We start from the raw sequence: 57671 nt of genomic DNA, 5'->3' as shown, positions 1-57671 counted from the left end.
CGCTCCGCCGCGGGCTCGACATCCCCGCCGACCTCCAGCCTCGAATCGACGCCGTTCGGAAGGCGATGCAACTGGCCTTCGACCTCGGCGGCCGCCGCGTCGTGGTGCCGTGCCCGAAGCTGCCCGACGAGTCCGAGTCGCCGCGGGCGCAGCTGATGCGCGAGTCGCTGACCGCACTCGGCCAGTTCGGCGACCGCGTGGGAACTATGGTGGCGCTGGAAATCGGCTTCGACCCGGCCGACAAGGTACGCGAATACCTGGCGACGTTCGACACCGGCAGCCTGAAGGTGACGTTCGACCCGGCGAACCTGATGGTCCACGGCCACGACCCGCTGGCGAACCTCGCGCCGCTGAAGGGCGTGGTGGCGCACGTCCACGCGCGCGACGCCCGCAACGCCGGCCTGAGTCGCGGCATTCAGGAAGTGCCGCTCGGGGCCGGCGACGTGGACTGGCTCGCGTTCACGGCGACGCTTCAGGTGATGGAGTTCGACGGTTACCTGTGCGTGGACCGCGAGCAGGGCGAGAACAAGCTCGCCGACGTGACCAACGGCGTGAAGTTCCTGCGGCGGTTCACGGGGCCGCTGCTTGGCTGACGCCGCGCAACTCGTCCAGCGCCGCGCCGATGTCGGCGGCGCGCATCAGCGACTCCCCCACCAGTACCGCCCGCACCCCGGCCGCGCCGAGTCGTTGTAGGTCGGCGTGCGTGCGGATGCCGCTTTCGCTGACGACCACGCGGTCAGCCGGAATCTTCGCCAGCAGGTCGAGCGTGTGGGCGAGCCGCGTCGTAAACGTCCTCAGGTCGCGGTTGTTGATGCCGATCACGGTCGACCCGCACTCCAGCACCCGAGGCAACTCCTCGGCGTCGTGCAGTTCCACGAGCGTGTGCAGGCCTAGCTCGGACGCCTCACGCTGGAGCGTCGCCAGCCGGTCGCCGGGGAGGCACTCGGCGATGAGGAGCGCGGCGTCCGCCCCGGCGGCGCGGGCCTCGAGCAGTTGGTAGCGGTCGAGAACGAAGTCCTTCCGCAGCACCGGCACCGGCACCGCCCGCCGCACCGCCGTGAGGTACGCCAGGCTTCCCTGGAAGTAGTCGGAGTCGGTGAGCACGCTGATCGCCGCGGCGCCGTGGGCCGCGTAGGCGGACGCGATTGTGACGGCGTCGAAGTCGGCGCGGATGACGCCGGCCGACGGCGACGCCTTCTTCACCTCGGCGATGACGTTTACCTGCCCGGCCCGACCGACGGCCCCGGTGAAGTCGCGTGCGGGCGGCAGGTCGGCGATTCGGTGTTCGAGTTCGGCGTCCGGCGCCGCCTCGCGGGCGGCCTTGATCTCGCGCCACTTCGTCGCCATGATCCGGTCGAGGATGGTCGGCATTCCGCTATCCTAGCGGGGGTTCCGCCCGCCGCCGAGCGTCGTATGCCCGCCGACACGTGGACCGACATCGCACGAATGACCGCCTGCCTGGCGGTCACCGCCGTCGGGGCGGCGCCGCTGCTCCTCATCCGGGGCGCCACGGCCACGGCCGTTCGCTGTTGGCTCGTCGTCACGCCGGTGGTGCTGGTCCTTCACGCGACCGTAAACGCCGTCTTTGTTGCCGCTGGCTTCGCGGTCGAAGAACACCCCCTGGCGGCCCGCATGCCGGACCCCGCCGTGCTCGTCGCGCAGGCGTGTTTCCTCGCCCCCCTCGTCGAAGAAGTGATCTTCCGCGGGGTCGTGCTGGTGACGCTGCGGGCCGTCGGCGAGTGGCTGACGTGGGTCGTGCTCGCCGTCGCGGTGGGTGTCGCGGCCTACTACGGCGGCGCCGCGCCCGGCGTGTTCGCGGGGTTGCTCGGGCTCGGCTGGGCCGGCGCCCGCGCCCGCGCGATCGACCGCGGCGTCTACGGCTCGGCCGTGCTGTTCGCGGCCGTACACTCCGCGGTCTGGCCGACGCCGATCCCGCTGTTCGTTCTCGGGCTCGGCCTCGGCTGGGTCGCGGTGCGAACGACCGGGCTCCTCGCCCCGTTTCTCGTCCACGGGCTCTTCAACACGGTCTCAGTGCTGTACGTGCTAAGCGGCTGGGCGAAGTGAGACCGGTCCAGGGGACGCGAGTCCGAGTACGCCGCGGTACACGCCGAGCGTTCGGGCCGCGGCGGCACTCCAGGTGAAGCGGCGGGAATGGGCGATGCCGCCGCGGCGGGTGTCGTCCAGTGCCGCGGGGTCGGCGGCGACCTCGCCCAGTGCGTCGCGCCAGCCGGCGAGGTCGTGCGGGTCGATCAGCCGGGCGTGCCCGCCGACGACCTCGCGGACGGCGGCGGCGGTGGACGCGAGGACCCCGCCGCCGGTCGCCAGCATCTCAACCGGCGGCAGGCCGAAGCCCTCGTAGAAGCTCGGGTACGCCAGCGCTGCGGCCCCGGCGTAGAGCGCCGGCAGGTCGGCGTCGGCCACGTAACCGAGGTGCCGCACGCCCTTCGCCTTCGCCTCCGAATCGAAGTACGCCCGCTCCGGCTCCGACTTCCAACCCCACCCGCCGGCCAGCAGCAGCGGACACGACTCCCGCAGCGCCGCGGGCAAGTCGCAGAACGCCCGCAGTAGCGTGAGCAGGTTTTTCCGCGGTTCGATCGTGCCGACCGCCAGGAAATATCGATCCGGCAGACCAAGGCGGGCGCGGAGGGCGAAAACGACTTCTGGCAGTTGCGGGCGGTATTCGTCGCCGATGCCGTTCAACACGGCGGTGACGCGGGCGGCCGGGAACCCCATGTGCGAGATCAACTCGCGCCGCACGCTCTCGGACACGACGACAACGTGTTCCGCCTGCCGCAGGCCGGCCTCGAAGTGCCTGGCGTGGAACGCCACCCGGTCGGCGGGGTGCCACTCCGGGTGTAGCACGACGGACAGGTCATGAACCGTAACGACGGTCGGTAGGTGGGTGCGGACGGGGACGAAATTCGGCTCGTGGTACAGGTCGAAGCCGCCCCACCGGGCCGCGGCGCGGAGGTGGAGGCGGTACGCCGCCTTTGCCGCCTCCTTCGCGTGAGCCTTGAGCCGAGAGCCGCCCCCGCCGCTCGTTCCGCCGCCGGGGCGACCGACGAAGCGGCCGCACGCCCGCGCGATCGTTCGGCCCGGGTACAGCCAGAACACGTCGTCGCCGGTCGCGGCGTCGCACAGGGCGCGGTGCAGATTCGCCGTCGTGTGGCCGACGCCGGTCTTGGCGTGGAGGGTCGAGACGCCGTTGAGGAGGACGCGCATCAAACCCCCGCCCGGGTAGCGGCCCGCTCGGCCAGTACGGCCGGGGCCAGGAGGAGGAATGCAGCGAACGCCCGCAGTGTCGCCAGCGCCATCTGCCGCCGCTCGCGGCCGGCTAGCCACCTCGCCAGCGACCGGGCCGACCGCAGAGCGAGGCCGAACGCGGCGGTAGCGGCGAGGAACAGGTCGCCGTTGCGAAGGCTCGTCAGCGTCCGGTTCCGCTCGACGTGGTAGCGGAATAGGGGCGACTCCTCGCCGGCCGAGCCGCCGTGGACGTGCCGCACCAGCGACCGCGGGGCGTACACCGTCGGCCGGCCGGCCAACTGCCCGCGCCAGAACGTGTCGAGGTCTTCGTAGTAGACGAAGTAGCGCGGGTCGAACAGCGGGCCGTCGAGGGCGTGCGTGTCGAACAGAACCGCGGCGCCACAACCGGCGAACACGGGGCCACCCTGCTCGAACTGGCCACAATCGCGCTGCCGGAAACCCCTGTCGGCTCCGCGACCGTCGCGGAGCAAATCGAGGCCGGCGCTGTTCACCAGCGTCGGATCATGGGCAAAAACCAGCTTCGAAGCTGCACACCCGCCGGAATGAGCTGACGACACGAGCTCAGAAAGCCAGTGCGGGTCGGGAATGGTGTCGTTGTTGAGCAGCACGAGGTAGCGGCCGCGGGCGAACGGGAGGCCGGCGTTGTTGCCGCCCGCGAAGCCGGCGTTGTCGGGCCGGGCGACCACGCGCACCCACGGGTGCTCCCGCCGCAGCCACGCGACCGAGTCGTCGCGCGAGGCGTTGTCCACGACGACGACTTCGAATCGGTGCCGCGGCAGGGTTTGCTCCGCGAGCGCGGCGAGGCAGGCGGGGAGGTGGCGCCGCCCGTTGAAGTTGACGACCAGCACGGTGACCAGCGGTTCGTTCAAGCGGCCCCCGAATCAGGCCGCCACGGCGCGGGGCAGGGCGGGGCCGTTCACGCTCTCGACGTACGCGGCGATCACCTCCTCGGGGTCGCCCTGCATCCTCACCTGGCCGTGCTCCATCCACACGACCGTCGTGCACATGTCGCGGATCGTCGTCAGGTCGTGGGCCACGATCACCATCACCGCGGCGCTCGCCATCATTTCCTTCATCCGGGCCTGGGCCTTGTGCTGGAACGACAGGTCGCCGACGGCCAGCACCTCGTCCACCAGCAGTACCTCCGGTTCAATCGCCGTGGCGATACTGAACGCGAGCCGCATCAACATGCCCGCCGAGTAGTGCCGCACCGGCAGGTCGAGGAAGTCGCCGAGTTCGGTGAACGCGGCGATGTCGTCGATCTTGCCCTTCAGCGTCGCCGGCGTCTCGCCCTGGAGGTACGCCCGGTAGGTGATGTTCTCCCACCCCGACGCCTCGGGCTCGAACCCGAGCGAAATGTCGAACAGCGAGCAGATCTTGCCATCGACCTGCCGGTCGCCGCTCGTCGGGGGGTAGATGCCGGCCAGCAACTTCAGCAGCGTGCTCTTGCCGGCGCCGTTGTGGCCGATGACGCCGACGCGGTCGCCGTCACGGGCGGTCAGGTTGATGCCCGCGAGGGCGTGGACCTGCACAGCCGGGTTCACCGACCCGCGGAACAGGCCGCGGACCAGGTACTCCTTCAGCGTCACCTTCTTCTGGGCGCGGACGGAGAAGGTCACGGAGGCGTCGGTCAGTTCGATCCGGGCCATCGGTGGGGGTTCCGGGTGAGGGCGGGGCCGAACTACAGGTGGAACACGACGCGCTTCTGGAGCCACGCCGTCGTCCCCGCGGCGAGGAGGCCGAGCACGCCGGTCAGGGCCGCGGCCGCGCCGTAGGTCGCCGCGGCCGGCGGGTTCCCCGTCAGCAGCGGCTCGCGGATCAGGTCGAGGAACAGGTTCACCGGGTTCAGGTCAACTACCCACGACATCCCCTTCCCGTCGAGGACGTCGCGCTTGTAGATGATCGGCGTCAGGAAGAAGCCGATCTGCGCGGCCACCTCCAGCATGTGCTGCGTGTCCTGGAAGTACACGTTCACGAACGCGGTGATCGTCGCCACGGCCCACGCCGCCAGGAACGCCAGCACCAGGCCCGGCAGCACCGCGGGCAGCACGGTCAGCGGGCCGACGCTCCCCTGAACCATCACGAGCAGCGCGACGACGACGAGCAGCGCGATGCCGGCGTGGATGGCCTGCCCGAACACCGTGCGGAGCGGGTACAGGGTGTACGGCAGCGGGCTCTGGCGGATGTACGCCTCGTTGGCGATGAGCGACCGACTGCCGACGGTGGCGGCCTCCTTCAGGAAGCCCCACACGGTCATGCCGGTGAGCAGGTACGGGGCGTAGTCCCACGCCCCCGCCCCGAGCAGGTTGCTGAACACGATCGTGAACACGGCCGTCATGGCGATCGGGTTCAGCAGCGACCACCCGACGCCGAGTACGGACCGCCGGTAGCGGAGGCGCAGGTCCAGCCGGACCAGCGCCATCAGGAAATGGCGGAACCGCCAGACGGCCGTCAGGTGCCCGATCATCCGTGACCCCGTGTGCGACGCGGACCCATTCCGCGGTCGGCGGCCGGTCGGGGGAAATTACCCGACTCCCGCCGACCGGGCTACCCCAACTTTCCGCGGCGGCGTGGGCTTGCGCCCGCCGGCGCCGGCGCGTATCATCCCCCCACCAACCTGCTCAATCGTCACAACCCGCCGCGTGAGCTGACCGGAAATTCCGGCTTGCGCGATTGCGCGGGGTGTGCCAGAATGACCCGCGAGCTCAGACGAGCGGGACTACACCGAGGGGCGACATGATCGACAGCCAGCTGCACGTCGGGGACTGCGTGGCGTGGATGGACGGGCTGCCGGCCGGGTCCGCGGACCTGGTCTTCGCCGACCCGCCGTTCAACATCGGCTACGACTACGACGTTTATCACGACAAGCGGGCGAAGGAAGAGTACCTGGCGTTCGCCGACACGTGGCTGGCGGCCGCGGCCCGGGTGGTGGCGCCGGCCGGGTCGTTCTTCGTGGCCATCGGCGACGAGTACGCGGCCGAGTACAAGGTCCGGCTCGACGCCCTCGGGTTCACCCTGCGGAACTGGATCGTGTGGCACTACACGTTCGGCGTGAACTGCTCCCGGAAGTTCAACCGCAGCCACGCCCACATCCTGTACTACACCCGCCACCCGCAGCGGTTCACCTTCAACCCCGACCCGGTGCGGGTGCCGAGTGCCCGCATGACGACCTACGCCGACCGCCGGGCCAACCCGGTCGGCAAGCTGCCGGACGACACCTGGGTGCTGCGGCCGCAGGACACCGACGAGCACTTCCAGCCCGGCTCGGACACGTGGTACGCGTCGCGGGTGTGCGGCACGTTCAAGGAGCGGACCGGCCACCCGTGCCAGATGCCGGAGGCGGTGCTCGACCGCATCATCCGCGTGACCACCGACCGCGGCGACGCGGTACTCGACCCGTTCGGCGGCAGCGGCACCACCCTGGCCGTGGCGAAGAAGCTGGACCGCAAGTACCTCGGCTGCGAACTGTCGGCCGACTACGCCGACGGCATCCGGAGCCGGCTCGACCTCATCGAGGAGGGCGAGGGGCTGAAGCCGCAGACGGTCGTGAGCCGGCCGCGCGTGCCGGGCGGCCGGCGGACGCAGGCGGCGGGGCTGAAGCCGCGCTAGTTCTGCGCGGCCGGCGCGGCGGCGAGTTGCTTCCGCAGGTGGGCCAGCGCCGCGGCCCGAACGGGGTCGCGGTCCGGCTCGTCGAACGGCAGGCTGGTGCGGTCGCCGGCCGGCCGCAGGCCGTGCTCCACGGCCCAGCCACGCAAGGTCTCGGCCACGCCCGGCGTCACCGGCACCTCCAGCCCCGGCGACGGCCGAACGCCCCAGTCGTCGGTCGGCAGGCTTGTCGCCGTACGGTGCCGCGGTTTGCCGGTGGCGCGGAGCGTGGTGCCGTACGTCGCCTTGAACGCCAGCCCGCCGTAGCCGAGGTCGTACTGGTTTTGGGTGCCGGCCTTCCCCGGCGTCCGCTGGCCGACGATCACCGCGCGCTTGTGGTCCTGGAGCGCCGCGGCGATCAGTTCGCCGCCGCCGATCGTGTCGGGCCCGACCAGCACGGCCATCGCCATGGCGAGGTGGTGCGGCCCTTTCGTGGCCTTGTACTCCTGCTCCCGCTCCTGCACCTTCGGCAGCAACTCCAGCCTGGCGATGACCGTGTCCTGCGGCAGGAACGAGCCCGCGATCAGCGTCCCCGCATCGACGTACCCCCCGGGGCACCAGCGCAGGTCGAGGACGAGGCCGCGGCAGCCGCGCTTCGCGAGGTCTTCCACGATCGTCGCCACGCCCTCGTTGCTCCGCATCTCCACCATCCCGACGCGGACGTAACCGATCTTGTGGAGCGGGTCGAGCATCCCGTCCCAGGTGTCGTCCTCGCGCAGCACGGCGCCGGCGACGTTCATCGACACGTACCGCTCGGTCGTCACCCCCACACGCTTCTCGGCCCCGCCGCGGCGGAACTTCAGGACGTGGGTCACCTGACGATCCTGGCCGGATTTCGGATCGACGCCGCCGCCGGGCGGGTCGGCCAGTTTGCCGAACAGGCGGTCGGCGGTCAGCGCCGTCACCTCGGCGTCGTTCAGGTGACTGATCACGTCGCCGGGTCGGAGCCCGCCGCGGTGGGCGGGGCTGCCGGGGACGACGCGCCGCACCCGCCACGGGAACGACGCCGGCGACGCGATCGTCTCCGGCCGTGGGGGCGGGCCGAGGAGGCCGGTCGGCCGCACCTGCCCGGCCGCGATGCGGCGCTCGAGCTGGTAGGCGGTGACGCGCGGGCCGTCGAGCCCGTCGAGGTCGAAGCCGAGACCGAAGTCCATGTCGAGCGCGCCGGAGTCGCTGACCCGAAGCGTGGCCAGGCCGGAGTGTACGTCGAAGGCGTGGCGGAAGCCGTGGGCCGCCGCCAGGAACGCCCGCGGGCCGCGCAGCCCGGGTGCCGCCGCGAGGCGGCCGCGAGTGTCGGCGATCACGGCGGCGCGGTCCTCGTGCCGCTTCGCGTCACGGGCCGCCTTCAGCAACTCGGGCGGCACCGGCGTCCCCGCGGCTTCGTACAGCCCGCGGACCGCCCCGGCAGTGAGTTCGTGCAGCTCGGCGTCGTTGCGGCGGGTCGATAGCTCGAGCGCCGAGGCGTAAACGAGGTCGCCGAACTCGGCGAGCTTGGCCGGGTCCGCGGCGGGGGCCAGCGGGCCGGCCGGCACCGGGGCCGCCGGGGCGAGCAGGAGTACGGCGAGCGTGGCGGGACCGACCATGTTGCGCCTCCGTCGAAGCTTCCCCAGTTTCTCCGGTCGGACCGCGGTCGGCAAGTCACGGCGGCGTAACATGCCGACATGACCACGATCTGGCTCGCCCGACACGCCGAAACCTCGGCCCCGACGGTGTTCCACGGCGCGGAGTCCGACATCGGTCTGAGCGAGCTGGGTCGACGGCAAGCGGCCGCGGCCGCGGGCTGGTTCGCGCCGCTCGGCGTCACCGCGGTCGTGTCGTCGGGGATGCTGCGGGCGCGGGACACGGCGGCGCCGGTCGCGGCGGCGAGCGGTGTGCCTCACTCGATCGAGCCTCACCTGCACGAGCGGCGGGTGGGGGCGATGTCGGGCACGTCGTTCTCGTCCGAAGACGGGCCGTGGCCGCAGACGATCGACCGCTGGGAAGCCGGCGACACCGCCTTCAGCACGCCGGGGGCGGAATCGTTCGACGACCTGCGGCGGCGATTGGTGCCGGCGATCGAGCGCGTCGCGGCGGCGCACCCGGGCGGGCGGGTGGTCGTCGTCGCGCACGGCGTTGTGTGCAAGGTGCTGCTGCTGTGCCTGCTGCCGGGCCACGGGCCGGGGGTGTGGAAGCAACTGGGACGGGTGGCGAACTTGTCGGTGTCCGAACTGACACGCACAGGCGAGGGGTGGAGCGCCGCCGGGCTTCTCCAGGTCCCGCCGCCCGTCGCGGCGCTCACCGACGGGGCCCCGACCGGGGTCGGCGAGAAGTCGCAGGGGTAGCGTAACTTCAGCGTACAACCCCAACATTCGGTTCCGATGAAGTGCCCGCGCCGGCGCGACCGATACCTCTTGCCAGCGGGGCCACCCCAACCGGCCCGGCGGCGCGAGGGTTCACTGCATGACCGGCCACGAGGTGCTGGCGCCGGCGAGCGAGACCGAGGCGCTCCGCCAGCAGTTGCTCCAGGCCCAGCGCCTGAGCAGCGTCGGCGAACTCGCCTCCAGCATCGCCCACGAGTTCAACAACATCCTGACCACGATCACCAACTCGGCCAAGCTCGGCGCCCGCAACGCCGACCCGGCCGAGAAGCAGCTCGCGTTCGAGCGCATCGCCAAGGCCGGGCAGCGGGCCGCGGCCATCGCCAGCGGCATGCTCGGGTACGCCCGCAAGAGTGGCACGCACCGCCAGCGGTGCGACCTCGGCCGCCTGGTCGAGGAGGTGCTCGTCCTCACCGAGAAGGACCTCGGCAAGCACCGCGTCCAGGTCGAGGCCCGCTACACCGACCGGCCGGTCGTCTGGGCCGTGCCGGGGCAGGTCGAGCAGATCGTGGTGAACCTCGTCATCAACGCCCGCCAGGCGATGCCGAACGGCGGCCGGCTCCGCGTCGAGGTGCGCGACAACGTCGCGGCCGAGACGGCGGAGGTGAAAGTGTCCGACACCGGAGTCGGCATCCCGCCGGAACAGCTGCGGCAAATCTTCGAGCCGTTCTTCACGACGAAGCAGCCCGACGAGAGCGGCCGCGGCGGGACCGGGCTCGGGCTCTCCGTGTGCCGCCAGATCATCGAGCAGCACCACGGCCGGATCCGCGTCGAGAGCGTGGTCGGGAAGGGGAGTACGTTCACGGTGAAGCTGCCCCACCGGCTGCCGGACGACCCGGCGTGAGTGGGACGAGGATCGGGCGCACGGCCGGCGTCAGCCGGCTGGTCGGGGTGGCAAGCACCTGCACCAACGACCAGCCGGCTGACGCCGGCCGTTCGCCTAGCTCCCGCCGAACAGGCCGACGTAGAAGCTGAACATCTGCCGGTTGTCGCTGTCGGCCCGGTTGAGGGGGAAGGCGAAGTCGAACGCCAGCGGCAGCGGGCCGAGCGCCGGCACCGCCACCCGGAAGCCGAACCCGGCGCTCACCCGGTAGTCGCGGATGCTCACGTCGCTCTCGACCGTGCCGTGGTCGAGGAACGTCACGAAGAACAGCTTGTCGTTCTGCAGCAGCGGCACCTGGTACTCGATCGTGTTCAGGAACGAGAACGTCCCGCCGGTGTGCAGCCCGTTCTCCGCCGGGCCGACGCCGCGGAACGTGAACCCGCGCAGGCTGCGGAACCCGCCGGCGTACAGCCGCTCGTACACCGGGGCGTTGCTCCCCGTCACCTGCACCTGCGACCGCAGGGCCAGCACGTGCTTGCCGCTGCCGTCCTCGCGCTGCAGGTACTCCGACGACAGGAACTTGGTGTACTCCGCCGTCCCGATCGGGAACGTGTAGTCGCCCAGCACCTGCTCGAACCCCAGGTCCAGCACGCTGCCCGTCGTCGGGAACAGGAACGAGTCGCGGGTGTCGCGCGTGAGGCCGGCTCGCAAGCCCAGCAGGAAGTGCCAGCCGACGTCCTTGCTGATCGACTCGGGGGCGTAGTACGCCACGTCCTTCACGTTCACCCCCTCGACGCGGGTGGTGAACGACGCCCGCCAGATCGGGTCGAGCCGCCGCGAGATGCTCAGCCGGTCGCCGACTCGGTCCTCGTTGTACTCCAGGAACTGGCGGTTGTAGTAGTAGATGCTGTTCGACAGGCCGAACTCCGTGTCGAACAGGTACGGCTCGCTGAACGTCGCGGAGTACCGGCCGAACTGGGTGCCGGGCTGGGCCTCGATCCGCATCGACTGCCCGGCCCCGCGGAAGGCCCGGCCCATGCGGAAGTCGTCCCACGAGGTCGGGAACCGGAACAGGTCGAAGTTCGACTCGTTCAGGATGATGCTGCCGTTGAGCCCGGCGTTCGAGTTGACGCCGCCGCCGACCATGAACTGCCCCGTCTTCGTCTCGCGGACGCGGACCTCCACGTCCTGGAAGTCGCTGTCCAGCTCGTTCGGGATCGCCAGCACCTCGGGCGGGTTCTGCGGGTCGAAGATGCCGAGGCGGGCCAGCCGCATCCGCGCGTCCTCCAGCTTCGGGAACTGGAGGATTTGCCCCGGGTACACGTCCAGCTGCCGCAGGATGACGTTGTCGCGGGTGATCTCGTTCCCCACGACCCGCACGTTACCCACGCGCGTCGGCGCGCCGCGGTCGCCGTGCACCTGGTACGTCACCTGCACCTCGCCGGGCTTGTCCGGGATGAGGTGCTGCACTTCCTCCACGGCCACGCGGTGGCCGCGCATGCCGTAGAACCCCTCGATCCGCTTGGCGTCGGCCTTCGTGTTCCAGTGGTCGTACCGCTTGCCGTCCTGGATCGTGGTGGCGATCGCCAGCTGCTCGCCCGTGAACGTCTTGTTCCCGGCGATGTCGTGGCCGGACACCATGTACTGCGTGTTCTCGCGGATGTGGTACACGACGCGGACCGAGGCCAGGTCCGGGGCCGGGATCACCTCGTGCTCGATCTGCACGGCCAGGTAGCCGAGGCCGTGGTAGTACTCGGTCAGCTTCTTGACGTCGGCGTCGATCGAGGCCGGGTTGAACTTGCCGCCCATGAACCCGGCCACCGCCGTTTTCGTGGCCAGTTGGGTGCGGAGGCGGCCGGTCATGCCGGCGTCGTTGCCGCGGAACTCGACCCCGCTCACCCGCACGACCGGCCCCTCGACGACGCGGTACGCCACGCGGGTGTCGGTGGCCTTCGTCCCCTCGACGAGCTGGACGGTGGCGAACGCCCGGCCGGCCTCGCGGTACTCGCGCAGGATGGCGGCCCGGCCCAGGTCGTTGGCCATCGGGTTCATCGGGTCGCCCTTGCGGACGCCGGTCAGCGTCCGCAGTTTCTCCTTGCTCAGGTGCTCGACGCCGTCGAACGTCACCTCCTGCACGGTGCCGGTCAGCTCGGTGAGGTGGACGTACACGCTCACCTTGCCGTTCGGCTCGAGTGACGTGTGAAGCCGGACGCCCCCGGGGACGAACCACTTGGTGGCGACCAGCCGGCGGACGTCCTCGTTGGCGACGGTCTCGTCGTAGGGCCGGCCGGGGCGGGTGTGCATGACGCCGAGGATCTGCTCGGGCGTGTGCATCCGGGTGGCCGAGACGGGGATCACGTCCGAGACGATTCGGCCGACGGGGGTCTCTTGGGCGGACGCCACCTGGCCCCAGGCCAGGGCCGCGACCGCCGCAACGGCGGCGAGGGCGGCACGGGCTCGGCGGCGGGTGCGGCAGGCGGTCATCGGGCGTCCCCTGGGTCCCGGGCGGCGGCGTGGCATCTGGTGGCGCGTGCGGCGGGCCATACGCGCGGTCGGAATTCGTGTCAAGCTCGCGGGCGCGGCGGCCGACAGTGGAGCCGGGGGGTTCGCCGTGGGCGCCCGGTCTGGTATCCTGCACAAGAGAGCGAGCCCAGGGGCCCGGGGGCGGCATGGGGATTTACGACCGCGAGTACTACCGCGACGACACCCGCGGCTGGAGCGGCTGGGGGAGCCGCGGCACGACGCCGTGGCTGGTCGGCATCACCGTCGCCGTGTGGGTCGGCCAGCTGGCCACCCGGCACGCCGACTGGGGCGGCCTGACGGAGTGGGGTGCCTACTCCGCAGGCCACGTCCTGCGCGGTGAGGTGTGGCGGCTCGTCACGCCCACGTTCCTCCACTTCCCGAACGGGCTGCTGCACATCATCTTCAGCATGCTCGTCCTCTACTGGGTGGGCCGGCAGTTGGAGGAGCGGTACGGCTCGCGTGAGTTTCTGGCCTTCTATCTCATCGCCGGCTTCCTCTCGTACCTGACGCTGTTCCTCGCCGAGCTCGCTGGCGTGATGGCGCCGACCGCCGTCATCGGATCGAACGCGGCGGTCGACGCGGCCTTCGTCGTGTTCGCGTTCCTGTACCCGCACCAGCGTATCCTGCTGTTCTTCGTCCTGCCGGTGCCGGTGTGGGGCGCGGCCGTCGGATTCGTACTTCTGAACGCCGTCGGAGCGGCGGCCGGCGCCGGATTCCCGTTCGTGGCCCTGGCCGGGGCCGGCTACGGCGCCCTTTACTACCTCGGTGGCGTCCGCCTGACCGGCGTGTTCTCGTCGGTCCCGTCGCCGAACTGGGGCCGGTCGCGCAGCCAACCACGCTTGCGTGTCGTGCCGCCGGACGAGCCCGACGACAACCCGGAGGCCGACGAACCGCCTCCGCCGCCGCCGGAGCGGATGGACGACCGAGTGGACCGGTTGCTGGAGAAGGTGTCGCTGCACGGCCAGGAGAGCCTGACGGCAGAGGAACGCGAGCTCCTCTTTCGGGCCGGCGAGCACTATAAAAAGCGTCGGAGGTAACCCGTGCCGCTGTACGAGTTCGGCTGCAACGCCTGCGACCACGTCTTCGACGCGCTGGTCACAAAAGTCAGCGGCGAGCCGGCGACTTGTCCCTCGTGCGGTAACGCGGAAGTCCGCCGCCTGATTGGGCTTCCGGCCCAGGGACGGGTGAAAGATGCGGCCCCTGCCACGAACTGCCGCGGCGACGGCCCGCCGTGCGGCGCGACGTGGTGCGGCCGGAAAAGCTGAGGAATTCGCCTCCTTCCAGGGCTCCCCCTTGTCACCCCGCTGACGTTCCTATCTACAATACGGTTACGGCTTTCGAACCGCGGCGCCGTCATCTTGGGGCAAAAGTTGATAGTTCCGTTGTCCGGGGAATGTGTTTGCGTCCCATCGGAAAAAAGAACGGTAAAGCGCACTTGCCCGCTCGCCCAGCCGCCGATAGGTTTAATACTTAAATGAGCCTGCGGTTCGTTGCCATGTCGCCGCGGGCGTCCGCCGGTTGTCTCTCGCCCTGCTAGTCGGCGGCCGCCCACGGCGTGCCCGCCATGTCCCACCATTCTCGATTCTGGGGTTTCTTCCCATGACGGACCCGAAGGCCGCGAAGACGTGCGCTGAGAAGCTGCAAGCGATCGCGGAGCCGAACCGCATTCGGATCATCGAGTGCCTGCGGACCGGCTCCAAGAACGTGACGGAGCTGGCCAAGTTGCTGAACGTGGAGATCGTGAACGTGTCGCACCACCTGGGGGTGCTCCGCCAGGCCGGGCTGGTGCTGGACGAGAAGCACGGCCGCTTCGTGGTCTACTCCCTGCACCCGAAGATCTTCATCAACGAGGGGAAGGCCACCCACGTGGACCTCGACTGGTGCAAGATCGAGATCCCCCACAACTGACGCCGCCTACCGCCCACCCGTCCCGCCGGGTGGGCGCCGCCCGCCGTACAACCCCGGCGGGTACACCTCGACGCGCAGCCGCCCCGGCAGCACTTCCACGGCCAGTTCCGTCACCCCGTCCGCAGGCACGCACACGAGCTCGCCGTCGGCGTGGGCGCACAGCGGCGCGTCGCTTTCGACCGTCACGCGCGCGGCTCGGCCGAGCCGGATGAGTGGGTGGTTCGTCGGCAGCGTCCCCGTCGCCATCGCCGGCAGGTAGCGGAGCAGGTGCCAGCGCCGCAGCTTCGTGGCGAGCATGTAGTCGAGCTTTCCGTCGGTCAGGTCCGCGGCCGGCATCAGGGGGAAGCCGCCCTCGCGCTGGGCCAGGCACAGCGTCAGCGCCAGCGCGGGGCCGCTGTACTCCGTGTCGTCGAAGCGGACGCGCATCCGCGGCGTGGCGAAGTGCCGGACCATCGCCTTCAGAAAGGCCAGCGTGTAAAGCGGCATCCCGCGCAGGGACCGAATCTTCCGCGACTCGACGGTGACCATGCCGTTGAAGCCGACGCCCGCCGCGTTGACCGCGTAGCGCTCCCGGCCGCCGGCGGTGACGCGGGCCACATCCACGTCGAGCGTTTCCATCGGCGGGTTCTCGGCGCGCTTCGCCCACCACGCGGTGAGGCCGAGCGTGTAGGCGTAGTCGTTCGCGGAACCGACCGGCCACGTCGAGAACACCACGTCGCGGCGGCCGCTGCGGATGAGGCCGTTGGCGACCTCGTGGACCGTGCCGTCGCCGCCGGCCGCGACGACGCGCGCGAAGCCCTCGTCGGCCGCGGCGCGGGCCAGCTCCTCGGCGTGGCCGGGGGCGGTGGTGGGGCGCAGTTCGCCGTGAACCCCAGGGTTGGCGGTGAACTCCTTGAGGAGCGCTTCCGCCCTCCCGCGGCCGGCGGCGGGGTTGTAAATCACACACGTCGCGGGCGTCATGTCCCCCATCATAGCGGACGAATGAACGGCCTCCTCGTGATCGACAAGCCGGGCGGCATGACCTCCCGCGACGCCGTGAACCGCGTGCAGCGCTGGTTCCCGCGCAAGACCAAGATCGGCCACACCGGCACCCTCGACCCGCTGGCGACCGGCGTGCTGGTGGTCTGCGTCGGCGCCGCGACCCGGCTGGCCGACCGCGTACAGGCGATGGGCAAGAGCTACGCCTCGCGCTTCCGCCTCGGCGCTACTAGCACCACCGACGACGCCGACGGCACTGTGACCGAGACCGGCGCCGCGCCAGTGCCACGCGAGGCGATCGACGCGGCACTGGCGAGGTTCGTGGGTGTGGTCGAGCAGACGCCGCCGGCGTTCTCGGCGATGAAGGTGGACGGCCGGCGGGCGCACGCGCTCGCTCGGGCCGGCGAGGAGGTGCATCTGAAAGCACGGCCGGTGCGGATCGACGCCGTGCGTGTGGTCGGCTTCGCGTGGCCGTGGCTGGACGTGGAGGTGGACTGCGGCAAGGGGACGTACATCCGCTCGATCGCCCGCGACCTCGGCGCCGCGCTCGGCGTCAGCGGCATGGTGCAAACGCTTCGGCGCACCCGAGTCGGCCCGTTCACCACGGAGCAGGGGGTGGGCGTGGACGCACCCCCCGCCGACCTCCCGGTTCGACTACGGCCGATGGCGGAGGCGCTGGGCGACACGCCGTGCGTGACGATCGGCGCGGACGAGCTGCGGCGCTTCCGCACGGGACAGGCGGTGCGGTTCACGCCCCTGAGACTAGGGCGTCAGCCCCCGGAGTGCGCCGCGGTCGGCGTCGTGGATGAACGCGGCGAACTGATCGCGCTCGGCACGGTCGCAAACGGCGTTGTGCGACCGGAGGCGGTTTTCAACGTGTGACCGGCGACCGGCCCGCGTGAGCGGGCTGTTCCAGAGCGCCTCAAGGCGCTCTGGAACAGCCCGCTCACCTCACTCTTCCTTCAAGTCTCGCAAGTTCTCCTCCAGCGCCCGAATCTGCCCCTGCAGCTCCGTTACCAGCTCGCGCTGCTGCTGCACCACTTCACCGGGCGCGCTGCTGACGAACTTTTCGTTCGCCAGCTTCGCCGTCACGCCGTCGAGTTGCTTCCGCTTATCGGCGATCTGCTTCTCGGTCCGTTTCGCCTCGGCCGCGGGGTCGATGTACCCGGCCAGGTGGACGTACGCCTCGAACTCCGGCCGCACCACCGACCCGGCCTGCTTCGGCTTCGTGACGGTCGGCGACGCGGTGAACGTGGCGATGCCCGCCAGCGGCCCGATGAACACGGCCAGCTCGGTCAGGTCTGCCGCAACCGCGGCGCCGGCCTTCACCGACACGTCGAGCCGCGTCTTGTCGTCCACCTGGTAGCGGTTGCGGACCTCGCGCACGCCGCGCACCAGCTCCTGCATCCGCGCGAAGCGCGCCTCCACGCCTGCGTCCGCCCACGCCGCGGGGTAGCTCGGCCACTTCGCCACGCACGCGTTCGGCTCGGCGCGCTCGGTCGCCGTCAGGCCGCGCTCGGGGGCCACCTCGTTCAGCGCCTCCCACAGTGACTCGGCCACGAACGGCATCACCGGCTGCACCAGCCGCAGGATGCCGTCGAGCACGCCGACGAGCACCCGCTGCGCGGCCGGCCGGGCGGCGGCGTCCTTGAGCCGGCCCTTCGCCATCTCGATGTACCAGTCGCAGAACTCCGACCACACGAACTCGTACAGCCCGCGCGCCACCTCCGAGAACCGGAAGCCTTCGAGCGCCGCCGTGGTCTCCTTCGCGGTGGTGGCGAGCCGCGACAGGAGCCAGCGGTCCTCGGTCGGCAGCGCGGCCACGTCCACGGGGGCTGGCGTGTAGCCGTCCATGTTCATGAGGAGGAACCGCGTCGCGTTCCACATCTTGTTGGCGAAGTTGCGGCCCATGTCGAACCGCTCGGACGCCTGCTTCGCGGTCTTCAACTCCGGGTCGTCGCTCGTCCACGGGCCGCCCGGGCGGAACGGCACCTTGCAGTTCGGGCACACGAGCTTCTTCGTCCGGCCGCGCAGGTGCTCCTGCTTGATCGGCACGAGGGCGTCGCACGCCGGGCACACGTTCGCCACCGGCATCCGGCTGTCCTGGGTGTCGCCGGCGATACTGACCATCTGGAAGCGGAGCGAGTCGGCCCCGTACCGCTCCACGATGTCGAGCGGGTCGATGCCGTTGCCGGTGGACTTGCTCATCCGCTCGCCGAAGGCGTCCTGTAGCTGCGGGTGGATGACCACGCTGTGGAACGGCACCTCGCCCACGTTGTAGAGCCCGGTAATGACCATCCGAGCCACCCACAGCGAGATGATGTCGCGGCTCGTCACCAGCACGCTGGTCGGGTAGTAGTACCCGAGTTCCGGTGTCTGCTCCGGCCAGCCGAGCGTGCTGTGCGGCCACAGCGCCGAGCTGAACCAGGTGTCGAGAACGTCCTCGTCTTGGGCAATCGGTAACTTCTTCTGCCGGTCAACCAAGTCAATGATCTCAGGGGGAAAGTTCCCCGTCGCTCGGTCAGGCAGACGTGAAGTACCCTCGGCCGACTCCTCCTCCGGCGTTCGCATCCTGGAGTTGCGACACATGAGGCTGAGTTGGTCCAAGGTTTGGGCAAGTTCAGGGAGTGGCGAACACACATGCAGTGTGAAATCGGCAGCCTCCGTGATGGTGAATTCGTCTTCGGAGAATCTACAGTGCTTGAGGAATGCCGTCAGTGCATCCCGAGTACGGCTCACCCTGTGCTTCCATTCCTGAGTGATGTCACTCGACGTGACATTCTCTCGATCCACATGCACAGTCCACACCGGGATGCGGTGGCCCCACCAGAGCTGGCGGCTGATGCACCAGTCGCGCTTCTCGCCGAGCCAGTCGAGGTACGTCTTGGCGTAGCGCTCGGGGGTGAACTTCACCCGGCCGCTGCTCACCGCGTCCATCGCCAGCTGGGCGAGGCCGGGCTTGCCGTCGTCGCGGTCGGCCATCCGCACGAACCACTGGTCGGACAGGTACGGCTCGATCGGCGTCTTGCTGCGGTCGCTGTACTTCAGCGGGATCACCCGGTCTTCCTTCCCCTCGAAGAAGCCGAGCTCCTCCATCCGCTTCGACACCGCCTCGCGGGCCTTGTAGCGGTCCAGCCCCGCGAACTCCTTCCCCTCGGCGTTGATCGTGCCGTCCGGGTTCAGGATGTTGATGACGCCGATGTGCGGGTTCCGCTGCCAGCAGGCGTAGTCGTTCGGGTCGTGCGCCGGCGTCACCTTCACGCAGCCGGTGCCGAGCGTCGGGTCCGCGAGGAGGCCGTCGGCGATGATCGGGATTTCCCGCCCCGTCAGCGGCTGGAGCGCGTTCTTGCCCACGAGCGCCGCGTACCGCTCGTCGGACGGGTGGACGCACAGCGCCGTGTCGCCGAGCATCGTCTCGGGGCGCGTGGTGCTGAAGCGGATGAACGTGTCGGGCACGCCCACCACGGGGTACTTGAACGTCCAGAAGCCGCCCTTCGTGTCCTCGGTGTACGTCTCGTCGTCGGCCACCGACGTTTGCAACTGGGCGTCCCAGTTCACGAGCCGCTTGCCGCGATAAATGTAGCCGTCGCGGAACATGCGGAAGAAGGTCTCGCGCACGGCCCGGGCGCACACCGGGTCGAGCGTGAACCGCGTCCGCGCCCAGTCGCAGCTCGCCCCGATCGACTTCAGCTGCCCGAGGATGCGGGCCTCGTACTGGTCCTTCCACTCCCATATGCGGCGCACGAGTTCGTCGCGGCCGAGGTCGTGGCGGGTCTTCTTTTCCTCGGCGAGGACGCGTTTCTCCACCACGGCCTGCGTGGCGATGCCGGCGTGGTCGGTGCCGGGCATCCACAGGGCGTTGAACCCCTGCATCCGCCGCCAGCGGACGAGCACGTCCTGAAGCGTGTTGTTGAGCGCGTGCCCCATGTGCAGCGCGCCCGTCACGTTTGGCGGTGGGATGACGATGGTGAACGGCTTCTTCGCCGCGTCCGGCTCGCTGTGGAAGTAGCCGCGCTCGTCCCAGACGCGCAGCCACTTCGCCTGGGCGTCCTTCGGGTCGTAGGCCTTCGGCAGTTCGGTCGGCATGGCTTACTTCCCTTGCTCCGCGTCCTTGAACAGCTTGTACTCGATTGAATCGACCAGCGCGAGCCACGACGCCTCGACCACGTTCTCGCTCACGCCGACGGTGCCCCACACGTCGGTGCCGTCGCGCGACTCGATGACCACCCGCACCCGCGCCGCCGTCCCCTCCTTCGGGTTCACGACGCGCACCTTGTAATCGACCAGTTGCACCCCCGCCAGGTTGGGGTAGGCCGGCACCAGCGCCTTCCGCAGTGCCGCGTCGAGCGCGTTCACCGGGCCGTCCCCCTCGCTCACTTCGAACTGCGTCTCGCCGCCGATCCGCAACTTCACCGTGGCTTCTGTGACGGGCACGCCGTCGGCGCGGGCCTCGATGTTCACCCGGTACGCCAGCCGCTCGAACCACGGCCGGTACAGCCCCGCCGCCTTCTTCACCAGCAGGTCGAACGACGCCTCGGCCGCCTCGAACTCGTACCCGGCGTGCTCCAGGTCTTGCACTGCCGTGAGGATCTTCCCCATCAGCGCCTTGTCGCTGCCGAGCTGGTATTTGGTCGTCTTCGACAGGATGGTGGACTGCCCGGACAGCTCGCTGACCAGGATGCGGCGCTCGTTGCCGACCAGTTCCGGGGTGATGTGCTCGTAGGTCGTGGGGTCCTTTGCCACCGCGTGCGTGTGCATCCCGCCCTTGTGGGCGAAGGCACTGGCCCCCACGAACGGCTGCCCGCTGCGGAAGTTCATGTTGGCGATCTCGTACACGTACCGCGACGCTTCCGTCAGCCGGGCGAGGCTACCCGGTACGAGCACGTCGCGGCCGTACTTCACCGCCAGGTTGGCGATCACGCTCACCAGGTCCACGTTGCCGCACCGCTCGCCGATGCCGTTCATCGTGCCCTGCACCTGTGTCGCCCCCGCCCGCACGGCGGCGAGCGTGTTGGCGACGGCCAGGTCGCAGTCGTTGTGGCAGTGGATGCCGACCGCACACGGCACCGCGGCGCGGGCCGCGGCGATCACCTCGGCGACGCGCTCGGGCATCGTGCCGCCGTTGGTGTCGCACGGGATCACCACACTCGCCCCGGCGTCGGCCGCGGCGCGGAGCGTGCGCAGGGCGTACTCGGGGTTCGCCTGGTAGCCGTCGAAGAAGTGCTCGGCGTCGTAGAACACCTCGCGCCCCTGCGACCGGCAGAACGCCACCGAGTCGGCGATCATCCGCACGTTTTCGTCGAGCGTCGTGCCCAGCACGTTCGTGACGTGGAAGTCCCACGTCTTGCCCACGATCGTGACTACCGGCGTGTGCGCGTCTAGCAGTGCCTTCAGGCACGTGTCGGTTTCCGCCGGCGCGTTCTTGCGCCGCGTCATGCCGAATGCCACGACCTTGGCGTGCCGCAACGGCAGGTCGCGGACGGCCTGGAAGTACTCGAAGTCTTTCGGGTTCGACAGCGGGTAGCCGCCCTCGATGTAGTCCACCCCCAGCTCGTCGAGCTTGCGGGTGAGGAGGAGCTTGTCCTGCAACGAGAAGTTGACACCTTCGCCCTGGCTGCCGTCGCGGAGGGTGGTGTCGTAGATCGCAACGCGGGTCATGGGTGCGGGTGGGCCGGCGGTGGAGAGTTCGGGTGGCGGGGCGGCCCGGGAAACGGGACCGCCCCGAAGCGGGTCGGCTTCGGGGCGGCGTGATCGATCGCTCGGCCGAGCGGCCCCGGTCATCCTGTATTGCCGACGCGAACGCCGGCGCGCACTCCCTGCGCCGCGGTAATAACCACCGGCCGGGAGTGACGGGTGCGGGCCACGGGAACGATTCCTGCGCGTGAAGACGGCTGGGGAAATGTATCCCCAGCCGCGTGAAGTGTCAACTCGGCAGCCACTACCGGCGGAACGTCACCTCGTACCGGACGCCGTTCCCGGGGCTGCCCCCCTCGACCTCCGGGGCGGTCAGCGTGAACCCGTCCGCACGGGCCGTGTACTCGAAGGGTCGGCCGGTGAACGGGTCGTTCGGTACCGGCACGGCGGTGATGTCGGCGAGCGCCGCCGGCGGCGTGCCCTTGTTCGCGGCCGCGTGCAGCCGCACCGCCTCCACGGCCGTCAGCGCGTCGAGCCGGCGGTCGAGCCGGGCGTGGCTGTGGTACACCTTCTCGATCGCCGGCACGGTCAGCGCGAAGACCGACACCACCGCATCCGGCCGCTCCTTCTTCAGCGCCTCGGCCCGCGCCCTGGCCTTCGCCAGCTCGGCCGTGGCGCGGGGGTACGGCAGGCGGAACGCCTTGTACTGGTCTTCGCGGACCGCCCGGCACAGGTCGGCCGAATCCTTCCCGGCCAGAAACGTCTTGCGGACGTGCTCCTCGAAGAACACCGTTTCGCCGTCGAGCGCCGGCCGCGGGTCGATGAGCGGCCGCGGCAGGTCGGCGAGTGCCCAGTACAGATTCGGCGAGCCGGGCCGACCAACGAGTTGGTCGGCCTGCCCGACGGTGATGGATCCAAGGGCGATTCCGATGAGCAGTTGGAGCGTGGTCGAACCCTCGCCCACGGCCTTGGACAGCCGAAAGCCCGACCGGAGGTCACGGGTCGCGGCGTCGAAGTCGTCGTTGGCCAGGTCGCGGCGGACCCGGAACCCGTTCAGCCGGGCGATCTCCCTAAGCTTCCCGGTGTCACGCAACAAGTCGCCAATCCGGTCGAGCCGCACCGGAACGCCCTGCTGCCAGTCCACCGCGTCGCGCCGGGCGGCCGCGTCGAGTACCTCGAACCCGCCGGCGAACGTGTCCAGGTACGCGGTCACCTCCGCGACCGGGAGTTTGTCGAGCGGGGTGGCCTCCCAGCCGTCGAGTTTGGCGTGGTGCTTTTCACTTTCCTTCGGGTCGCGCGGCCAGTCGGGGACGAGGAGCGAGGCGCGGTAGTAGTCGAGTGCGGCGTTCCCCGGCACGCGGTCGGTGGGCTTCGCCCGGAGCGTGAGCCGCAGCGCCGGCACGGGCGCGGCAGCCGGTGTGGTCGTGAGCTTGCGGACGTTCTGCGGAGCGGGTGCGGGAGCGGCCTCAGCCTTCGGCTGGGCGGCAGCCGCGGCGGCGACGAGGAGCAGGGGCGGACCGGCGAGGAGGCGGAACATGACGGCGGCACCGGAGGGGAAAGTGATGAACCCCGTGGTGATTCGGCCGCCGGGCGGAATTCTTGCGCGGTCAGGCGAAGATGTCGTCCACGGGCAACCGCCAGCCCGGGACGGCGGGCTCGGCGTCGGCCACCTCGCCGCGGCGGAACACGGTCGGCGTCAGCGGGTCGGCGGCGGTATACTTGGAAACCGTTTCGGCTCGGTAGTTCACGTCCCAAACCACGACGGTACCCGCGGCGAAGTAGTCTGCGCGCTTGGCCTCGTAGTCACGGTCCTTCCCCGGCGTGTAGTCGTGCTCGCTCCGCACCTCGGCCGCGAACGTCGGCACCCCCTCGACGAAGCTCTCTTCGTCGTAGGGTGCGGGGCCGATGTAGTACGACGCGTCCGGCTGGAACGACTGCCGGCCGTTCGGCAGTGGTTGTGGCAGAGCGTAGCCGAGGCTGTCGCCGAACGACTCGCCGAGGCCGGTTCGTATCTCATGGTCGTCGAGGCTGCGGGTGATCCGCTTGGAAATTCGGCTCGGGATACGTCCGGTCGCCATGTACCTAACGATCCTCCCGGCGACGAGTTCGGCCTTCCCTTCCACCCCTGCCAGGTCGGCCAGAGTCTGCGGGCGCGGCGGTATTGCGATCGACATACGTGTGCCCTCAACCTGTGACATTATGCACCGGTGACGATCACTCGGTCAACACCGGCGACGGGCTGGTGACGTGCCGTAGTCCCCAGCGGGTGTCGTCACGGGCGGGGAAGTCGCTGCGGAAGTGGGTGCCGCGCGACTCGTCGCGCGCGAGTGCCGCGTCGATCATCAGTCGGGCCACGGTCAGGAGGTTCTGCAACTCCCAGCCGGACTTCGTGGCGAACTCGCGGCCGAGGGCGTAGCGGCACCAGAACCCCACGTCGCGGCGGGCCTCCTTCAACCGCGATGCCGTGCGGACGATCCCCATGTTCCGCACCATCAGCGCCCGCAGGGCGTTCGTCAGGTCGGCCACGTCGAGCCGGTCCGTCGGGTCGTCGGCGGCGATGGTCGCGCGCACGTCCGGGGCGTGCAGCCCCGCCGGCATCGCCCGCGCCGCCGCGGCCGCGCCCCGGCCGCAGCTCGCGCCGAACACGAGCCCCTCGATCAGGCTGTTCGACGCCAGTCGGTTCGCCCCGTGCAGGCCGCTGCTCGTCACCTCGCCCGCGGCCCACAGCCCCGGCAGCGTCGTGCGGCCGTCGGCGTCCACGCTGACGCCGCCGACCATGTAGTGCGCCCCGGGGCGGACCGGGATGCGGTCGGTGGTGATGTCCAGGCCGAAGCCGCGGCACACGCGGTCGAACCCGGGGAAGCGCGTCCGCACCATCGCCGGGTCGAGGTGCGACAGGTCGAGGTACACGTTCGGGTGGAGCGTCCGCTCCATCGTGCGGAAGATGGCGCGGGCCACCACGTCGCGCGGGGCCAACTCCGCCCGCGCGTCCTCGGCGGGCATGAACCGCTCGCCGGACACGTCCCGGAGGAACGCCCCCTCGCCGCGGACCGCCTCGCTCACCAGCGACCGCGCCGACCCGGCGACGTACAGCACCGTCGGGTGAAACTGCATGAATTCCATGTCGCGCAGCTCCGCGCCGGCCCGGTACGCGGCGGCCATGCCGTCGCCCGTGGCCACCGGCGGGTTCGTCGTCTCGCGGTACACCATGCCGCACCCGCCGGCGGCGAGGATCACCTGCTTCGCCGCGATGAGCAGCTTGCCGAAGATGGGGTGAGACACGACCGCCCCGCAGCAGCGGCCGTCGGCGGTGAGCAGGTCGACGGTGAAGGTGTCGTCCCAGATGGTGACGTTCTGAGCCGAGCGGGCGGTGGCGATGACGGCCCGCATCATTTCGAAGCCGGTGGCGTCGCCGAGGGCGTGGACGATGCGGCGGTGGCTGTGCCCGCCCTCGCGGGTGAGGGCGAGCGCCCCGTCCTTCAGGTCGAACTTCGTGCCCCAGCGGACGAGTTGGTCGATCTCCGCGGGCGCCTCGCGCACCACGAGTTCGACGACGGCCCGGTCGCACAGCCCGTCGCCGGCGACGAGCGTGTCCTCGACGTGGTTGTCGAAGGTGTCCTCGGGCGAGAGCACGCCGGCGATGCCGCCCTGGGCGTACGAACTGTTGCTCTCGGTGACGCGGTCCTTGGTGACGACCAGCACCGACAGGTCGGGCGGCACCTCGAGCGCGGCGCGGAGGCCGGCGATGCCGGCCCCGATCACCAGTACGTCGGTGAAGCGGTGGAACGTGGTGCGGGCGTCGAACGAGACCAGGTAGCGGTTCGCGGCGGACATCGGGCACCCCGTGGGAGGTGCCCTCAGTGTAGTCATCGACTCAGGGCCGCTTCGCCGGCGGCCGCTGCGTCGCCCCTTCGCGGAAGCGCCGCATCGCCTCCTCGAAGCCCGGTGCGGAGAACGTTGGCCCGCCGACGCCAGCCGTGCCGGCGCCGGTGGGGCGTCCTTCGATCCGGCCGCCGCTGTTGATGTCGACCGGCCGCGGAGGCGGGCCGGCGGCCACGGGCGGGTTCCGCTCGGCGTCGGTAGCGTCGCGTTGGAGGCGGGCGACCTCGCGGCGGTAGTCGTCGAGGAAGCGGTCGTACTGCTCCTGCGTCCAGCCGAGGCGGTCTTGCAGGTCGCGGTTGTAGCGGTTCCGCTCGAACTGGTCGAGCGTCAGCTCGGCCGACTTCGCCCGGTTCCGCGGGTCGGCGTCCATCGCCTTGGCGTTGTTCGGCTCCACACCGCCGCCCTCCTTGAAGCGGTCCTCCTTGCCGCTCCCCTTGCCGCCCGGCGGGTTGTCCTTCGCCATCTGCTCGGCCTGCTGTTTCAGCTGGTCGAGCTTCTCGCGGGCGCGGGCCTCGCGCTCGGGGTCGCCCGACTTCAGATCGTTCTGAAGCTGCTCGGCCTGCTGCCGGGCCTCCTTGCCGACCGTCTTGTCGAGTTTCTCGCGGGCCGCGTCGCGCTTCGCCTCGTCCTTGCTGTTCAGGTCGTTGAGCGCCCCTTCGAGCTCCTTCGGGTCGAATTTCGGCGTCGGCCCCGCCTTTGGGTTCGTGTCCCCCTTCGGGCCGCCCTTCGCCACCCCCATGTCCATCGGCTGCGGCATCGGGTTCATCCCCTTGTCCGTGCCCATCGGGGACGGCGTAGGGTCCATGCCCTTTGCCGTGCCCATGTCCATCGGGTTCATCCCCTTCGGTCCCGGCTCCTTGCCGGCCGTCTGCTCGGCCTGGCGGCGCAGGTCGTCAAGTTGCTGCTGGGCCGCGGCCTTCTCCTTCGGGTCGTTCGAGTTGAGGCCCTTGGCGATGTCCTCCAGCTTCTGCCCGGCGCCCTTTCCGAGCGCCTGGTCGAGCTTGTCGCGGGCGGCCTTCTGCCGGTTCGGGTCGGGGTTCGTCAAATCCTTCGCGGCCTGCTCCAGATCGGCCTTTTGCTTCGGGTCGAGCGCCGGCGGCGTGCCCTTCTGCGCGCCCGGGTTCTCGGGGCCGGCCTTCGTCATCGGGTTCATCGGCCCGGCTTCGGGGCCGGCCTTCGGATCGACCGACTTCGGCATCGGCGCCTGCCCCTGACCGCCGTTCTGCTGGGGATTGCCGGGCTCGGGCCGTTCCATCCCGGGGTCGAGATTCTTCGGCTGAGCCATGCCGCCCTTCGGCTCGCCCTCCTTCCCCTTGCCCATCGGCGGGTCGCCCATCTTCGGGTCTCCCTGCTTCGTGCCGCCCATCGGGGCCGGCCGCGGCTCGGCGGCGTTGGCCATCGGGTCGCCGCCCTTCGCGTCGTTCCCCATGCCGTTCATCGGCGTCGGGTCGCCCTCCTTCGGCATCGGGCGGACCGCCCCGGGTTGCTCGGGCTGCTGCATCTTCGGCTCGCCGCCGCCCTGCGGCTCCGACTGGGGGGAACCCTTCTGCATCGGGTCGCGTTCGCCGCCGCGGTCGTTCGACGGCGGCGCCGTCTTGGCCTTCGCGGCGTTGTCCGCAGGAGTCGGCTGCTGCGACGCCTTGCCCATCACGTCGTCGGACTTCTGCTGTGATGCGGCCTTCGGCTCGCCGCCGGCGGTCGGGTCGTTCTTGGTCTGCGACATCCCCTTCTGCATCGGGTCGCCGCCCTTCTGCGGCTCGCGCTCCGCGCCGGGGTCGCCGCCGAGCGGCTCGCGGCGGGTCTCGCTCGGCTGCGGGTTGCTCCCCTTGTTCGGCATCGGCGGCATGTCGCCCGTCGGCCCGGCCTTCGCCTGCGACGGCTCCGGCGGCTGCTCCGCCTTGCCGTCCGTGCGCGGCTCGCTGGCCCCCATGCCGCCGTCGGTCTTCGGCTGGGCCTCGGGCGGCATTCCGCCCATCGGCGGGTTCGACTTCTGATCGGCGGGTGGCGTCCGCTCCCCGTCGTTGGCCGTGGGCGCCGCCTTGGGCGTACCGCCGCCGGACTTCTCCTGGTTGAGCTGGTCCTGAACCTTGTTGGCCTGCTCCTGCACGTTCTTGCTGCCGGGGTCGGACGGCATCGGCGCCTGCTGCGGCATCCCGTTGTTGCTGCCGGGCGTCCCCATGTCGGCCTTGCTCATCGGCATCGGGGTGCCGTCGTTCATCCCCGTGGGCGGCATTTTGGGGTCCGTCATGCCGCCCGCGATTCCCTTGTCTTGTGGGTTCTTCTGCTCCGGCGACTTCGGCGGGTTCGGGTTCCCCATGCCGTCCTGCTTCATGCCCGTGCCGTCGCTGCCCATCGGCATGCCGTCCTGCTTCTTGCCCGTGCCGTCGTTCCCCATCGGCATCGGCATGCCGTCCTGCTTCTTGGCCGTGCCGTCGTTCCCCATCGGCATGGGCATGCCGTCTTGCTTCTTCCCCATGCCGTCCATCGGCATCGGGTTCCCCGTCCCGTCCTGCTGCTTGCCCATGCCGTCCTGCGGCATCGGCATGGGGTTCCCCATGCCGTCCTGCGGCGGGTCGGCCTTCGGGGGCGCGTTCGGCTGCGGCCGCGGCTCGTTGTCCAGTTGCTTCTGCTGGTTGTCGGCGTGCTGCTTCTCGTCCTGCTTCCGCTGGTCGCGGCGGGCTTCTTGGTCCTTCTGCTCGGGGGGCGTCAGCGGCGGCAGCAGACGCACCCGCTTCACCGCGCTCTTCCCCACCTGCGGGTCGGGCTCGGGGCCGGTGCTGCCCGGCTTCGTGCGGTTGTCGGTCGCCTCCAACCAGTATTCGAGAACCATCCCCTCCTTCAGCTCGACCTTGCCGCCGGCGGGGTCGGTCAGCTTGCCGAGTTCGACCGAGTCCTTGTACGCGAGGTTGACCGGGTACGTGCCGTCGGCGTCGCGGCGGAATGACTTGCCGCCGAGGTACGGCCGGTCGGCCAGCGGCCGCGCCGCGACGTCGGCCAGCTTCAGCTTCAGAGTCAGCTTGTCGAGGCCGTAGTCGTCGCCGGCGCCGCCGTCGATGGCGAGGAGGCCGTTCGCCGGTAGCTGGATGTCGTCCGGCTGCGGCACCTGGATCGAGACCAGCGGCGGGCGGTCCTCGTCGAGCTTGATGCCGAACGGCATCGACTCCGGGCTCCGCTCGCCGTCGGCGGCGTTAAACGTGAGGCGGTAGCTGCCGGGCGTCGTGAGGAGGAAGTCGAACCGCAGCGCGTCCTGCCGGCCGGGGACGACCTTGCCGGCGACCACGGGCTGACCCGCGGGGTCGAACACGGCCCGGCCGTCGCGCACCGGGCGGTTGGCCTTCGCCACCACGCTGACCTTGGTATTGCGGACGGCCATGAGGTGCGGGTCGGTCGACTTCTCGTCCGGCCGGCGGGTGTACGCGGGAAACAGGTACTCGACCTCGAAGTCGGTGAACAGCGGGGCGGTGCGGACGGTCACGCGGTGCTCGGCCGTCTCGCCGTCGCCGGCCGCGACCTTGTACCACGCCCCCGTCCGCAGTTGCTCCGGCCGCACCTGCACGAACCACTCCCGGCTCGTCTCGCCGGGCTCCATCGGCAGTTCGTCGTAGGCCGGGTCGGCGGGGTTGTACCGGACGAGCAGCCGCACCTTGTCGGCCGCGTCGGGCTTGGGAAGCCGGCCGCTCACCTCCGCCCTGATCGTCAGCGACTGGCCCGACGTGACGGTCACGTCGCCGCCCTGCGGCTCGACCAGGAACACGGTCGTGCGGCTGGCGATGGTGGCGGACGAGAACGGCGCGAACGTGCGGCCGAGTAGCGACTGGAACTGCGTCGGGCGGAACACGAAGAACAGCACGACGAGCGTCAGGAACAGGGCGATGACGCCGCCGCCGGCGTAGAGCAGGCCGCGGTGGTCCACGGCCCGGTTCACGTCGGCGTCGTCCACCGACTTGGCGGCGCGGGCGCCCATCGCGGCCTTCACCGCCGGGTGAACGTCGCCGCGCTCTTGCGCCTCGACGTACCCCACGAGGCTGTTCTTGGCGTCGTCGATGGTCCGCTCCACGACGACGGCCGCGTACATCGGATTGACCCGCGCCCGCAACGGGCGGACGAGCATCCGGTAGGCCGCGTAGCCGACCACGCCGACGAACGCCAGCAGCGACAGCTGGCGCAGCCATTCGGCAACCACGAGGTAGCGGTCGAGGAGCATCATCGCGGCGGCGTAGCCCAGCACCAAGCCGGCGACGAAGAGGCCGCCGAGGGCCAGGTCGTGGCCGCGGATGCGGCTGGTGGCCTCGGCCAGCTGCTCGTCCACCTTCGTGGCGAACTTCGCGGCCGGGTCGGGCTTCTCAATCACCGTGGCCATGCCGGGACTCCGCGGCGGAACGGACGCCTCCATTCTAGCCGACCGGCGCGGCCGGTGCGACGGCGGGGGCAACCCGTTACCGGGCGTTACGTTCCGGCCGCAACCGGCGTTGGCGGCGCGGCCGGAATCGGGGGCGAAACCCCGGCCGTGTGAGGTACAATGCCCGGGAACCACGGTCGCGGGGAGGAACCATGCTGATCGGGCAGCAGATCGGCCCGTTCACCATCGAGCGGGAGCTCGGCAGCGGTGCCATGGGCACCGTCTACATGGCCCGCTACCAGAAGAGCGAGGGCCAGGTTCGGCAGGTCGCCCTCAAGGTCGTCGCCCTCGGCCTGCTCGGCAACGAAGGCGCGATGGCCCGCTTCGAGCGCGAGTCGGCGATCCTCAAGCAACTCCGGCACCCGCACATCGTCCGCCTGCTCGCCACCGGCACGTACAAGAAGACGCCGTTCATCGCCATGGAGTTCGTCGACGGCGAGCCGCTCGACCGCGTCCTGGCCCGCCGCGGCCGGCTGGGGTGGGAGGAGGTCGTCACCTACGGCAAGCACCTGTGCCTGGCCCTCCAGCACGCGCACGAGAAGGGGATCATCCACCGCGACCTGAAGCCGTCGAACCTGATGGTGACCACGGACGGCGTGCTGAAGCTCACCGACTTCGGCATCGCCAAGGACCAGGACGTGACCGCCCTGACCGGCATGAACAGCACGATCGGCACGGCCGCGTACATGTCGCCGGAGCAGTGCAAGGGCGACCGCAACCTCACCGCCAAGTCCGACCTGTACTCACTCGGCGTCGTCTTCTTCGAGCTCCTGACCGGCCGCAAGCCGTTCACCGCGGACACGACCGTGGACATGTTCCTCAAACACGTCCACGAGAAGCCGCCGCGGCTCGGCAAGCTGTTGCAAGACCTGCCGCCGAAGTTCGAGGCGCTGATCCTGCAACTGCTGGAGAAGGACAAGGACCAGCGGCCGATCGACGCCGCGTGGGTGGGGCGGATGCTGGCCGAGATCGAGGACGATGCCACGGCCCGCAAGAGCGCCGGCCTCGAGGCCGCCAACGCCCGCAAGATCGACCGCCCGCGCGGCGCCGAGGCGGCGCCGATCACGGAGGAGGACCGCGAGGCCGCCCGCGCGCTGAAGGGGAAGACGAAGAAGAAACGGAAGGCGAAGGCGGTGCCGCTGCTCCAGCAGAAGTGGCTCCACGCCGCCGCCATTCTGGTGGCCCTTGGTGGGCTCGCTACCGGGGCGTATTTCCTGATGCGGCCGCCGTCGGCCGACGCGCTGTACGCCCCGGTCGAGCGGCTGGCCGCGCAGAAGGGCCGCGGCGAGGCCACGCCCGACGCCCGCATCGAGGCCGCCACCGCCTACTTGAAGCCTCACGGCGACACGCCCGGCGAACGGACCGACACCGCGGCCGCGCTCTTCCGGGCCGGCTGGGTCGAGAAGCGAGAGGGGATCTTCGCCAACCGCTTCCGCAAGGCGAACCTCCGCGACAACCCCGGCGACGGCGACGACGGGGACGCCTACGCCGCGACGATGGCGGCCATCAAGGCCGAGAAGGACGGCCAGCTGCCCGTGGCGACCGAGTACTGGACGAAGGTCCGGGGTAGATTCCCCGCCGAGGCCAAGCTGCCGTACACCTTCGACGACGAGCCGCTGAACAAGGCCCGCTGGGGCTGGGTGGCCGACAAGCGGCTCAAGGACATCGAGGCGGCCCGGAAGCTCCTCCCGGAGCTACACAAGAAGATCGCCGAGCACCGGCGGTTCGAGCTGCCCACGCCGTTCGACAAGGACAGCCCCGAATCGCTGGCCGTGCGGGCGCTGCGGCTCGAAGCCTTCGGCGACAGGGAGAAGGCGGCCCGGTGGTGGGACGCGGCCATCGGGCTGGCCGAGAAGGAGCCGGACCTCAATACCTGGTTCCTTCTCGCGTCGCAGCAGCGGGCGGCCATCCCGAGGGGCGCCGCGGACGGCGGTCTGGCCGAGCGACAGAAACTCGTGTCGCAGAAGCTCGCCGAACTCGGGCAAACCCAGACCGAGGCCCAGGCCGGCAGCGAGACGGTGAAGTGGATCGCGGTGCGGGCCACGGCCCGCGAGTTGGTCGAACTTTACGACGACGAGACGGACACGGCGGTCGTCGCGGCCCGGGAAAAAGCCCGGAGCATCCTGACGGCCGCCGAGGGGAAACGATGAACCGGACGAAGAGTGCGGCGGCCCACGCGCGGGCGCAGAAGGTGATCCCCGGCGGCGTGAACAGCCCGGCGCGGGCGTTCGGCGGCGTCGGCGGCATCCCCATTACCATCGCCCGCGGGCGCGGGGCGTACCTCACCGACATCGACGGCAACGACTACCTCGACTTCATCGGCTCGTGGGGGCCAATGATCCTGGGCCACGCCCACCCCGCCGTGCTGGAAGCCGTCATCGCCGCGACACACGACGGCAGCAGCTTCGGCGCCCCGAGCGAGCCCGAGACGGAACTCGCCGAGTTGGTCGTCGAGGCGATCCCGTCCGTGGAGATGGTGCGGTTCGTGTCGAGCGGCACGGAAGCGGCGATGAGCGCCGTAAGGCTCGCGCGCGGGTTCACCGGCCGCGACCTGATCGTGAAGTTCGCCGGCTGCTACCACGGGCACGTCGATTCGCTGCTGGTGTCGGCCGGGTCGAGCGCCCTGACGCTCGGCGTGCCGAACAGCCCCGGCGTGCCGAAGGGCTGCACCGCCGACACACTCGTGCTGCGCTACAACGACGTGGTCGGCCTCCGCGAGGTGTTCGCGGCGAAGGGCGACGCCATCGCCGGCGTCATGCTCGAACCGGTCGTCGGCAACATGGGGCTGGTGCTGCCGTCGCCCGAGTTCCGCGCCGAGCTGCGCCGCCTGACGCGGCACCACGGCGCGCTGCTCGTCTACGACGAGGTGATGACCGGCTTCCGCCTCGCCTACGGTGGCGCCCAGGAACTTCTCGGCGACGACCCCGACGTGACAGTGCTCGGCAAAATCATCGGCGGCGGCTTCCCCGTCGGGGCGTATGCCGGCCGTGCCGACGTGATGAAGAAGATCATGCCGGCCGGCCCCGTGTTCCAGGCCGGCACCCTGAGCGGCAACCCGGTGGCGATGGCCGCCGGCATCGCCACCCTGAAGCAGTTGACGGCCGATCCGCCGTACTCGCGGCTCGACCGGATGGGCCAGCAACTCGAAGCCGGCCTCCGTGCCGCGGCCGCCGACGCCGGAGTGCCGGTGCAGCTGAACCGCGTCGGCAGCATGTGGACGCTGTTCTTCGCCGCAACGCCCGTGACCGACTTCGACACCGCGAAGACGGCCGACGCGAAGCGGTTCGCCCGCTTCTTCTGGGCGATGATGGACCGCGGCGTGTACCTGCCGTGCAGCCAGTTCGAGGCCGCGTTCCTCTCCGCGGCGATGACCGACGCCGACGTGGCCCGCACGATTCAGGCGGCGCGCGCGGCGCTGGCCGAGGTCGCGGCGTGAGCTAGAGTCGAGACACGTCGCCCGTCCTGCGAGCCCACCCATGACGACACGTCGCGGCGTCCGCGCCACCGCCCTCACCGCCGCCGTCCTGGTGGTGCTCGGGGCCAGCGGGTACGTCGTGCACCGGGCCGGCGTGTTCACCCGCTGGTTCGCCCGGGACACCGAGAACGCTGCGGAAATCGAGCAACTCCGCCACGCCCCGCCGGCCGCGCCGCGGGCCGCGGTCGGCGGCGGGTGGCCGCAGTTCCTCGGCCCCAACCGCGACGGCCACGCCCCCGCCGGCCCCTTCCGCACGGACTGGGAGAAGCGGCCGCCCGAGAAGCTGTGGTCGGCCCCGGTCGGCGGGGGGTACTCGTCGTTCGCCGTCGTCGGCGGCAAGCTCTACACGCAGGACCGGCAGGGGAGTTCCGAACGTGTGGTCTGCCTCGACGCGGCCACGGGGGCGAGCGTGTGGGAGCACACCTACCCCGCGAGCTACGACGGCATCGGCTTCGACGCCGGCCCGCGCGCGACGCCGACGGTGGACGGCGACCGGGTCTACACGGTCGGTGCGAGCGGCCTGATGCACTGCCTTGAGGCGGCCCCCGGGCAGGCGCCGCGCGTGGTGTGGAAGCACGACCTGCCGGGGGAGTTCAACGGCCGCACGCCGCAGTGGGGCTACGCCTGCTCGCCGCTCCTCGACGGCGACACCGTCGTCGTCCAGCCAGGCGGGCGGAAGGGGTCGGTGGCGGCGTTCGACCGGGCAACGGGCCTCATCCGCTGGACCGCGGGCACGAATCCGGCCGGGTACAGCTCGCCGAGCGTGGCCACCGTCCAAGGCGTGCGGGCCGTGTTCGCGCTGACCGGCGACACGCTTCTCTGCCTCCGTTCCGACGGCACGCTGATGGGGAGCTACCCGTGGCCGACGCAGCACCAGGGGAACATCGCCACCCCGCTGGTGCTCGACGACTACGTGTTCATCTCCGCGGCCTATGGCACCGGCTGCGCCCTGCTGCGGCTGAAGCCGGATGCCGACCGCCTGCGGCTGGAGCCGGTGTACAGCAAGCGGAACAAGCCGCTGCGGACGCACCACGGCACCGCCGTCGCCGTCGGCCGCCACCTGTACGCCTTCGACGGCACGAACGACGAGGCGCGGCTCGTCTGCTTCAGCCTTATCGACGGCGCCACGGTCGAGGGGTGGGAGGCGCCCCGGGTGCGGAACGGGAAGATCGTCGCCGTCGGCGGCTACCTGGTGATCCTCACGCAGACCGGTGACCTGATCCTGGTGCAGGCGACTCCCGACGAGTACCGTCCCGTGGCGACGGTACCGCTGGGCTTCTCGGGGCATCAGAACTGGGCGCTGCCGGTGGTGGCGGACGGACGCCTTTACGTGCGCGGGCCGGACCGCATCGAGTGCTTCAACGTGGCGCCGTGATCGGTCATTCCGGCACGGCCGCCAGCGCCCGCACGGCCTCGTCGTGGAACAGGCCGTTCGTCGCCAGCAGGCCGCGGGTCTGGGCGAAGCGGTCGGCGGCGTAGTGCACCGGGCCGCCGCTCAAATCCGTGACGCGGCCGCCGGCCTCGGTCACGAGCACGTGGCCGGCGCAGATGTCCCAGTCGAAGAACGTCTCGTACACGTTCGCGTACACGTCGGCGTCGCCCCGAGCGACCTGGGCCAGCTTCACGCCGCCGGAGTAGGTTTCGACCACACCCGCCGGCGCCAGCGCCCGCACCGGCCGGCTCGGCTGTCCCGGCTTCGACCAACTCTGCGTCAGCACCGCGTCGCGTAGCGCCCGCCTGCTCACGTGGCAGCGCACCGAGGTGCCGTCCGCCACCATCGTCCAGCAGCCGCCGCCGACCCACGCGTACGTCGTACGGTCCTGCGCCGGCTCGCTCACAACGCCGACCACGGGTTCGCCGTCGATCAACAGGCCGATCATCACCGAGAACTGGCCGGTCTTCTTGGCAAACCCGCGGGTGCCGTCGATGGGGTCCACGACCCACACGCGCTGCCCCCGGTGCGCCACCTTCGCCAGCCCGGCGGTGCTCTCCTCGGCACACAGGGCGTCGGCCGGGAACTGCGCGTGCAGGAACTCCAGAATCACGTCCTGCGAGGCCTTGTCGACGTGCGTGCTGATCGACACCGGGGCGTCGGGGACGGCTACGAACGTGCGGTACTCGCGGCGGATGAGGTCGGCGGCGAGGTCGGCGGCGTCGAGCGCGGCCGACACCTCGCGGCCCATGTCCAGTGGCGAACGCATGGCGGTCCCTCGCTCAACTCGTCTCGGACAGTGCCGCCGTCTCGCCGGTCGCGTCGGCGAGCACCTGGAGGCGGCGGTACTGGTCGTTGTTCTGCCACAGGTCGCGGTGGCTGCCGGTCGCTTCGAGCTTGCCGTGCCTCAGCAGGAACACGCGGTGAACGGCACGCAGCGTGGAGAGGCGGTGGGCCAGGAAGAAGATCGTGCGGTTCGGCGCGACGCGCTCCAGCGTGTCGTCCAGCAGGGCGAGCGTGTCCTCGTCCACGGGGCCGAACGGCTCCTCGAGCACGAGCACGTTCGGGTCGCGGAGCAGCGCCCGGGCCAGGGCGACGCGGAACCGCTGGCCCGGGGTGAGGCTCATCCCGTCGCCGCCGATCACCGTCTCGTACCCCTGCGGCAGCCGTTCCACGAACTGGTGGGCGTGGGCCAGCTTCGCCGCCTCGATGACCTGCGGCAGCGTGTACCCGGGGTCGCCGCACTTGATGTTATTGGCCACCGTGTCGGTGAACACGAGGTCGTCCTGCATCACGACGGCGACCTGCGCCCGCAGCGACTCGTGCGTCACCCACCTGATGTTCCGGTCCTCGACCCGCACCTCGCCGGTCGTGGGGTCGAGGAACCGCGGCAGCAGGTACACCAGGGCGTGCGTCTCCGTGGGGTCGGAGCCGACGACGGCCACCTTGCTGCCGGCGGGCACGGCGAAACTCACGTCGTCGAGGAGTTTCCTTCCGGTGCCGGCCTCTGTGAGCGTGACGCCGCGGAACTCGATGCGGCCGGTCAGGGCGGGGAGGAACTCGGCGTCGGCGGCCTCGGCGGCTTCCCCCCGGCGGTCGAGGAACTCGAAGATCGCCGCGGCCGCCTCCTCACCCCGGGCGCGCTTGCGGCGGGCGTCCACCCACCCGGCCACCGGCCACGCCAGCGACAGCAGCGCGACCGCCATCACCGCCAGGCCGGGCGTCGTGAGGTCGCCGGCGAGGACGGCCCACGCCGCGAGGTAGAGGAGGCACACGCCGGCGATGAGGGCGACGGCCACGAGCATCGGCCGCGCCAACGTCTCGCCGCGGTAGCGGCGCCAGCCCGCGCGGCCGGCCTGGGCGATCTGCCGCTCCACCCGCGACTGGTTGAACCGGTCCATCTGGTAGCACTTCACCAGCCGCATGAGCCCCATGCTCTCGCGGAGCAGGGACAGGGCGGCGTCCGACTGCCGGCTGCCGACGCGGGCCTCGCGGCGGAAGTACGCCGCCACCTGCCCGCCGATCAGCCAGACCAGCAGGGCGAACAGCAGGCAACTGACGGCGAGCCAGAAGTTGATGCTCAGGATGAGCCCGAGCAGCAGCACGAACAGTAGTGGGAAGCGGTACGGGGCCGTCAGCGACGACTCGACCGCCTCGCGGGCCGACTCCACCCGACCGGTCACGAGTTCGGCGGCTTCCGCGGGGCCGGACGTGCGCACGGCCAGCGACCCGAGACGGAAGATGTGGAAGTACAGTGCGCGCCGCAGCCTGGTCACCGCTTCGATTGTCACCTGCGCGGCCGCATAAGCGACGGCGTTCAGTAGCACGCCGCGAACCAGCGCCAGCCCGAACCCGAACACGAACAGGCCGGCGAGGTACGTATCATTGGCCGAACCGTCGGCACCCGGCCTCCACGCCCAGCCGTTCCACCGGGCCAGCCAGCCGGCGAGGCGGCCGGTCCACCGGTCACGCTCGCGGACGACGAGGCTGAGCAACCCGAGTTCGGCCCGAGTGGCGGGGTCGGGTGTGTCCGCGGCGGGGGCCTCCGGCAGGTACGTGTCCGCGGCTTCCTGATTCACCCGGTCGCGGAGCGCGAGGTACGCCCCGGCCCGCCACCGCCACTCCCATTCGGTCGGCGTGGGGGCGCGCTTCAACTCGGCGGCCGCGACGCGGGCGGCGCTCGCGTCCGGCAGGCCGAGACGCTTGACCGCGTCGGCGCGGTCCGCGTCGGCGCGGTTCATCCATTCGCCGGCGAAGGCGGCCTTGCGGGCGGGGCGGAGGTCGGCGTAGGAGGGGATTTCCCCCTTCCAGACCAGAAGGTCGACGAACAGGTAGAGCAGGACGAGGAGCGCGACGTACGCGAAGGCGGCCGCGACGGTGCCGACCGCGGCCGCGACGCGTGCGCGGGGGGATTTCACGAAGTCGTCGCGCAGCCGGTTGAACGCCGAGGTGTCCACGCAGCCCCCCGCCGTGACGTGCCCGGGCGTCGGGCCCCGGAGCCTCCACTAGTGAAGGTAGCAGACGCGCCTGCGACCCGCACGTCGGATTCGCGCCGCGGGCGGAGCGGGCGCGGGAAACTTGGCAGGTTTGACCGGTTCGGGGGGCGGTCCGCCCTACGCCAGGTCGCGGTCCTCGAACAACAGCAGGCCCACGAGGAGGGCGATGGCGGTGTAGATGACCGAGTAGCCGAACACGGTGGCGACGTAGCCGGCGAACTGCCACAGGTCGAGCGGGCTCTCGCGGATGATCGCCGGCCCCATGTTGAAGAACTCGAGCGCCGGCAACAGCACGTCGAACAGCTGCCCGACGAACCCGACCAGCCCCATCGCGGTGCCGCCGCCGCCGCTCTGCGTCACCTGCACGACCACCGGCGCGAGGTGGCCCAGGCAGTAGATGACGAGGCAGAGCACGATGTTGATGACGAACGGCAGCCGGGTGGCCAGGGCGGAGGCGATGGCGACCAGAATCATCACCTGGCCGAAGCCGAGGGCGATGCCGAGGGAGTGGGCGAAGGAGTCGGCGAACCACAACCCCGCCCCGCGGGCGACGACCTTCGGCGCCGTTCCGGGCACGCCCGCGGTAAAGAACGGTACGAACGACGCCTCGGCCTGCTGGGGCATCGGGTCGATCACCTCGTTGATCTTGTCGAACTCCGGCTGGGCCCGCAGGGCGAACGTCAGGTTCCAGCCGATGACGAGCGACAGGGCCAGGCAGGCCATGAGGATGCCGAGGAACTTCCCGACCAGGAACTGCCGACGGTTCACCGGCTTGCTCATCAGCGTGACGGCCGTGCGGCCCTCGATCTCCTCGCTGATTGACATGCTGGCCGCGAGCACGCCGAACAGCGCGGCCGACAGCATGACCACGTCGAAGCCGATCTGCTTCATCATCTTGAAGTCGTCGCCGAACGTGAAGTACGGGATGAACACCGACACCCACGTCGCCACCACGGCCACGACGACGATCAGCCACGACATCGGCTGGCGGAGCCCCTCGCGGTACGCGGCAAGGGCCACGGCCCCGCCCTTGGGCCACACCAGCACCAGCAGGTTCGGCATGAGGATGAACAGGTCGATGAGCAGTTGCAGGTGGAGCACCGCGCCGTAGACGTACCGCCCGTTCCACTCCAGGCTGTTGGCGTCGCTCTTGTAGCCGGCGTAGGCGGCGACCGCGATGCCCGCGCCGATAACGCCGGCGACGATGGTGCCGAGGGCGCGCGGGGAGCGGGTGGCGCGCTCGAACCCGCGCGGGTCGATGGCCCACAGCCAGGGGAGGGCGGCGACGAACTGCACGGCGGCGAGTACCACCCCGCCGAACAGTAGGCCGGGGTTGCTGATCCATTCAAACATGCGCGCGACCCGGGGGCACGGGGGTGGAACTCCCGCTTCAGGGGTTATACGGCCCGGGGGCGGCCGCGGTTCGGCTCAAACCCACAATTGCAACACCCGCCGCAGCGCCTCCTGCCAGTGCTCGAAGGGCGTGGCCGCCTCCAGCGACACGGGGGCGGGATCGGCCCGCAGCGTGGGAACCGGGCCGCCCACGACCAGCCCGGTCACGAGTGCCGCGTCCGCCACCAGCTCGGTCTTCCTCGTCCCGACCACGAGCGCATGAACCTGTGCCGTGCGGGCCAGCTCGGCGAGTGCCTTGCCCGCTTCGGCGCGGTCGGCCACGTGCCGCACTGCCGCGACGCCGCGGGCGATGTTCGGGCGGAGGAGGAATTCGCACAACGTCGCCTCCTCGGCCATCGGCTTCCGCCCGGCGTCCTGGACGAACATCACCTCGAACCGGATCGCGTCCGTGCTCAGCCACTCGTCCAGCTTCCACACCACGGCTTGCAGCAGGGAGAGGATCAGCACGATCCGCTGCACCGGGAGTTCGGGGTCTTTGAACCGGGCCGAGTGCTGCGGCGAGGTCACGAGGTCGGGCAGCAGTACGAACACGAACGCCCGCCGGCGGCGGAGGAACTGGTTCTCGTCGCGGGAGTAGTAGAAGAGCTCGTCGCGCGCGAACTTCACGTCGAACAGGTCCGGGTCGCGGCCGCGGCCGTCCTCCATGTACGCCAGCTGCGAGTGGAGCAGGCTCTCGATCGACCCGCGCGGGCTGATCGACGTGTAGCCGCCAACTGGGTACTGGTCCTCGTCGAGGATGCGCGTCGGCACCTCCCGCCGGCCCGGCAGCGGGCGGACGCGGGTGCCGTGCAGCGGCTCCAGCAGCGCGTCGGTTTGGGTACGAATCTGCTCCAGCGCGATCCGCTGTTCCTCGCCGCCGAGGGCGGAGCGGTCTTCGAGCGCGGCGATGTCCGTCGCCAGCAGCACGTCCGGGTGCCGCAGCCCGCCGGACGCCAGTTCGTCGAGCAATTCCACGGTGAGTTTCGAGGGGCCGTCGCGGGAGAGGTCGTCCCACGCCCGGGACATGACTTCATCGGCGTTCGACGTGAGTAAGTTGCGCAGGACGGCCACCGGCAGGTCGACGCCGCCCACGTCGGTCCGCTCGCGGACGCGGTCCACGAGAAAGGCGACGCCGCGGACGCGGTCGTTCCCCGCCAGCACGCGCACGGCGTCGGCGGCGCGCTCGAAGCCGCGGTCGGCGTACAGGCGGCCGAGGACGTGATCCTCGTAGCGGCGGGCCAGCTCCGGCCGCCAGCCGGGGACGGCGAGCGGCTCCTTCGGCCGGTGGTCGGCGTCGGCCACGAGCGCGACGTGGGCCACGTCGGCGACGAACCCGAGCGGCGGGAGCGGCCGGCCCTCGTTGGCGATCTCCATCGCCCACTCCAGGACCGCCCGGACCCGCTCGGCGGTCGGCCGCACCGCACGTTGGAACCACAGCCCCTCGGCGACGAACCGCCGGGCCGCAACCGTGTCGCGTAGTTCGATCCGCTTCATCTCGCCTCGTCGGTGGCGGTCGGGTTGCCCAGCTTCCTTATACCCCCGGGGCGCGACCGGGGCCAACCTCACGACCGCTACCGCCGGCAGGGGTGTTAAAGTCGGCACGGTCGACGGCCGATCCTAGAGGACGAGACCACAGAACAGGCCGGGCGACGGCCGGGCGGGCGCTGCGCCCGCTCGGGGTCCCCGGCGGCGGCGAGGGGCGCATGACGATCACCCGAATGCTTCCCGGGGTGGTGCTGGCCGCGGCGGCGACCGCGGCCCCGGCCGCGGGCCAGTACGGGTTCCCAACCTACACACCGCCCACCCGCATGAGCACGCCGGCGAAGCTGCCGGCGCCTCCGCCCTCCGGCGGGTCGCCGGTGCTACCCACCGGTGGGCAGGAGACGGCCCCCGCGCCACGGCCGGTGGACCCCGGCCCCGCGGCCTCGCTCGGGGCAATGACGTCCACCCCGGCGGCCGGCGCACTGCCGCCCGGGGCCTACGGCAGCCCGTGGTACACGGACGGCCCCGGCTGTTGCGGCCCGCTCGGCCGGAACGGCCAGGTGGCCTACGAACTGCACGCCGAGACCGGTCCGAACCTGCTTTTCGGGAGCGGCGAGTTCACCGACCGGCTCCACACCGGCTGGATCGTCGGCGGCGGCGGACGGACGCTGTTCTTCAACCCCGAAGGCGACGCCGCCTGGACCCTCGACCTGGGCCTCAGCTACACCTACAACCGCGGCTCCTCGGCGAACTTCTCCGACGTGTTCATTCGCCAGCCACCGGGCACAAACCAGCTGACAGGGCAGATCATCCCGCGGGCCGACATCCTGACGACGAGCCGCATCCGGGCGCTGCACCGGACGGCGTTCAACTTCGCCGTCGGCCGCGACTGTTTCGTCTGGGGGCCGGGCAACCCCGGCGAGGAGGCGGGCTGGAACGTGCGGACCGGCCTGGAGGTCGGCGGCCGGTGGGGTACGAGCCACGTCGATCTGGTGCCGAACAACGCCGCCGAGAGCTACTCCCGCCGGCAGGCGGTGTTTCACGGGTTCTACCTGAGCGGCCACGTGAACTACGAGGTGCCGGTCGGCGGGTGGGTGTGGTTCGGCGGGCTGACCGGCCAGTACGGCTACGACTGGACCAACGTCATCCCGCCGCTCAAGGGGGACGTGCAGAACGTGAACATCCTGCTGAGCAGCGGCATCCGCTTCTGACCGGGTGCGACACGGCCCACCCGGCGTGCCGGGTGGGCCGTCGCGAATCAACTTAAGCCGCGGAGTAGGCCCGCTCGGCGGCGCCGACGCCGGCGCCGGGCTCGACCTTCACGCCGAAGCCCTTCAGCACCTGCTCCACCGCCGTGAGTACCTGGTAGACACAGCCCGGCCGGCTGTTCTGGCCCATGATGCCGATCCGCCACGCTTTCCCCTTCAGGTCGCCGAGGCCGCCGCCGACCTCGATGCCGAACTCGGTCAGCAGCCGCTTCCGGCCCGCCGCGTCGTCCACGCCGTCGGGCAGCCGTACCGCGTTGAGTTGAGGCAGCTGATGGTTCGGGTCGGCGGTGTACGCCAGGCCCAGCGCCGTCAGCCCGGCCTTCAGCGCCAGGTGGTTCCGGACGTGGCGGGCGTAGCGGGCCTCCAGCCCTTCCTCCAACACCAGCCGCAGCCCCTCGCGGATGGCGTACACCATCGTGATCGGCGCCGTGTGGTGGTACGCCCGGTCGCCGCCCCAGTAGCCCATGATCGTGGTCAGGTCCAGGTACCAGCTCTGCACCTTCGTCTTGCGGGCCTTCAACGCCGCCACCGCCCGCTCGCTGAACGTCACCGGGGCCATCCCCGGCGGGCAGCTCAGCCCCTTCTGCGAGCAACTGAACGCCGCGTCGATGCCCCACTCGTCCGGCTTGACCGGGATGCACCCGAGCGACGTGACGCAGTCCGCCACCAGCAGCGTGCCCGTCTCGCGGCAGATCGCGCCGATCTCCTCCAGCGGCTGCATCGCACCCGTGGACGTTTCGGCGTGGACGAGCGCCAGCACCTTCGGCTTCACGCGCTTCACGGCGTCGCGGATCATGTCCGGCTCGAACACCTGGCCCCACGGCCGTTCCAGCACGGTCACGTCGGCGCCGGTGCGGCCGGCGATGTCGACCATGCGGTTGCCGAAGTACCCGATCGTGCCGACGACGGCCTTGTCACCTGGCTCCAGCAGGTTGACGAGGCAGGTCTCCATGCCGGCGGTGCCCGTCGCGGACACGGGGAACGTCAGGGCGTTCTTCGTCTGGAAGACCTGCCGCAGCATCTCCTGCGTCTCGGACATGATCTCGATGAACTGCGGGTCGAGGTGGCCCAGCAGCGGTGTCGTCATCACCGACAGGACGCGCGGGTGGGCGTCGCTCGGGCCGGGGCCGAGCAGGAGGCGCGGGGAGGGGTTCAGCTGGCCGGGGATCGTCATGGGGAGGTCAGGGTCCGGAGTGTCGGGAACGATCCCGTCAGTTTACGAACCCGGCCGTCCCCGGGCTCACCCCCGGCGGGCGACGACCAGCTGACTCACCGCCTTGAACGTCGGGTGCGCCGAGTCCTTGAGCCACTCGAACGCGACCGCCTCGGCCGACGTCACGATCGCTCCGGCCGATTCGAGCCGCCGCAGCGCCGTGGCGTGGTCCAGGTCGCCCCACGCGCAGACGGCGTCGGCCGGCACGACGACGTGCAACCCGGCGGCGATGAGGTCGAGGGCCGTCTGCTGGACGCAGACGTGCGTCTCGGCGCCGACCACGACCACGTTCGGCCGCTGGAGCATCTCCAACTCTTCGAGGAACGTGCCGGCCGCGCAGCAGCTGAACGCCGTCTTCGTCGCCGCCGGCGCGGGCAGCCGGCGGGCGATCTCGGCGGTCGTCGGGCCGAGCCCCTTCGGGTACTGCTCCGTGGCCCGGACCGGGACGTCGAGAAGCACCGCGGCGTCGATCAGGAAGCCGGCGTTCTTCACCACCTCGGCCGCGCGCGGCAGCTTCGCCAGGAGCTTGTCCTGTACGTCGATGACGACGAGCGTCGAGTTCTCGGGCGTGAGGCGGCGCGAGGTCTTGGTCATCGGGTTCCACCCGGGGAAAGTTCGGTCATGGCGGCTCGCAGGGCGTCGAGGTCAACGGTGCGCGGGGGCGTGACCGTGGCGCCGCCGAACCGCTGCGCATAATACCGCTCCACCCAAGCCGGCGGAATCGCGGCGGCCGGGTGTCCGCCGAGCGCCGCCGAGACGCGGGCGGCGAACTCGCGCGGCGTCTCGTCCGCGGCCGGGGTGAAGCCGTGCGGCGCCAGCACGGCGTACAGCGGGTCGAGCCACGGGTTCCGCGCCCCGGCCGCCACGCGGGCGCGCCGCAGGAGCCGGACGCCCCACGCCGCCGCCGCCAACACCGCGATCGTCGCCACGACGCCTTGAACGATGGGATTCGAGGCGAGATCGCCGATCGCTTCCAGCCGCTCCTCGGGGGTCGCGTCGAGGAGCCGGTCCCACACCCACGCCCAGCCGCTCACCTTCTCGCCGGCGGCCGCCAGCGTGGAAATCCCCTCGCCGGGGCTCGGGTCGAGGCTGAGCCAGTGCCAGACGCGGCCGCCGCCGGCGTCCGGCCGCGACACCAGCGCCACGGCCCAGGCGTGGGCGTGATCCTGAGGGATGACGTACCGCCCCTCGCCGAGGTGTTCGTGCCCCTTGAACCCGACCGCCAGCGCGGCCGGGATGCCCTGCGCCCGCAGCATCAGCACCAGCGCCGAGGCGTACCGCTCGCAGTGCCCGGTCTTGGAGTGCTCCAGAAACTCCTCGACGGGGTCGAGGTCCGGCCGCGGGCGTGTCAGGTTCAGGGTGTACGTGTACTCCGGCGCCTCCGACAGGAACGCCGTGAAGGCCCGCGCCACCGCCTCGTGGTTCTCGTCGGCCAGGCGGTTGTTCACCGGGTTCAGCGTGCCCGCGTCGGCCGAGAGTTTCCCCTCGCGGATGAGCCGCGGCAGCAGCTGGTTCGTGAACGCCCGCACGGCCGGAACGGGGTTCTTCGTCAGCTCCGGGTCGAGGGTGCCGGTCCTGAGAAAGCCGACGCCCAGGTCGGGGTCGGGGAGCGGCGCCGTGTGCTGCACGTACTCGAGCGTGCGGCGCTGGTCGGGCCGGCCGATCTGGCGGAAGAACGACCCGTCGGCGAGTGGGATCCACGGCCGCGGCGGTTGCCCTTCGTACACGTTCGCCAGCGGCACCGTTCGGCCCGGGCGCCACACCACCGGTTCGGCGAGGAACTCGGAGCGGAGGCTGGCCGGGACCGTGTAGCGGATGCGGTAGCCCCCCGGTCCGAGGTCCGGCGGCGTCCAGTCTTCCTTCTGAACGGCCAGGTCGACGACCTGCGGCATCCGAAAAATGGCCTCGCGCCGCCACGACCCGTGTGCGTAGTGCGCCAGCAGCCGGCCGCGCCACCGCAGTTCCTGCGGCAGGTCAATCTTCGGCTTGCCGTTCTCGTCCACGTCGACGTGGAAGATGACCGCCTGCACCGAGGTCAGCTCGCCGGTGCGGGTCAGGTCGACGCCCTGGTCCGGGGAGAAGCCGACCTCGATGCGGGCGGCGGCGAGTTCGAACTTCTCGATCTCCACCGGCGCCGGCGGGGTGACGGCGAACACCGGCGTGGCCACCATGACCGCGAGCGTGAACCACCCCGCGGCCCGCATCAGCCCCGCACGCCGGCCGGCGGCCGGGGCGGCGCCGCCCCGCGCCAGCGCGAACCGGGCCAACCCCCACACCGCGGCCGCGGCGTAGGCGACGAGCGCCGCCACCTCCCACGGCCGGCGGGCGATCGCCGCCGCGAGCACGACGACGCCGAGGCCGATGGCGTGGAGGTACCAGTAGACGCCCACGTCCTTGTCGCGGCGCAGTACGAACGACACGGACAGCACCATCAGGATGGGTGTCAGCAGGAGGACGACGAACACACCCCAGCCGACGGCGACGAAGTCGCCGGCGCGGGTCTCGCGGACGATGCGGACGCCCGCCCAACCGGCCCCGGCGAGGGCGAGCCCCAGCCCGAGGTTCGTGGCCGCCTGTGGGCTCAGAACTTCCGCGCGGCCGTCGAGCCGGTACACGACGGCGAGAGTGACGACGACGGCGGTGGCGAACGCGGCGACTTCCGGGAGGAGTTGGGCCTCGGCGGCGCCGAGGGCGGCGCAGGCGAGGCCCAGCGTGAGGAACGTGCTGAGGCGGAAGGCAGGGTCGGCCGTCATGTCAGCGCCCGGAACGGTTACCGCGGCCCCGCCTGATACCACGCCGGCGCGTCCGCCGGCGACACGGCCGCGAACGGCCGGCCCGTCGCCCGGCCGAGCGCCGCAGCCAGCGGCGACGCCGGCCGGCTGCTCACCACCACCCGCTCCGACCGCGCCGCCGGGCCGATCGGGTCCGGCGGCGCCGGCCGGTCGGAACCGCTCAGCGTTGCGAGCGGGGCTAACAGGAACCGTGCCGCCGCTTCGGACGGCGTGGAGGAGCGGCGCACGGGGTCGTCGCCCGCCACGGCGACGGTCACCCGCGTCCCCCCGGCGAGGCACCAGGCCCGCACCACCGATGCGGCCAGGCTCAGTGCTGCCTCCAGGTTCTCGGCGTCGGCCGGCGTCGGGGCCGGCGGCAGCCACGGCTCGACGACGAGCAGCAGTTCGGGGTCGGGGGCGGCGTCGTACTCGCGGACGAACGGCTCGCCGCGGCGGGCGGTCGTCTTCCAGTGGATGTCGCGGAGGCCGTCGCCGGGGCGGTAATCCCGAACGCCGCGCAGGTCGGCCCGGTCGGCGGCCGCCCGCGCCGCCTGCCGGCGGGACCGCCCTTCGACACCCGCCTCGCGGCGGACCCAGCGGCGAAAGCCGACCAGATCGACGGAGCCGAGCGCCGGCAACACGAGGAGTTCGCCGCCCGGCGTGCCCGGCGCTTCGAAGCGGACGAGGCCCAGCGGGAAGTCGGCCCACACCCTCGGGGCCTCGCCGCCGACCACGCCGCGCTCCGCGAACGTGCGTGTCTCGCCGCGCTCGACCTCGCCGCCGGCCGGGACGTTTTCGAACAGTTGATCGAGCTGGGAGCCACGGACGCCGGCGGTGGCCGCGCTCGGCCCGTCGTTGCGGAGTCGCAGCGAGACGCGGACCGGCTCGCCGGCGTAGACGGGGGCGTGGGCCGCCCGGGTGGCGGTGAGCCCGCGGAGTTGGCGGCGCGCCAGCCAGGCGTTGAGGGCGAACAGGGCCAGCATCGCGTAGCCGAGCAGCAGCAGCGGCGGGATCGTCTTGTACCAGCCGATCGCCGCCATCGCCGTCGCGACGGCGACCCACCACGCCCCCTCGCGGGTCACGTGAACCGACCGGCCCGGCGGCGGCTCGCGGCGCGTCGTCGGCCTCACGTCGGCACCCGCCGCTTGGCGACGATCTCGCGCACGACCGGTCCCGCGTCCGGGCTGCCGCCGGCCGCCCAGCCGCGGCCGACCAGTCGGTGCGCCAGCACGGGCTCCGCCAACCCCTTCACGTCGTCGGGTACGACGTAGTCGCGGCCCTGGGTGAGGGCGTTGGCCTGGGCCGCGCGGTAGAGCCCGAGCGCCGCCCGGGTGCTGGCCCCGAGTGCCACGTCGGGGTGGGTGCGGGTGTCGCCGACCAGATCGAGGACGTAGTCGGCGAGGGCCGCGTCCACCTTCACGGCGCGGGTGCAGGCCTGCAACTCGGTCAGGGCTTGCACCGATACGACGGGGGTGAGCGCATCGACGGGCTCGCCGCCGCGGTGCTGCAGGAGGATGGCGCGCTCCGCCTCGCGGCCGGGGTAGCCGACGGTCACCCGCAGCAGGAAGCGGTCGAGCTGGCTCTCCGGCAGCGGGTACGTCCCCTCGAACTCGTGCGGGTTCTGCGTGGCCACGACCAGGAACGGCGGCCCGAGCCGGTGCGTCTTGCCGTCGAGCGTCACCTGCCGCTCGCTCATCGCTTCGAGCAGCGCGCTTTGGGTGCGCGGCGTGGCGCGGTTGATCTCGTCGGCCAGCACGATCTCCGCGAACACGGGGCCGGGTTGGAACTCGAACGTGCCGGTCCCCTCGCGCCACACGGAGACGCCGGTCAGGTCGCCGGGGAGCAGGTCGGGCGTGAACTGGACGCGGGCGAACTTGCATGCAAGGGAGCGGGCGAGCGCCTTGGCCAGGAGCGTCTTGCCGACGCCGGGCACGTCCTCGAGGAGCAGGTGGCCGTCGGCCAGGAGGGCGACGACTGCGAGGCGGACGACCTCGGGCTTGCCGAGGAACACCCGGCCGACGTTCTCCCGGAGGGCGGCGAGGGAAGCGGCAGCGTCGGGCATGGGCGTCCAGGAAGAAGGATTAACCACAGAGTCACAGAGGGCACGGAGAGAAGACACAAAACAGAGGTAGACCGAATAATCTGTTTTGGTCTCGTCTCGGCTTCCTGTCTACTCTCTGTGCCCTCTGTGACTCTGTGGTTAAATCATCTTCGGCTTAAATCCCGCCGCGGAGGTTCGGGTTCAGCGGCCGGTTCGCCATGCGGAACTGCGCCTCGCGGAGGGCCTGCTCCTCCTCCTCGGCCGTCGCGGCGTCGGCGGAGTCCTCGGCGGCCCGCTGGATCGACTTCAGGCTCAGCGCGATCCGCCGGGCCGGCACGTCCACGCTCAGCACCTCGACTTCGACCGACTGACCCGGCTGCACGACGTCCCGCGCCTTGCGGACGCGCTGCGTCGACAACTCGGAGATGTGGATGAGCCCCTCGATGCCGGGCTCCAGCTCCACGAACGCGCCGTAGTCGGCGGTGCGAGTCACGGTGCCGGTCACGCGCGCCCCGGCCTTGACGCGCTCGGCGAACGCCGTCCACGGGCTCTCGGTCAGCGCCCGCAGACTGAGGCCGATCTTCCGTTCCTCGAAGTTCACCCGCGTGATCAGCACCTCGACGCTGTCGCCGACCTTGAACAGGCCTTCGGGCGTTTCCACCCGCTGCCACGACAGCTCGCCCGCGGGGATGAGCCCGTCCGCGCCGCCGAGGTCCACGAACACGCCGAACGGCTTCACCGACCGCACGATGCCCGACTTCGTCTGGTCGACCTGGACGGTCGCCCAGAACTGCTCGGCCTTGACCTGCCGGTCGCGCTCCATGACGGCCCGCCGCGACACGATCAGGTTCCGCTCGCTCGGGTTCACCTCGGCGACCATCACCTTGATCCGCTGGTTCTCGAACTGCGTGATGTCCTCGACGCGGTACAGGTCCAGCTGGCTCGCCGGGAGGAACCCCTTGATGCCGTTCACCTCGACCGTCAGGCCGGTCTTGTTCTTGTTGGTGCCGGTCACCTTCGCCTCGACGATCATGCCGTAGCTGACCTGCGACCAGTCCGTCACGACCTGCGTCGAGCCCTCGCGGGTGAGCACCAGCAGCCCGTTGGCCGCGTCGTACCGCTCGATGTCGAACTCGACAGACTCGCCGACGACGGGGGTGCGGCCCTCGAACTGCTGGATCGGCAGCACGCCCTGGCTGCGGCCGCCGGGCACCTCCACGAAAACGTCCTTGCCGTGAATGCCGACCACGACGCCGACTTTCCGCGTGGCGGGGGCGCCGGGCGCCTTCGGCTTGTGCTGCGTCTCGGCCTGCGCGACGGTGGCCGACACGTCGAACCCGGCCATCGCCTGGGCGAGTTCGTCCTCGATGAGCTTGTCCAGCTCGCGGTTGTTCGGCTTGGAGTCGAAGAAGTCCTTCTTGTCCAGCTGGGCGGGCTTGCCGCCCGGGTTGAAGGGCTTGCCGCCGGCGGTGTTGGGTCCCTGGACGCGGCCCTGCGTGCCTGGCCCCTGCTGCGGCTGCTGCCCACCCTGGGGCGGACCCTGCCCCTCTTCCCGCGGCCGGTTCCCCTGCGGAATGAACGGCCGGGTCGGCCCGCCGCGGCGCGGGCCGCCGGGTTGCGGGGGGCTGAACGTCTTCGGCGGCGCGGCCGGAGCCGGGGCGGGGGCCGCGGCGGCTTCGGGGGCGGGCGTCGGCGAGACGGGCGTTTCCGGGGCCGGGGAGGGATCGGTCGGCAAGCTCATCACGGTTCCTCGATCGGGCCGGGGCGAGCCCCACCCGTCTGGAAAACCTATCGGAGCGACGCGCGACTGACAACCGAACGGGCCGGCCGTGCGCGGCGATCCTACAATCCCCGGCATGGCCGCCCCACGGGCACGACTCTGGCTCGTGGTGAAGTCGCTTCTCGCGTCGGCGATCCTCGTCGCCGTCGGGCTCCAGTTCGCCCGCATCCTCGCCCAACCGGCCCTGAACCCGTACCCGTTCGACCTCCGCGTCGGCTACCTGATCCCCGCCGGCGTGCTGTACCTGCTGGCCCACTGCTGCTGGGGCGGCTTCTGGGTCCGGCTCCTCCGCAGCCAGGGCGTCAGCGTGTCGCTCCTGGTCGGGCTGCGGGCGTACTTCGTGAGCCAGTACGGGAAGTACGTGCCGGGTAAGGCGTGGGTCGTGTTCATCCGGGTCGCGTTGCTCCGCGGCGTCGACGGCGGGAAGCCGCTCGCCGTCGGCGTGACCGCCACTTATGAAACCCTCACGAGCATGGCGGCGGGTGCGCTGCTGGCCGCGGCACTGCTGCCGCGGCTCGGCGTGCTGCCGGAGGAGATTTCGCCGAACGTCGGCTGGGTGCTCGGCCTGGCGCTGCTGCCGCTGGCACTGGCGGTGCTGAACAAGCTGGCCGCCCGCCGCATCGCCAAGATGCGTGGCCCGGATGGCGTGCCGCTGCCGAGCCCGCCGCTCGGGCTGATGGCCCAGGGAATGGTTCACGGCGTCGTCGGCTGGCTGCTGCTCGGGGCGTGCGTGTCGCTGGGCGTCGCGGCGGTGGCCCCCGGCGACCCCGGCTGGCACCCCGCCGAACACTACGCGGCCGACACAGGCTCGATGGCCCTGGCCTACGTCAGCGGGTTCTTCGTGCTCGTCGCCCCCGGCGGGCTCGGCGTCCGAGAACTGCTGCTGCAGGCGACGCTCGGCCCGCGCTTCGCCGCGGAGCAGGGGGCCGATGTCGCCGCGGGGCTGGCCGCGGTGATCGCCCTGGTGTTGCGGTTCGCCTGGACGCTCGCCGAGGTTCTGGCCGCCGTCGGCCTGTACGTGTTCTGCCGCCCGCCGGTCCGCCCGTTGCCCGCCGAGCCCGCCCATGTCTGACTCGCCGCTGCTGTCGCTCGTCGTCCCCGTGCTGAACGAGCGCGAGAGCCTCGGCCCGCTCCACGCCGAGATCTCGGAAGTGGCGGCGACCCTCGGCCGGCCCGTCGAAGTGATCTTCATCGACGACGGCAGCACGGACGGCTCGTGGGGCATCGTCCTGAAGCTGGCCGAGGTCGACCCGCGGGTCCGGGGTATCCGCTTCCGCCGCAACTTCGGTAAAGCCGCGGCGCTGGCCGCCGGCTTCCGCGCCGCCCGCGGCGCGGACGTGGTGACGATGGACGCCGACCTGCAGGACGACCCGCACGAGATCCCGCGCTTCCTCGACGCGCTGCAGAACAAGGACGTGGTGAGCGGCTGGAAGCAGGTGCGGCACGACCCGTGGCACAAGGTGTTCCCGAGCCGCGTGTTCAACGCGATGGTCAGCCGCCTGACGGGGGTGCCGCTGCACGACCACAACTGCGGCATGAAGGCGTACCGCCGCGAGGTGTTCCGCGAGGTGAAGCTGTACGGCGAGCTGCACCGGTTCATCCCCGTGCTCGCGGCCGCGCGCGGGTTCACCGTCGGCGAGCTGGTCATCCAGCACCGCCCGCGGAAGTTCGGCTACTCGAAGTACGGCTTCCGCCGCTTCGCCAAGGGGTTCCTCGACCTGGTGACGGTCAAGTTCCTGACCGGCTTCGGCCACCGCCCGCAGCACCTGCTCGGCAACTTCGGCCTGTTCCCGATCGGGGTGGGCTTCCTCGGCTTGTTCCTCCTCGCGGTGAACGCCGTGGTGCGGGTCGTCAGCGACCACACGGTCGGGGCCAGCTCCGCGACGCAGACCGTCGTCGCCATCCTGTCGGTGGGGCTCCTGCTGTTCGGGGCGCAGCTGGTGATCGCCGGCCTGCTCGCCGAGCTGATCGTGGACCGCGGCCCGGAAGACCTGGAACCGTACTGCGTGGCCGAAACCGCGGGGGTGGCGTGATGGCCGCGGACGCCTCCGACCTGCGCCGCTCGGCGTACCTGCTCCTGGGGGCGTGTGCCGTCGCAGTCGCCGCCGCGAAGGTGGTGGGGGCCGAACTCGTGTTCGAGCCGACGCGCTACAAGGCGACCGAGAAGCAGACCTACGGCAGCGAGCCGAAGCGCGAGTGGCCGCGGGAGCGGCCCGACCCGTGGCCGATGTTCAGCTCCAACGACAAGTCGCGCTGGGCGACCGTGTACGCGCTCGTCGAGAACAGGACGTACCGCATCGGCAAGCGTACCGTCCCCGACCCGCAGAAGCCCGACAAGTACACCGACGAGGGGATCATCGCCGACCCGGCGTTCAAGTCGCTGGACGTGGTCTTGAACCCGGAGACGAAGGACTTCTACAGCAGCAAGCCGCCGCTGTTCGCCACCGTGCTCGCGGGCGTGTACTGGGGGCTGAAGGAGGCGTTCGGCTGGCAACTCGTCCGCGACCGCTGGCTCGTCATCCCCACGCTGCTGGTCCTTGTCAACGTCGTGCCGTTCGCCGTCTACCTGTGGCTGCTGGCGGGGCTGATCGACGCCACAGGCAAGAGCGACTTCGGCCGGCTGACGGCGTTCGCGGCGGCATGCCTCGGGACGTTCTTGATTACCTTTTCGGGCACACTGAACAACCACAACCCCGCGGCGTACTGCGTCCTGTTCGCGGTCTACCCGGTGTTGAAGGCGGCGCTGGAGAACCGTGACATGGGGCCGGGCGGGTACGTCGCCGCGGGCCTGTTCGGCGGCCTGGCGGTGACGTTCGAGTTGCCGGCGGCGGCGCTGTTGGCGGGGATCGGCCTGCCGCTGCTGGTGGCGCGCTGGAAGCCGACGCTGCTCATCTTCGTGCCGCTGGCACTGGTCCCGCTCGGGGCACTCCTGCTGACGAACTACATCGCCTTCGGCGAGGTGGTGCCGGCGTACGCGAAGTTCGGCGGGCCGTGGTACGAGTACGAGGGGAGCCACTGGACGAAGCTCAAACTGCCGGTGGGCCACCCGGGCCGCTCGGGGATCGACTTCGCGGCCGAGCCGAAGAGCGTTTACGCGACGCACCTGCTCGTCGGCCATCACGGCTGGTTCAGCCTGACGCCGGTGTGGGTGCTCGCCGCGGCCGGGCTGGTGATGACGGGGGCGGGCGCGGCGAAGCAGCTGGACCGCCTCGCGCCGGGCGGGAAGGGGGCGGTGTTCACACCGCCGTTGTTCGCGGCGATGACGCTGGCCGTGTCGGCAGTGGTGATGGCGTTCTACGTCACGAGGACGAACAATTACGGCGGCTTCACCAGCGGCCCGCGCTGGCTGTTCTGGCTGACGCCGTTGTGGCTCGTGGCGATCCCGCCGGCCGCAGATCGGCTCGGCGGGTGGCTGTGGGGTCGGCTGTTGGTGGCGGTACTGCTCGGCTTCTCGGTGCTGAGCGTGTTCTACCCGGCGTGGAACCCGTGGCGGCCGCCGTGGATTCAGCAGCTGTTGGAGTTCCGCGGCGACGTGCGGTACTGAGACACACTCGGGACACGGGGCCGAACCGATGGCGAGCGCCGACGACGCCCCGCTGGTCACCCGCCCCCCGGCCGCGCGGCCGGGGCTGTTCGACGGCACCCTCCTCACGGTCGCGTTCGCCGTCGTCCTGTTCGGCACGCTCATCGTCATCGTCGTCGGCGGCTTCCTCGCGCTCGCCGCCGCCGGCGACCCCGCCGCCGACGCTCCTCCGGACGGCAAGCCGAACAGCGTGTCTTCGCTGCCGCCGGCGCTGGTGTCGCTGCTGGCATGGTCGTTCCCGCTCGGCTACCTCGCCGGCCTGCTGTTCACGTTGATCGTGTTCCGGGTCGTTGTCGGCCGCGGGTGGACGCGCGAGGTCGGGCTGCGACGCCTGCCACCCGTGCACCTCGGGCTCGCGCTGCTGGCGCTGCCGGCGTTCGTGATCCTCAGCGACGGGCTGGCCCAACTCCTGTTCCGCCTGTTCGGCATGGAAGAGCACCTCGACCAGTCCGGCCAACTCGGCGAACTGTTCGCCGGTTTCCACCCCGCGTTCGTGCTGCTGGCGGTCGGCGTCGGACCGGGCGTCGTCGAAGAACTGTGGTGCCGCGGCTTGCTCGGCCGCGGGTACGTCGGGCGGTACGGCTGGGTCGGCGGCGTCGCCCTGTCGTCACTGTTCTTCGGGCTGCTGCACCTGTACCCGCCGCCGTATGTGCTGGTGACCGCGGCTATGGGGGCGTGTTTGCACTTCGCGTACGCCTGCTCGCGGTCGCTCTGGGTGCCGGTCGCAGTCCACGTGGCGAATAATGGTTTCGCGGGCCTCGCCGCGGTGGGCGCGGTGCCGATCGGCGGGCTTGAGCGGGCACTGGCGTCGTACCCGATCGGCCTGTTCGCGCTCGCCGCGGTCGTGCTGGTCAGCTGTGGGTTGGCGGCGTGGTCGGCGCGGGCCGCCGCCACCGGGCCGCGGGGGGTGATGGTGCCGCCGGGCGGCGTGAGCGATGCCCCGGCCGGACGGGTACCGGTTGCCCTGGCCGTGGTGAGCGGCGTAGCATTGATCGGGCTTCTGGCGACGGGTTGAACCAGGACCGCCCGCCGCGGCCAGTCACCAGTACCTCGCCCCGCGCCGTTGCGCAACTGCGGTTGACCCGCCTGCGCCGATCGGGACAATAATTCAGGCTGGGGACACCCCCGGATACGGGACCAGGAAAGGCACCGGTATGAACGCTCGCCACACAGTTCTTGCCCTCATCGCGCTCGCCGCCGGGTTCGGCGGGCGGGCCGCCGCCGCTGAACCCGAGACCAAGCCGGGCGGCCCGTTCGTCGTGATCGTTGGTGCCGGCGAGTACCAGGATAAGGCGATCACCGCCCGCCCGACCGCCGACGCCGACGCCAAGGCGCTGTACGACGTGGTGACCGACCCGCGATTCCTCGGCGTCCCCGCTGCCCGCACCAAGCTATTCCTGTCCGCCCCCGACGCCAAGCGCGGCGGCGAGGTCGCCACCCGCGACGGCATCGTCAAGGCCGTCGAGGCCGCCGTCGAGAGCACGGGCAAGGACGACCTGTTGCTCGTCGCCTTCTTCGGCCGCGGCGCCAGCACCGGCGACAAGACCGTCTACTTCACCCCGAACACCGTCTTGAAGGACCGGGCCAAGACCGCCGTCGTCCTCGGCAGCGACCTCGCCCCGTCGTTCAAGAAGGTGAAGGCGCAAAACGTCCTCCTGATGATGGACGTGCAATACAAGGGCTTCGACCCCGGGGCCGAGAAGATCGCCGAGCCGAACCTCAACGACGTGGACGCGCTGCTGTTCGGCTCCGAGGACAAGGAGGAGTCGGTCCGCCCGCAGGACCGCGTCCTGCTGCTGAGCGGGTTCATCGGGTCGGAGTCGATCGCCCGCGGCGAGAACAGCCTGTTCGGCAGCCTGACCGTCGAGGCGCTGAAGGGGAAGGGCGAGGCCGAGGGCTACCGCGACGGGTACGAGCCGGACGGGCTCGTCACGTCGGACGAACTCGTGCGCTACCTCGACAAGGAACTGCCGAACGAGGCCCGCAAGCTCGGCAAGACGAACAAGGAGAAGGAGGGCCAGCCGGTCGCCATCGGCGGCAAGACGAGCCACTTCCCGCTGACGTTCAACCCCGACGAGACGGCCAAGGTCAAGAAGCGCGTCGAAACCCTCGCCGCGCTGGCGAAGGCCGGCACCGTGACCGAGGAGCTGGCGAAGGAGGGGAACGCGCTGCTGAAGCGGATGCCGAAGCTGAAGGCCCAGCAGGACCTCCGCAAGCTGTACCAGCGGCTCGCCGACGGCGACCTGGTCGGGCCGGCGTTCGTGGCCGCCCGCACCGAGCTGAAGGAGGGGCTGACGCTCGCCGCGGCCGAGGCCACCGCCTTCGCCCGCAAGGTGTCGTCGGCCGCGGACCGCGTTAACGAGGTGTACATCAAGGAGACGAACACCGGCGACCTGACCGCGGCCGCGATCCGCGGCATGTACCGCCGCATCGAGGAGCCGCTGCCGACCGAGCTCGACGAGGCATTGAAGGGGGCCAAGACGCTGACCGAGGCCCGGCGGATCGAACTGCTCCAGAACGCCCGCGCGCGGCTCGGCAAGCGCGAAGACCTGGACGGCAACAAGGACGCCGACACCGCCATCCTGATGATGATGGCCAGCCTCAACGACCCGTACACCGTCTACTACGACAACGACACCGTCCGCCGGATGCAGAGTTCGCTGACGGGCCAGTTCTCTGGCGTCGGCATCCAGATCCGCCGCGAGCCGGTCCGCGACGGGCTGCTCGTCGTCACCCCCATCAAGGGGAGCCCGGCGTTCCGCGCCGGCATCCGCGCCGGCGACCTCATTACCGGCATCGTCCGCAGCGTGGACAACGAGGGCGGTCCGCTCCCGGAGGGCGCCCAGCGCGAGTACAGCACGAAGGGGATGAAGACCGAGGAGGCCATCGGCATCATCACCGGCAAGGCCGGCACGCCGGTGCAGCTGAAGATCGACCGCGACGGCAAGCCCATGACCTTCGACCTGAAGCGGAACTCGGTGTCGGTCGAGACGGTGATGGGCGTCAAGCGCGGCGCCGACGCCGAGTGGTCGTACACCCTCGACGCGGCCAACAAGATCGGCTACGTCCGGCTGACGCAGTTCACCCAGAAGACCGGCGCCGACCTGAAGGCGGCCATCGCCGACCTCAAGGAGAACGGCGGGCTGAACGGCCTCATCCTCGACCTCCGCGGCAACCCCGGCGGCTACCTGTCGACGGCCGTCGCCGTCAGCGAGCTGTTCGTCGGGGCCGAGAAGCTGGTGTCGGTGAAGGCCCGCGCCGGCGGGGGCAGCGCCGAGGTGTACCGCGGCCGGCGCCCGGCCGACAAGAGCTTCGAGGTGGTCGTGCTCATAAACGGCCAGAGCGCCAGCGCCAGCGAGATCGTGGCGGCGTGCCTCCAGGACCACGAGCGGGCCACGATCTTGGGCGAGCGGAGCTACGGCAAGGGGAGCGTGCAGAACGTCATGGACTTCCGGCAGACGCTCGGGCAGATCAAGCTCACCATCGCCCGCTACTACCCGCCGAGCGACCGGAACATCGACAAGCTGGCCACCAAGGGCGAGCCGGACGAGGAGTGGGGCGTCCGCCCCGACCGCGGCTTCGAGGTGAAGCTGACCCGCGAGGAGTCGTCGGAGCTGGAGACGCACCTGCGCGAGCTGGAGGTGATCCCGCCGCCGGGGGCCGACCCGAAGGTGACGACGCCGGAGAAGGACAGGCAGCTCGCCGCGGCGCTGGCGCACCTACAGAAGCAGATCGCGGCCCGGCCGAAAGGCTGATCGGGTAAACCTGTCCGGTTGTAGCGACTCGGCCCGCCGGTGCGAACCGGCGGGCCGTTTTTGTTTCCCGGCCGCGGTTGTGAAATCCGGCGGGGCGGTCAGAATTCCCTCAAGTCGGTGAGCGGCCGCGACGACGGCCGGGCCGGCGGTGGGGGGCGAAACATGGTCCGCAAGGTGTCGGTGCTCGCGCTGGCGGTCGCGGCGACCGTGGCGGCCGGCGGGTGCCGGACGAACTGCGGGAGCGGGTGGTTCACGTCGCGCGGTAACAGCGCGCCGTGTCAGCTGGTGGGGTCAGGGAGTTCGTGCGTTGAAGGGGTACCGGTCGGCGGCAACTTCCCGACGGGGACACCGGGCGGGTTTATTCCGGGCGGCTCCGGCGGTCCCGGGGGGCCGTCGGAGTTGCCGCTGCCGCAGCCGACTGACCTGATCCCGCGGCCGGGCGTGCCGACGCAACCGTTCGCGGTGCCGACTCCGGCCCCGGGCGAGGGCGGCGCGAACTTGCTGCCGGCGCCGAAGGGCGGCGTGCCCGTCGGGCGCTGAACACGACCATCAACGACGAAAGCCCGGGGGCGAATGCCCCCGGGTTTTCGTCGTTGATGGTCAGCGCGGCGTGGCGCGGTAAGGCACGGCCGGCTGAGGCTGGGCCGGCGTGCGGAACCCCGACGGCACCACCCCGCTCGCCGGCGTGGTCGCCACCTGCGGGGGCGCCATTCCGGCCGTGGGGTTGGCGAAGCGGAAGCCGGGCATGACGGACTCACCCGGCGTCGGGCAGGTGGTGCAAGCGCGGCCGCCGATCAGCCCCCCGCCGAGCCGCGGGTGGCCGGGAGCGCAGCCGCCGGGGCCGCAGTTGCCGGCCGCGCAGCCGGCACGTTCCGTACACGGGAAGTACGTGTACTGCGGCGCCGCACGCGGGGTCGGCGTCAGACCCAGGTGAATGGGCGTCTCGCGGAAGCAGAGCCAGCTCTTGAATTTCTCCCAGCACGAGCCGTCGTGCCCGCGAGCGGTGCCGGTCGCGCACGCCACCGGGGCCGGGGGCAACGGGTGACGAACCGCAGGGGCGCAGTCGGAAC

At 71.0% G+C, this 57671-nt stretch carries 44 protein-coding genes (2 of these 44 only partly in view); 19 read left to right on the top strand and 25 right to left on the bottom strand.

Annotated features, from left to right (window positions below):
• A protein-coding gene (locus ETAA1_RS17535; RefSeq protein ID WP_145240680.1) for a sugar phosphate isomerase/epimerase family protein crosses the window boundary here: on the top strand, positions 1–593 show its 3' portion. The gene continues 208 nt to the left of window position 1, outside the view; the window shows 593 of its 801 coding nt (coding positions 209–801); its start codon lies beyond the left edge, outside the window; the stop codon is at positions 591–593.
• Here the strand turns inward: ETAA1_RS17535 and trpC are convergent.
• On the bottom strand, positions 571–1371 hold the full coding sequence (trpC, locus tag ETAA1_RS17530) for an indole-3-glycerol phosphate synthase TrpC (RefSeq protein ID WP_145240679.1): 801 nt from the start codon (positions 1369–1371) through the stop codon (positions 571–573). The genes ETAA1_RS17535 and trpC overlap by 23 nt on opposite strands.
• Positions 1372–1413: 42 nt before the next feature.
• Between trpC and ETAA1_RS17525 the strand changes: the two genes are divergently transcribed.
• Positions 1414–2064: a CPBP family intramembrane glutamic endopeptidase gene (locus tag ETAA1_RS17525; RefSeq protein ID WP_145240678.1), complete on the top strand. Its 651-nt coding sequence runs from the start codon at positions 1414–1416 to the stop codon at positions 2062–2064.
• Here ETAA1_RS17525 and ETAA1_RS17520 read toward each other — a convergent pair.
• Genes ETAA1_RS17520 through ETAA1_RS17505 form a run of 4 tightly spaced genes read right to left on the bottom strand, consistent with a single transcriptional unit; the run spans position 2044 to position 5731 of the window.
• Positions 2044–3222, bottom strand: coding sequence for a glycosyltransferase family 4 protein (locus tag ETAA1_RS17520; protein ID WP_145240677.1), 1179 nt, complete (start codon positions 3220–3222; stop codon positions 2044–2046). The two genes, ETAA1_RS17525 and ETAA1_RS17520, sit on opposite strands and share 21 nt — an antisense overlap.
• Positions 3222–4133 carry a glycosyltransferase family 2 protein gene (locus ETAA1_RS17515; RefSeq protein WP_145240676.1) on the bottom strand — a complete coding sequence of 304 codons (912 nt, stop codon included), beginning with the start codon at positions 4131–4133 and terminating at the stop codon, positions 3222–3224. The genes ETAA1_RS17520 and ETAA1_RS17515 overlap by 1 nt, the downstream gene beginning before the upstream one ends.
• Before the next feature lie 12 nt (positions 4134–4145).
• The gene (locus ETAA1_RS17510; protein ID WP_145240674.1) at positions 4146–4913 is read right to left on the bottom strand and encodes an ABC transporter ATP-binding protein; all 768 of its coding nucleotides are present in this window, start codon (positions 4911–4913) and stop codon (positions 4146–4148) included.
• 32 nt (positions 4914–4945) lie between these two features.
• Positions 4946–5731, bottom strand: a complete 786-nt coding sequence (locus ETAA1_RS17505) for an ABC transporter permease (protein ID WP_145240672.1) — start codon at positions 5729–5731, stop codon at positions 4946–4948.
• Positions 5732–6000: 269 nt separating this feature from the next.
• On the opposite strand from ETAA1_RS17505, the gene ETAA1_RS17500 reads away from it, so the two are divergent.
• A complete protein-coding gene (locus ETAA1_RS17500) occupies positions 6001–6873 on the top strand; it encodes a DNA-methyltransferase (protein WP_145240670.1) in 873 nt (290 codons plus the stop codon).
• Here the strand turns inward: ETAA1_RS17500 and ETAA1_RS17495 are convergent.
• Positions 6870–8492 (bottom strand): S41 family peptidase, encoded by a 1623-nt coding sequence (locus ETAA1_RS17495; protein ID WP_145240668.1) that lies wholly within the window; start codon positions 8490–8492, stop codon positions 6870–6872. The two genes, ETAA1_RS17500 and ETAA1_RS17495, sit on opposite strands and share 4 nt — an antisense overlap.
• Positions 8493–8570: 78 nt before the next feature.
• Between ETAA1_RS17495 and ETAA1_RS17490 the strand changes: the two genes are divergently transcribed.
• Both ETAA1_RS17490 and ETAA1_RS17485 read left to right on the top strand, forming a co-directional pair.
• The gene (locus ETAA1_RS17490) at positions 8571–9230 is read left to right on the top strand and encodes a histidine phosphatase family protein (RefSeq protein ID WP_145240666.1); all 660 of its coding nucleotides are present in this window, start codon (positions 8571–8573) and stop codon (positions 9228–9230) included.
• Positions 9231–9348: 118 nt separating this feature from the next.
• Entirely contained in the window at positions 9349–10110 is a 762-nt protein-coding gene (locus tag ETAA1_RS17485) for a sensor histidine kinase (protein ID WP_145240664.1), read from the top strand.
• A gap of 96 nt (positions 10111–10206) precedes the next feature.
• On the opposite strand, the gene bamA is transcribed toward ETAA1_RS17485, so the two are convergent.
• Positions 10207–12573 carry an outer membrane protein assembly factor BamA gene (bamA, locus tag ETAA1_RS17480; RefSeq protein WP_202920191.1) on the bottom strand — a complete coding sequence of 789 codons (2367 nt, stop codon included), beginning with the start codon at positions 12571–12573 and terminating at the stop codon, positions 10207–10209.
• Between the two features lie 185 nt (positions 12574–12758).
• Here bamA and ETAA1_RS17475 point away from each other — a divergent pair, with 185 nt between their 5' ends.
• The 3 genes from ETAA1_RS17475 (at position 12759) to ETAA1_RS17465 (ending at position 14520) form a co-directional block, all read left to right on the top strand.
• Positions 12759–13649, top strand: a complete 891-nt coding sequence (locus ETAA1_RS17475) for a rhomboid family intramembrane serine protease (protein ID WP_145240660.1) — start codon at positions 12759–12761, stop codon at positions 13647–13649.
• Between the two features lie 3 nt (positions 13650–13652).
• A complete protein-coding gene (locus tag ETAA1_RS17470) occupies positions 13653–13877 on the top strand; it encodes an FmdB family zinc ribbon protein (protein ID WP_145240658.1) in 225 nt (74 codons plus the stop codon).
• 334 nt (positions 13878–14211) lie between these two features.
• Positions 14212–14520: an ArsR/SmtB family transcription factor gene (locus tag ETAA1_RS17465; protein WP_145240656.1), complete on the top strand. Its 309-nt coding sequence runs from the start codon at positions 14212–14214 to the stop codon at positions 14518–14520.
• A 6-nt stretch (positions 14521–14526) separates the two neighbouring features.
• Here the strand turns inward: ETAA1_RS17465 and ETAA1_RS17460 are convergent, their stop codons facing one another.
• A complete protein-coding gene (locus ETAA1_RS17460) occupies positions 14527–15480 on the bottom strand; it encodes a diacylglycerol/lipid kinase family protein (protein ID WP_202920190.1) in 954 nt (317 codons plus the stop codon).
• A gap of 21 nt (positions 15481–15501) precedes the next feature.
• Between ETAA1_RS17460 and truB the strand changes: the two genes are divergently transcribed.
• A complete protein-coding gene (gene truB / locus ETAA1_RS17455; RefSeq protein WP_145240652.1) occupies positions 15502–16380 on the top strand; it encodes a tRNA pseudouridine(55) synthase TruB in 879 nt (292 codons plus the stop codon).
• A gap of 69 nt (positions 16381–16449) precedes the next feature.
• Here truB and ETAA1_RS17450 read toward each other — a convergent pair whose 3' ends face one another.
• The 6 genes from ETAA1_RS17450 to ETAA1_RS17425 form a co-directional block, all read right to left on the bottom strand.
• The gene (locus ETAA1_RS17450; RefSeq protein ID WP_145240650.1) at positions 16450–19584 is read right to left on the bottom strand and encodes a valine--tRNA ligase; all 3135 of its coding nucleotides are present in this window, start codon (positions 19582–19584) and stop codon (positions 16450–16452) included.
• 3 nt (positions 19585–19587) lie between these two features.
• Positions 19588–21156, bottom strand: coding sequence for a citramalate synthase (gene cimA / locus ETAA1_RS17445; protein ID WP_145240648.1), 1569 nt, complete (start codon positions 21154–21156; stop codon positions 19588–19590).
• A gap of 280 nt (positions 21157–21436) precedes the next feature.
• A complete protein-coding gene (locus ETAA1_RS17440) occupies positions 21437–22669 on the bottom strand; it encodes a hypothetical protein (protein WP_145240646.1) in 1233 nt (410 codons plus the stop codon).
• A 70-nt stretch (positions 22670–22739) separates the two neighbouring features.
• Positions 22740–23306, bottom strand: a complete 567-nt coding sequence (locus tag ETAA1_RS17435) for a Uma2 family endonuclease (RefSeq protein ID WP_145240644.1) — start codon at positions 23304–23306, stop codon at positions 22740–22742.
• Between the two features lie 40 nt (positions 23307–23346).
• The gene (nadB, locus tag ETAA1_RS17430; protein ID WP_145240642.1) at positions 23347–24966 is read right to left on the bottom strand and encodes an L-aspartate oxidase; all 1620 of its coding nucleotides are present in this window, start codon (positions 24964–24966) and stop codon (positions 23347–23349) included.
• A gap of 40 nt (positions 24967–25006) precedes the next feature.
• Entirely contained in the window at positions 25007–29374 is a 4368-nt protein-coding gene (locus ETAA1_RS17425; RefSeq protein WP_145240640.1) for a hypothetical protein, read from the bottom strand.
• Positions 29375–29565: 191 nt separating this feature from the next.
• On the opposite strand from ETAA1_RS17425, the gene ETAA1_RS17420 reads away from it, so the two are divergent.
• The 3 genes from ETAA1_RS17420 to ETAA1_RS17410 are packed head-to-tail and all read left to right on the top strand — an operon-like array spanning position 29566 to position 34263.
• Positions 29566–31563 (top strand): serine/threonine protein kinase, encoded by a 1998-nt coding sequence (locus ETAA1_RS17420; RefSeq protein WP_145240638.1) that lies wholly within the window; start codon positions 29566–29568, stop codon positions 31561–31563.
• Positions 31560–32849: a glutamate-1-semialdehyde 2,1-aminomutase gene (hemL, locus tag ETAA1_RS17415; protein ID WP_145240636.1), complete on the top strand. Its 1290-nt coding sequence runs from the start codon at positions 31560–31562 to the stop codon at positions 32847–32849. The genes ETAA1_RS17420 and hemL overlap by 4 nt, the downstream gene beginning before the upstream one ends.
• 40 nt (positions 32850–32889) lie before the next feature.
• Positions 32890–34263: a PQQ-binding-like beta-propeller repeat protein gene (locus ETAA1_RS17410; protein ID WP_145240634.1), complete on the top strand. Its 1374-nt coding sequence runs from the start codon at positions 32890–32892 to the stop codon at positions 34261–34263.
• Between the two features lie 4 nt (positions 34264–34267).
• On the opposite strand, the gene ETAA1_RS17405 is transcribed toward ETAA1_RS17410, so the two are convergent.
• The 4 genes from ETAA1_RS17405 to ETAA1_RS17390 all read right to left on the bottom strand — a co-directional run bounded on the left by ETAA1_RS17405 (position 34268) and on the right by ETAA1_RS17390 (position 40202).
• Positions 34268–35089: a 3'(2'),5'-bisphosphate nucleotidase CysQ family protein gene (locus ETAA1_RS17405; RefSeq protein ID WP_238389241.1), complete on the bottom strand. Its 822-nt coding sequence runs from the start codon at positions 35087–35089 to the stop codon at positions 34268–34270.
• A gap of 13 nt (positions 35090–35102) precedes the next feature.
• Positions 35103–37277, bottom strand: a complete 2175-nt coding sequence (locus tag ETAA1_RS17400) for an ABC transporter ATP-binding protein (RefSeq protein ID WP_145240632.1) — start codon at positions 37275–37277, stop codon at positions 35103–35105.
• Between the two features lie 156 nt (positions 37278–37433).
• Positions 37434–38669: an ABC transporter permease subunit gene (locus ETAA1_RS17395; protein ID WP_145240630.1), complete on the bottom strand. Its 1236-nt coding sequence runs from the start codon at positions 38667–38669 to the stop codon at positions 37434–37436.
• Between the two features lie 75 nt (positions 38670–38744).
• A complete protein-coding gene (locus ETAA1_RS17390; protein ID WP_145240628.1) occupies positions 38745–40202 on the bottom strand; it encodes a hypothetical protein in 1458 nt (485 codons plus the stop codon).
• Between the two features lie 209 nt (positions 40203–40411).
• Here ETAA1_RS17390 and ETAA1_RS17385 point away from each other — a divergent pair, with 209 nt between their 5' ends.
• On the top strand, positions 40412–41401 hold the full coding sequence (locus tag ETAA1_RS17385; RefSeq protein WP_145240626.1) for a hypothetical protein: 990 nt from the start codon (positions 40412–40414) through the stop codon (positions 41399–41401).
• A gap of 52 nt (positions 41402–41453) precedes the next feature.
• Here ETAA1_RS17385 and ETAA1_RS17380 read toward each other — a convergent pair whose 3' ends face one another.
• From ETAA1_RS17380 to ETAA1_RS17355, 6 genes are all read right to left on the bottom strand, one after another.
• Positions 41454–42632, bottom strand: a complete 1179-nt coding sequence (locus ETAA1_RS17380) for a pyridoxal-phosphate-dependent aminotransferase family protein (RefSeq protein WP_145240624.1) — start codon at positions 42630–42632, stop codon at positions 41454–41456.
• Positions 42633–42698: 66 nt separating this feature from the next.
• Positions 42699–43265 carry an isochorismatase family protein gene (locus tag ETAA1_RS17375; RefSeq protein WP_145240622.1) on the bottom strand — a complete coding sequence of 189 codons (567 nt, stop codon included), beginning with the start codon at positions 43263–43265 and terminating at the stop codon, positions 42699–42701.
• The gene (locus ETAA1_RS17370) at positions 43262–45424 is read right to left on the bottom strand and encodes a DUF4129 domain-containing transglutaminase family protein (protein ID WP_145240620.1); all 2163 of its coding nucleotides are present in this window, start codon (positions 45422–45424) and stop codon (positions 43262–43264) included. Before ETAA1_RS17370 ends, ETAA1_RS17375 begins: the two co-directional genes overlap by 4 nt.
• 17 nt (positions 45425–45441) lie before the next feature.
• A complete protein-coding gene (locus ETAA1_RS17365) occupies positions 45442–46572 on the bottom strand; it encodes a DUF58 domain-containing protein (protein ID WP_145240619.1) in 1131 nt (376 codons plus the stop codon).
• Positions 46569–47504, bottom strand: a complete 936-nt coding sequence (locus ETAA1_RS17360) for an AAA family ATPase (RefSeq protein ID WP_145240618.1) — start codon at positions 47502–47504, stop codon at positions 46569–46571. Before ETAA1_RS17360 ends, ETAA1_RS17365 begins: the two co-directional genes overlap by 4 nt.
• A 154-nt stretch (positions 47505–47658) precedes the next feature.
• On the bottom strand, positions 47659–49224 hold the full coding sequence (locus ETAA1_RS17355; RefSeq protein WP_145240617.1) for a 30S ribosomal protein S1: 1566 nt from the start codon (positions 49222–49224) through the stop codon (positions 47659–47661).
• 115 nt (positions 49225–49339) lie between these two features.
• On the opposite strand from ETAA1_RS17355, the gene ETAA1_RS17350 reads away from it, so the two are divergent.
• The 6 genes from ETAA1_RS17350 (at position 49340) to ETAA1_RS17325 (ending at position 57141) form a co-directional block, all read left to right on the top strand.
• Positions 49340–50335 carry a lysylphosphatidylglycerol synthase transmembrane domain-containing protein gene (locus ETAA1_RS17350; RefSeq protein WP_145240616.1) on the top strand — a complete coding sequence of 332 codons (996 nt, stop codon included), beginning with the start codon at positions 49340–49342 and terminating at the stop codon, positions 50333–50335.
• Positions 50328–51296 (top strand): glycosyltransferase family 2 protein, encoded by a 969-nt coding sequence (locus tag ETAA1_RS17345; RefSeq protein WP_202920189.1) that lies wholly within the window; start codon positions 50328–50330, stop codon positions 51294–51296. Before ETAA1_RS17350 ends, ETAA1_RS17345 begins: the two co-directional genes overlap by 8 nt.
• Positions 51296–52807, top strand: coding sequence for a hypothetical protein (locus ETAA1_RS17340; protein WP_145240615.1), 1512 nt, complete (start codon positions 51296–51298; stop codon positions 52805–52807). The genes ETAA1_RS17345 and ETAA1_RS17340 overlap by 1 nt, the downstream gene beginning before the upstream one ends.
• Before the next feature lie 28 nt (positions 52808–52835).
• Positions 52836–53861 (top strand): CPBP family intramembrane glutamic endopeptidase, encoded by a 1026-nt coding sequence (locus ETAA1_RS17335; RefSeq protein WP_145240614.1) that lies wholly within the window; start codon positions 52836–52838, stop codon positions 53859–53861.
• A gap of 139 nt (positions 53862–54000) precedes the next feature.
• Positions 54001–56601: a S41 family peptidase gene (locus tag ETAA1_RS17330; protein ID WP_145240613.1), complete on the top strand. Its 2601-nt coding sequence runs from the start codon at positions 54001–54003 to the stop codon at positions 56599–56601.
• 162 nt (positions 56602–56763) lie between these two features.
• A complete protein-coding gene (locus ETAA1_RS17325) occupies positions 56764–57141 on the top strand; it encodes a hypothetical protein (RefSeq protein WP_145240612.1) in 378 nt (125 codons plus the stop codon).
• A gap of 60 nt (positions 57142–57201) precedes the next feature.
• Here ETAA1_RS17325 and ETAA1_RS17320 read toward each other — a convergent pair whose 3' ends face one another.
• On the bottom strand, positions 57202–57671 hold the 3' portion of the coding sequence (locus ETAA1_RS17320; protein WP_145240611.1) for a hypothetical protein. It continues 259 nt past the right edge of the window; only the last 470 of its 729 coding nucleotides appear in the window; the start codon falls outside the window, past its right edge; its stop codon occupies positions 57202–57204.

Source organism: Urbifossiella limnaea, from assembly GCF_007747215.1.
Taxonomy (GTDB): domain Bacteria; phylum Planctomycetota; class Planctomycetia; order Gemmatales; family Gemmataceae; genus Urbifossiella; species Urbifossiella limnaea.
This window is presented reverse-complemented; position numbering and strand designations above follow the sequence as displayed.

What these genes read in the sequence shown, in the direction of transcription:
- ETAA1_RS17330 (WP_145240613.1), top strand. Translation starts at nt 54,001, where the DNA reads ATGAACGCTCGCCACACAGTTCTTGCCCTCATCGCGCTCGCCGCCGGG.
- nadB (WP_145240642.1), bottom strand. Translation starts at nt 24,966, where the DNA reads ATGTCCGCCGCGAACCGCTACCTGGTCTCGTTCGACGCCCGCACCACG.
- trpC (WP_145240679.1), bottom strand. Translation starts at nt 1,371, where the DNA reads ATGCCGACCATCCTCGACCGGATCATGGCGACGAAGTGGCGCGAGATC.
- ETAA1_RS17490 (WP_145240666.1), top strand. Translation starts at nt 8,571, where the DNA reads ATGACCACGATCTGGCTCGCCCGACACGCCGAAACCTCGGCCCCGACG.
- ETAA1_RS17420 (WP_145240638.1), top strand. Translation starts at nt 29,566, where the DNA reads ATGCTGATCGGGCAGCAGATCGGCCCGTTCACCATCGAGCGGGAGCTC.
- truB (WP_145240652.1), top strand. Translation starts at nt 15,502, where the DNA reads ATGAACGGCCTCCTCGTGATCGACAAGCCGGGCGGCATGACCTCCCGC.
- ETAA1_RS17505 (WP_145240672.1), bottom strand. Translation starts at nt 5,731, where the DNA reads ATGATCGGGCACCTGACGGCCGTCTGGCGGTTCCGCCATTTCCTGATG.
- ETAA1_RS17390 (WP_145240628.1), bottom strand. Translation starts at nt 40,202, where the DNA reads ATGAAGCGGATCGAACTACGCGACACGGTTGCGGCCCGGCGGTTCGTC.
- ETAA1_RS17405 (WP_238389241.1), bottom strand. Translation starts at nt 35,089, where the DNA reads ATGCGTTCGCCACTGGACATGGGCCGCGAGGTGTCGGCCGCGCTCGAC.
- ETAA1_RS17370 (WP_145240620.1), bottom strand. Translation starts at nt 45,424, where the DNA reads ATGACGGCCGACCCTGCCTTCCGCCTCAGCACGTTCCTCACGCTGGGC.
- ETAA1_RS17425 (WP_145240640.1), bottom strand. Translation starts at nt 29,374, where the DNA reads ATGGCCACGGTGATTGAGAAGCCCGACCCGGCCGCGAAGTTCGCCACG.
- ETAA1_RS17375 (WP_145240622.1), bottom strand. Translation starts at nt 43,265, where the DNA reads ATGACCAAGACCTCGCGCCGCCTCACGCCCGAGAACTCGACGCTCGTC.
- ETAA1_RS17380 (WP_145240624.1), bottom strand. Translation starts at nt 42,632, where the DNA reads ATGACGATCCCCGGCCAGCTGAACCCCTCCCCGCGCCTCCTGCTCGGC.
- ETAA1_RS17360 (WP_145240618.1), bottom strand. Translation starts at nt 47,504, where the DNA reads ATGCCCGACGCTGCCGCTTCCCTCGCCGCCCTCCGGGAGAACGTCGGC.
- ETAA1_RS17325 (WP_145240612.1), top strand. Translation starts at nt 56,764, where the DNA reads ATGGTCCGCAAGGTGTCGGTGCTCGCGCTGGCGGTCGCGGCGACCGTG.
- ETAA1_RS17475 (WP_145240660.1), top strand. Translation starts at nt 12,759, where the DNA reads ATGGGGATTTACGACCGCGAGTACTACCGCGACGACACCCGCGGCTGG.
- ETAA1_RS17355 (WP_145240617.1), bottom strand. Translation starts at nt 49,224, where the DNA reads ATGAGCTTGCCGACCGATCCCTCCCCGGCCCCGGAAACGCCCGTCTCG.
- hemL (WP_145240636.1), top strand. Translation starts at nt 31,560, where the DNA reads ATGAACCGGACGAAGAGTGCGGCGGCCCACGCGCGGGCGCAGAAGGTG.
- ETAA1_RS17450 (WP_145240650.1), bottom strand. Translation starts at nt 19,584, where the DNA reads ATGCCGACCGAACTGCCGAAGGCCTACGACCCGAAGGACGCCCAGGCG.
- ETAA1_RS17350 (WP_145240616.1), top strand. Translation starts at nt 49,340, where the DNA reads ATGGCCGCCCCACGGGCACGACTCTGGCTCGTGGTGAAGTCGCTTCTC.
- cimA (WP_145240648.1), bottom strand. Translation starts at nt 21,156, where the DNA reads ATGACCCGCGTTGCGATCTACGACACCACCCTCCGCGACGGCAGCCAG.
- ETAA1_RS17525 (WP_145240678.1), top strand. Translation starts at nt 1,414, where the DNA reads ATGCCCGCCGACACGTGGACCGACATCGCACGAATGACCGCCTGCCTG.
- ETAA1_RS17440 (WP_145240646.1), bottom strand. Translation starts at nt 22,669, where the DNA reads ATGTTCCGCCTCCTCGCCGGTCCGCCCCTGCTCCTCGTCGCCGCCGCG.
- ETAA1_RS17510 (WP_145240674.1), bottom strand. Translation starts at nt 4,913, where the DNA reads ATGGCCCGGATCGAACTGACCGACGCCTCCGTGACCTTCTCCGTCCGC.
- ETAA1_RS17395 (WP_145240630.1), bottom strand. Translation starts at nt 38,669, where the DNA reads ATGTTTGAATGGATCAGCAACCCCGGCCTACTGTTCGGCGGGGTGGTA.
- ETAA1_RS17345 (WP_202920189.1), top strand. Translation starts at nt 50,328, where the DNA reads ATGTCTGACTCGCCGCTGCTGTCGCTCGTCGTCCCCGTGCTGAACGAG.
- ETAA1_RS17520 (WP_145240677.1), bottom strand. Translation starts at nt 3,222, where the DNA reads ATGCGCGTCCTCCTCAACGGCGTCTCGACCCTCCACGCCAAGACCGGC.
- ETAA1_RS17465 (WP_145240656.1), top strand. Translation starts at nt 14,212, where the DNA reads ATGACGGACCCGAAGGCCGCGAAGACGTGCGCTGAGAAGCTGCAAGCG.
- ETAA1_RS17385 (WP_145240626.1), top strand. Translation starts at nt 40,412, where the DNA reads ATGACGATCACCCGAATGCTTCCCGGGGTGGTGCTGGCCGCGGCGGCG.
- ETAA1_RS17485 (WP_145240664.1), top strand. Translation starts at nt 9,349, where the DNA reads ATGACCGGCCACGAGGTGCTGGCGCCGGCGAGCGAGACCGAGGCGCTC.
- ETAA1_RS17435 (WP_145240644.1), bottom strand. Translation starts at nt 23,306, where the DNA reads ATGTCGATCGCAATACCGCCGCGCCCGCAGACTCTGGCCGACCTGGCA.
- ETAA1_RS17335 (WP_145240614.1), top strand. Translation starts at nt 52,836, where the DNA reads ATGGCGAGCGCCGACGACGCCCCGCTGGTCACCCGCCCCCCGGCCGCG.
- bamA (WP_202920191.1), bottom strand. Translation starts at nt 12,573, where the DNA reads ATGACCGCCTGCCGCACCCGCCGCCGAGCCCGTGCCGCCCTCGCCGCC.
- ETAA1_RS17410 (WP_145240634.1), top strand. Translation starts at nt 32,890, where the DNA reads ATGACGACACGTCGCGGCGTCCGCGCCACCGCCCTCACCGCCGCCGTC.
- ETAA1_RS17340 (WP_145240615.1), top strand. Translation starts at nt 51,296, where the DNA reads ATGGCCGCGGACGCCTCCGACCTGCGCCGCTCGGCGTACCTGCTCCTG.
- ETAA1_RS17495 (WP_145240668.1), bottom strand. Translation starts at nt 8,492, where the DNA reads ATGGTCGGTCCCGCCACGCTCGCCGTACTCCTGCTCGCCCCGGCGGCC.
- ETAA1_RS17460 (WP_202920190.1), bottom strand. Translation starts at nt 15,480, where the DNA reads ATGACGCCCGCGACGTGTGTGATTTACAACCCCGCCGCCGGCCGCGGG.
- ETAA1_RS17500 (WP_145240670.1), top strand. Translation starts at nt 6,001, where the DNA reads ATGATCGACAGCCAGCTGCACGTCGGGGACTGCGTGGCGTGGATGGAC.